38 protein-coding genes (1 of these 38 running past the window's edge) are annotated in these 57,671 nt (G+C 65.1%); 19 read left to right on the top strand and 19 right to left on the bottom strand.

The genetic code is table 11. The features are described 5' to 3' along the window. The first annotated feature begins 45 nt into the window (after positions 1-45). The 4 genes from BSF38_RS30450 to BSF38_RS31495 all read left to right on the top strand — a co-directional run bounded on the left by BSF38_RS30450 (position 46) and on the right by BSF38_RS31495 (position 2,866). Positions 46-1,476 (top strand): hypothetical protein, encoded by a 1,431-nt coding sequence (locus BSF38_RS30450; RefSeq protein WP_099092024.1) that lies wholly within the window; start codon positions 46-48, stop codon positions 1,474-1,476. Between the two features lie 62 nt (positions 1,477-1,538). Beyond that, positions 1,539-1,997, top strand: a complete 459-nt coding sequence (locus tag BSF38_RS23820; protein WP_076349596.1) for a hypothetical protein — start codon at positions 1,539-1,541, stop codon at positions 1,995-1,997. A gap of 67 nt (positions 1,998-2,064) precedes the next feature. Next, a complete protein-coding gene (locus BSF38_RS23815) occupies positions 2,065-2,628 on the top strand; it encodes a hypothetical protein (protein WP_076349595.1) in 564 nt (187 codons plus the stop codon). A 64-nt stretch (positions 2,629-2,692) separates the two neighbouring features. Further along, entirely contained in the window at positions 2,693-2,866 is a 174-nt protein-coding gene (locus tag BSF38_RS31495) for a hypothetical protein (RefSeq protein ID WP_168189443.1), read from the top strand. Between the two features lie 411 nt (positions 2,867-3,277). Here the strand turns inward: BSF38_RS31495 and BSF38_RS31790 are convergent, their stop codons facing one another. The 8 genes from BSF38_RS31790 to BSF38_RS23780 all read right to left on the bottom strand — a co-directional run bounded on the left by BSF38_RS31790 (position 3,278) and on the right by BSF38_RS23780 (position 16,284). Then, on the bottom strand, positions 3,278-5,431 hold the full coding sequence (locus tag BSF38_RS31790) for a helicase-related protein (RefSeq protein ID WP_237170941.1): 2,154 nt from the start codon (positions 5,429-5,431) through the stop codon (positions 3,278-3,280). An 800-nt stretch (positions 5,432-6,231) separates the two neighbouring features. Then, the gene (locus BSF38_RS32235; protein ID WP_076349593.1) at positions 6,232-8,532 is read right to left on the bottom strand and encodes a DEAD/DEAH box helicase; all 2,301 of its coding nucleotides are present in this window, start codon (positions 8,530-8,532) and stop codon (positions 6,232-6,234) included. Further along, complete coding sequence (locus BSF38_RS23800; RefSeq protein ID WP_076349592.1) at positions 8,529-9,020, bottom strand: hypothetical protein; 492 nt, start codon at positions 9,018-9,020, stop codon at positions 8,529-8,531. The genes BSF38_RS32235 and BSF38_RS23800 overlap by 4 nt, the downstream gene beginning before the upstream one ends. Before the next feature lie 437 nt (positions 9,021-9,457). Then, positions 9,458-11,611: a flotillin family protein gene (locus BSF38_RS23795; RefSeq protein WP_168189442.1), complete on the bottom strand. Its 2,154-nt coding sequence runs from the start codon at positions 11,609-11,611 to the stop codon at positions 9,458-9,460. A gap of 1,986 nt (positions 11,612-13,597) precedes the next feature. Next, the gene (locus BSF38_RS30905) at positions 13,598-13,792 is read right to left on the bottom strand and encodes a hypothetical protein (RefSeq protein WP_145952294.1); all 195 of its coding nucleotides are present in this window, start codon (positions 13,790-13,792) and stop codon (positions 13,598-13,600) included. 655 nt (positions 13,793-14,447) lie between these two features. Further along, positions 14,448-15,071, bottom strand: coding sequence for an IS630 family transposase (locus tag BSF38_RS30155; protein ID WP_083713355.1), 624 nt, complete (start codon positions 15,069-15,071; stop codon positions 14,448-14,450). Next, positions 15,023-15,433 (bottom strand): helix-turn-helix domain-containing protein, encoded by a 411-nt coding sequence (locus BSF38_RS30150; protein WP_257787856.1) that lies wholly within the window; start codon positions 15,431-15,433, stop codon positions 15,023-15,025. Before BSF38_RS30150 ends, BSF38_RS30155 begins: the two co-directional genes overlap by 49 nt. 11 nt (positions 15,434-15,444) lie before the next feature. Then, positions 15,445-16,284, bottom strand: coding sequence for a PEP-CTERM sorting domain-containing protein (locus BSF38_RS23780; protein WP_076349589.1), 840 nt, complete (start codon positions 16,282-16,284; stop codon positions 15,445-15,447). A gap of 794 nt (positions 16,285-17,078) precedes the next feature. Here BSF38_RS23780 and BSF38_RS23775 point away from each other — a divergent pair. From BSF38_RS23775 to BSF38_RS23755, 6 genes are all read left to right on the top strand, one after another. After that, positions 17,079-23,081, top strand: a complete 6,003-nt coding sequence (locus tag BSF38_RS23775; protein WP_145952293.1) for a hypothetical protein — start codon at positions 17,079-17,081, stop codon at positions 23,079-23,081. A 156-nt stretch (positions 23,082-23,237) separates the two neighbouring features. Further along, positions 23,238-24,602, top strand: a complete 1,365-nt coding sequence (locus tag BSF38_RS23770; protein WP_076349587.1) for an IS4 family transposase — start codon at positions 23,238-23,240, stop codon at positions 24,600-24,602. Between the two features lie 491 nt (positions 24,603-25,093). Next, positions 25,094-25,405, top strand: coding sequence for a hypothetical protein (locus BSF38_RS23765; RefSeq protein WP_076349586.1), 312 nt, complete (start codon positions 25,094-25,096; stop codon positions 25,403-25,405). A gap of 54 nt (positions 25,406-25,459) precedes the next feature. Continuing rightward, positions 25,460-26,527 (top strand): ISAs1 family transposase, encoded by a 1,068-nt coding sequence (locus BSF38_RS23760; protein WP_076349585.1) that lies wholly within the window; start codon positions 25,460-25,462, stop codon positions 26,525-26,527. Positions 26,528-26,709: 182 nt separating this feature from the next. Further along, positions 26,710-26,862 carry a hypothetical protein gene (locus BSF38_RS31490; RefSeq protein WP_168189440.1) on the top strand — a complete coding sequence of 51 codons (153 nt, stop codon included), beginning with the start codon at positions 26,710-26,712 and terminating at the stop codon, positions 26,860-26,862. 32 nt (positions 26,863-26,894) lie between these two features. Beyond that, positions 26,895-27,773 (top strand): transposase, encoded by an 879-nt coding sequence (locus BSF38_RS23755; RefSeq protein ID WP_145952292.1) that lies wholly within the window; start codon positions 26,895-26,897, stop codon positions 27,771-27,773. Between the two features lie 27 nt (positions 27,774-27,800). Here BSF38_RS23755 and BSF38_RS23750 read toward each other — a convergent pair whose 3' ends face one another. Together BSF38_RS23750 and BSF38_RS23730 are read right to left on the bottom strand one after the other, a co-directional pair. After that, positions 27,801-28,214, bottom strand: coding sequence for a hypothetical protein (locus BSF38_RS23750; protein ID WP_076349583.1), 414 nt, complete (start codon positions 28,212-28,214; stop codon positions 27,801-27,803). Between the two features lie 3,863 nt (positions 28,215-32,077). Next, positions 32,078-32,488, bottom strand: coding sequence for a hypothetical protein (locus BSF38_RS23730; protein WP_076349579.1), 411 nt, complete (start codon positions 32,486-32,488; stop codon positions 32,078-32,080). A 446-nt stretch (positions 32,489-32,934) separates the two neighbouring features. Here BSF38_RS23730 and BSF38_RS23725 point away from each other — a divergent pair, with 446 nt between their 5' ends. Further along, a complete protein-coding gene (locus tag BSF38_RS23725; protein WP_145952291.1) occupies positions 32,935-34,734 on the top strand; it encodes a hypothetical protein in 1,800 nt (599 codons plus the stop codon). A gap of 12 nt (positions 34,735-34,746) precedes the next feature. Here BSF38_RS23725 and purD read toward each other — a convergent pair whose 3' ends face one another. Next, positions 34,747-36,267: a phosphoribosylamine--glycine ligase gene (gene purD / locus BSF38_RS23720; protein ID WP_076349577.1), complete on the bottom strand. Its 1,521-nt coding sequence runs from the start codon at positions 36,265-36,267 to the stop codon at positions 34,747-34,749. 364 nt (positions 36,268-36,631) lie between these two features. Between purD and BSF38_RS23715 the strand changes: the two genes are divergently transcribed. The 3 genes from BSF38_RS23715 (at position 36,632) to BSF38_RS23705 (ending at position 39,829) form a co-directional block, all read left to right on the top strand. Next, positions 36,632-37,648 (top strand): aspartate-semialdehyde dehydrogenase, encoded by a 1,017-nt coding sequence (locus BSF38_RS23715; RefSeq protein ID WP_076351376.1) that lies wholly within the window; start codon positions 36,632-36,634, stop codon positions 37,646-37,648. A 250-nt stretch (positions 37,649-37,898) separates the two neighbouring features. After that, positions 37,899-38,663, top strand: a complete 765-nt coding sequence (gene truA / locus BSF38_RS23710) for a tRNA pseudouridine(38-40) synthase TruA (protein ID WP_237170584.1) — start codon at positions 37,899-37,901, stop codon at positions 38,661-38,663. Continuing rightward, the gene (locus BSF38_RS23705; protein WP_076349576.1) at positions 38,660-39,829 is read left to right on the top strand and encodes a glycosyltransferase family 4 protein; all 1,170 of its coding nucleotides are present in this window, start codon (positions 38,660-38,662) and stop codon (positions 39,827-39,829) included. The genes truA and BSF38_RS23705 overlap by 4 nt, the downstream gene beginning before the upstream one ends. On the opposite strand, the gene BSF38_RS23700 is transcribed toward BSF38_RS23705, so the two are convergent. Further along, a complete protein-coding gene (locus BSF38_RS23700) occupies positions 39,785-41,521 on the bottom strand; it encodes an ArnT family glycosyltransferase (protein WP_076349575.1) in 1,737 nt (578 codons plus the stop codon). The two genes, BSF38_RS23705 and BSF38_RS23700, sit on opposite strands and share 45 nt — an antisense overlap. A 223-nt stretch (positions 41,522-41,744) precedes the next feature. On the opposite strand from BSF38_RS23700, the gene BSF38_RS23695 reads away from it, so the two are divergent. Then, the gene (locus tag BSF38_RS23695; RefSeq protein ID WP_076349574.1) at positions 41,745-43,073 is read left to right on the top strand and encodes a radical SAM protein; all 1,329 of its coding nucleotides are present in this window, start codon (positions 41,745-41,747) and stop codon (positions 43,071-43,073) included. Positions 43,074-43,091: 18 nt separating this feature from the next. Here the strand turns inward: BSF38_RS23695 and BSF38_RS23690 are convergent, their stop codons facing one another. Beyond that, positions 43,092-44,234 (bottom strand): VWA domain-containing protein, encoded by a 1,143-nt coding sequence (locus BSF38_RS23690; RefSeq protein ID WP_076349573.1) that lies wholly within the window; start codon positions 44,232-44,234, stop codon positions 43,092-43,094. Positions 44,235-44,477: 243 nt separating this feature from the next. Then, complete coding sequence (locus BSF38_RS23685; RefSeq protein ID WP_076349572.1) at positions 44,478-45,914, bottom strand: sigma 54-interacting transcriptional regulator; 1,437 nt, start codon at positions 45,912-45,914, stop codon at positions 44,478-44,480. Positions 45,915-46,116: 202 nt separating this feature from the next. Between BSF38_RS23685 and epsC the strand changes: the two genes are divergently transcribed. Continuing rightward, on the top strand, positions 46,117-47,082 hold the full coding sequence (epsC, locus tag BSF38_RS23680) for a serine O-acetyltransferase EpsC (RefSeq protein ID WP_076349571.1): 966 nt from the start codon (positions 46,117-46,119) through the stop codon (positions 47,080-47,082). A gap of 156 nt (positions 47,083-47,238) precedes the next feature. Here epsC and BSF38_RS23675 read toward each other — a convergent pair whose 3' ends face one another. The 3 genes from BSF38_RS23675 to BSF38_RS23665 all read right to left on the bottom strand — a co-directional run bounded on the left by BSF38_RS23675 (position 47,239) and on the right by BSF38_RS23665 (position 51,914). Then, on the bottom strand, positions 47,239-48,039 hold the full coding sequence (locus tag BSF38_RS23675) for a class I SAM-dependent methyltransferase (RefSeq protein WP_076349570.1): 801 nt from the start codon (positions 48,037-48,039) through the stop codon (positions 47,239-47,241). A gap of 10 nt (positions 48,040-48,049) precedes the next feature. Beyond that, positions 48,050-49,513: a glycoside hydrolase family 13 protein gene (locus tag BSF38_RS23670; RefSeq protein ID WP_420819243.1), complete on the bottom strand. Its 1,464-nt coding sequence runs from the start codon at positions 49,511-49,513 to the stop codon at positions 48,050-48,052. 73 nt (positions 49,514-49,586) lie between these two features. Next, on the bottom strand, positions 49,587-51,914 hold the full coding sequence (locus BSF38_RS23665) for an alpha/beta hydrolase family protein (protein ID WP_076349568.1): 2,328 nt from the start codon (positions 51,912-51,914) through the stop codon (positions 49,587-49,589). A 346-nt stretch (positions 51,915-52,260) separates the two neighbouring features. On the opposite strand from BSF38_RS23665, the gene BSF38_RS23660 reads away from it, so the two are divergent. After that, a complete protein-coding gene (locus BSF38_RS23660; protein WP_076349567.1) occupies positions 52,261-52,740 on the top strand; it encodes a hypothetical protein in 480 nt (159 codons plus the stop codon). Positions 52,741-53,594: 854 nt separating this feature from the next. Here the strand turns inward: BSF38_RS23660 and BSF38_RS23655 are convergent. Continuing rightward, entirely contained in the window at positions 53,595-54,440 is an 846-nt protein-coding gene (locus BSF38_RS23655) for an IS5 family transposase (RefSeq protein ID WP_076342952.1), read from the bottom strand. A gap of 472 nt (positions 54,441-54,912) precedes the next feature. On the opposite strand from BSF38_RS23655, the gene ilvD reads away from it, so the two are divergent. Continuing rightward, positions 54,913-56,841, top strand: coding sequence for a dihydroxy-acid dehydratase (ilvD, locus tag BSF38_RS23650; protein ID WP_076349566.1), 1,929 nt, complete (start codon positions 54,913-54,915; stop codon positions 56,839-56,841). Between the two features lie 74 nt (positions 56,842-56,915). Beyond that, positions 56,916-57,212 carry an AbrB/MazE/SpoVT family DNA-binding domain-containing protein gene (locus tag BSF38_RS23645; RefSeq protein WP_076349565.1) on the top strand — a complete coding sequence of 99 codons (297 nt, stop codon included), beginning with the start codon at positions 56,916-56,918 and terminating at the stop codon, positions 57,210-57,212. 179 nt (positions 57,213-57,391) lie between these two features. Here BSF38_RS23645 and dinB read toward each other — a convergent pair whose 3' ends face one another. After that, positions 57,392-57,671: the end of a DNA polymerase IV gene (dinB, locus tag BSF38_RS23640; RefSeq protein WP_076351372.1), read on the bottom strand. Its footprint extends 806 nt past the window's final position; the window shows 280 of its 1,086 coding nt (coding positions 807-1,086); the start codon falls outside the window, past its right edge; its stop codon occupies positions 57,392-57,394.

Here is a 57,671-nt window from a genome sequence, read left to right as displayed (position 1 = left end):
CCGGCCGTCCCAGGCTCATTCCTCAACCTTCAGGAGTCGACGCGCATGATCACGATCACCCGCCGCCAGGCCCGGCGGCTCCGCGGCGTCCTGCGCCGCCATACCCTGGGAATCCCCCACCGAGGCCCCGTCTCGCCCTTCGTGCTCCACGCCCGGGGGGCGGAGCTGCGGGCGTTTCATCGTTGCGGCGCCGTCGCGATCGAATTCGTCGACTCCATCGCTCCTGGCTCGCACGAGTCGATCGCCCTGCCGCTCGACGCCCTGGCCGAGTTCGAGGGCCGCGACGACTCGCCCGTGACGCTGGAGACGCTCGCCCCCGACCGGACGTGCGTCCGGTGGACCGATCGCGGCGTCCCCCAGTCGCGCGCATACGCCGTCCAGTCGCTCGACGCGATCGAGCCGTCGCCCGAGCCGCCCACGAGCTGGGCGACGATCCCGGCCGAGATCCTGAAGACCCTGGCGGAGGCGTCCGAGACGGCGTCGGAGGATTCCGCCCGCTACGCGTTGGGCTGCATCCGGCTCGGCGGCGAAACGGGCGCGGTCGCCGCCACCGACGGCCGCCAGCTCCTGATCCACGGCGGCTTCCGGTTCCCCTGGACCGACGAGGTCCTGATCCGTCGCTCGCCCCTCTTCGCCTGCCCGGGTCTGCCCCGCGACCAGCCGTTGGAGATCGGCCGGACCAGCTCCCACGTCGTGCTCAGGGTCGGCCCCTGGACCCTCTTCCTGGAGATCCTGACCGAGGGGCGGTATCCGGACCTCGGCCGCGTCGTCCCCGACCCCGCGGCCGCCGCCACGCGGCTGACGCTCGACCCCGAGGACGCCCGCTTCCTGGAAGCGGCGCTCGACCGGCTGCCCGGCGCCGCCGAGCCGCATGCGCCCGTCGCGCTGGAGCTGAACGGCAAGGCGGCGGTCCGGGCCCGGGGGGCGGATCAGGCCCAGGCGACCGAGCTGGTCCTGGCTCGCTCCGCCTACAGCGGCGCCCCGGTCCGGCTCAATACGAATCGGAAATTCCTGTCGCGGGCGCTGCGGCTCGGTTTCTCGGAGATCGAGATCGTCGACGCCGAGTCTCCGGTCGTCTGCCGCGGCCGGGACCTCGTCTTCTGCTGGCAACCCCTCTCGAAGGACGAGGCGCCGACGCCTGGCGACGACGCTCATGTCGAATCCATCCCCTCCATCACCTCGACGTCCGTCGAAGCGGACGTCGCAACCACCATGAGGACCACCGTGAGCGAACAATCAGAATCCACGGATCGTCACGAGTCGATCCGCGTCGCCGCCGCATCGGAGGCCCAAGAACCCGCCGGGCTCGCGGCCTTGATCCGGGAGGCCGAATCGCTGCACCAGGCGTTGACCGAAACCCGGGCGCGGGCCGCCCGGCTGGCCGCGGCGCTGCGTCGTCACCGCCGCCGCGAACGGCTCGTGGACGCGACCCTGGCGTCGCTGCGGGCGCTGAAGCTCCAGGACGTCGTCGGCTAGGCCGCGACCCGATTCCACGACGTTTCACCCATCCCCATTCAACTTCACGAGGAGGCGACATCGTGCCCCTGAAACTCAACGTCGGCGTCAGCCGCAAGCTGGGCCTTCCCGAATTCTCCAGCGTCGGCGCCAGCTGCAACGTGGAGGTCGAACTCGATTCGAGCCTGCTCCAGTCGGACCTGGACGGCTTCCACGCTCAGGTCCGCGGCGCGTTCACGGCGGCTTGTCAGGCGGTCGACGACGAGCTGGTCCGACTCCAGGCGCGGCCGGCCCCGCCGGTCGCGTCCCACGGCGGCGAGGCGCGCCGCAACGGGACCGCCGGATCGAACCGCCTCGCGAGCCGCCCCTCCAAGCCGGCCTCGGCCAACCAGGTGCGCGCGATCGTCACGATGGCCCGATGGCGCGACGCCGACCTGGCGGGCCTGCTGCGCGACGAGTTCGGCGTCGACCGCCCCGAAGACCTGTCCCTGGCCGACGCCAGCCGGTTCATCGACCGGCTCAAAGCCGTCGGCGAGACCTGAACCCGCGTCCGCCGTCCCGCCCGTCACGATTCAAGGAACCCGTCCGCCGACCACGAAAGGGTCCGCCATGCCCGGATTGACGATGACCGAGAAGGAGTTCTGGAAGACCCGCATCGCCGTGCGCATCGGCAAGCGGATCGAAGCGATCCACGCCCGCCATCCGGCGCTGTTCGACCGATTGAAACGCGAGGCGCGCGCCCGGGCGCTGGAGTCGCTCGGCCTCGCCGAAGCGTACGCCGAACAGGAGGCGATCCAGGCCGAGGAGGAATCGCTCGACCGCCGCAGGAAGTCGGCGAAACGGGCGATGCTCGCGACCTTGCGGGGCGTCCCGATCGAGGACGTCGCCGACGGCGTGCACCTCGGCTACGGCGGCGAACCGCCCCACGAAGCGGCCGAGGCGGTCAGGAAGCGCCAGGCCCTCCACGAGGCGGAAGCGCTGGCCGCCGACCCGATCGGCCGCGAGGTCGCCCGCTGGGAGGTCGAGCGCGAGAACCTCCTCGACACGGTCTGGCTGGCGACCTCGCCGATCCAGATCAAGCAGCTGTGGACGAAGGTCGGCTCGCTGCTGGGCGACGAACCGACCGGCCTCGAGCGCGAGGCCCTGGCGATCGAGCCGACCGACGACCGCTGACGTTCGACCTTCGATCGACCTGCGTCCCACGTCCGATCCCCATCCTCGACCCCCGGAGAACGCCATGGGAAACGCCCGGACGAAGTTGAACGTCGCCTATTTCAACGGCTGCCTCGTCGTCGCGGCCGTGATCGGCCTCGGCGCCCGGAGCTGGGCCGTGTTCCTCGCGGCCCTGGCCGTCGCGGTCGCCTACGGCGTCCACGCCGGCGACATCCGCCCCAAGCCCGTCCGCCGCTGACCGCCGCCCGCCCGCGCCTCGCGCCCTCCCGGGCCGCGGCGCGGGCGGGACGACGCCCCAGGCCCCCGACGGGTCGGCTCCGCGAGCCCTTTTTCTTAGCCGTCGGCCGGCGGGGCGTTCAAGAGGCTCTGCGAGACGCCGCGGGAGCAGCAGGAATACGCCGAATCCGACGGAGGACGGCGAGGCCGTTTAACGTTAATCGCGGGCGCGCCGTCGTTCCGGCTGAATCCCCGCCGAACGCGCCCGCCGCGGGTTGTGAGTACGAGCTCCTCCTGGTGCACGTTCAAGACCCGAACTCGAACGAGACGCGCCGCCTTCAGGGCTTGGCCAAGGTCGGATAGCATCGAAAGGCCCGTGGCGGGCCGTCGAACAGAATCGTCTGTAAGGTTCGGCCCGTTGGCCACGCTGGAGTCAGTGATTTCCTGAGCGCCGCATGGCCACGAGCCCGGGACGTCGTACCGCGTCGAAAACATTGCAGGCGTCAGACCCCGGTTCGGTTCCGCCTCGGAGTGGGTGTATCAGCCGGAATGTTCGACCCGGGGCGACTTCGCTAAGGGTCTCCACGGCTCGACGGACGAGGGTGGCCCAGCGAGGGTTGTCGACCGAGAGGTCGGCGTCGACGTCCCTCGCTAGCTCCAAGAGATCCAACGCGAGCCGCCAGTCGAGCACGGCGTGGAGATCGGCATTGGAGTAGTCGCGAAGGCAATCGTAGCAGGAGCCGTCGCAATGAGCAGCGTGCTCGTCTCCAGCGATCTTCGCCGCCCAGCCCCGGTCAAGGTCGGTCACCGACGCGAGGAGCGCCCGGAGTGTCTCAGGTTCGGAAAGGTGACGGCAATAGCCCGAGCCGTTCTCCAGGGTATCCATCAAGACGACTTCGTAGGACGGCTCGCCCCTCAGCGATCGTACCGGCCTGACGGCTACGTCCAACTCCCGCGACTCGACATCCAGGAGATCGCAAGCCGCAAGCCGAAGGAGGTGGCCCCAGGAGTAGAAGGCAGCCCGCGCGTATAAGGACGATTCAGCGGGCCAGGGGCTCATGGCGAGAGGTGGGCTGAGCCGCAGTCCGGCAGGTATTACCGCTGGACGGAGTCGGAGGATGTCGGTCTGCTTGCGCGACGCCAGGGCGACCTCGACCGTCTTAGCGTCAGCCGCCTTGGACCTCCAGACGCCCCTCAACTCGTCCTCGACGACCCAGCGCATGCCGGGTCCCTGGCGGAAGGCGAATAGCCTCTCGCTATTGTCGTTGACGCGGAGCACCTGCCTCTCGTCCAGTGCATAGGCCACGTTCGTTCCCGCGAGGACGGAGACTGGCACTCCGTCGGAGTCGAGCCGGGGGTGGCCGGCGCGGGGCGACCAGTCGAAGCGGCCGTGGAAGTCCCTCGAAGCCTCCGGCTCGGTGGTGTAACCCAGGGGTTCCCAAGTCGCGATCCGGCGGTACAATTCGGGCTCGGCCATGCCGCAGACCGGACAGGCGGACTTGCCTAACTCGTCGGTCGACAACGCACCGCACGCCGAGCATGACCCGATCTCGGCGATCCGCCCACGTCCATCACGCTCCTCGATCTTTCCCGCCTTCCCGATGCCATAAAGGACGACCCCCACCGCGCGATGGACGAGCTTGTCCTTCACGGTCTCACTGCCCGGGGCGAACTGGCCGATGGCGACGCCGTCGTCGCGATCGACGACTTGCTTGGGGGGAAACTCCGTGGGAGGAGAGTGATGGAGATAACGGACTCGTGTCGGGAACCCGAACATCGGCAGGAGACCGTCGTTGGCCAGTCGCTCGCTCAGGGCGTCTTGCGAGTACTCGCGAGAGTCGGCGATCTCGGCGATCCGTGAGGGGAGAGTCGCGGGGTAGGCGATCAATCCTTCACGGTGATGCTTTAGACCGGTCCCCACGAGGAGCAAGTCGACGACACTTGCGATGACCGCGTCATTCTTGCCGACCCACTCACGGAACTGGTCGGCGCGGCCGGACCACTCGTCGGCGCGGCCGAATTCCCCGTGAACGCTGTCGGGGGCGACCGGGCCGTCGTCTTCCTCGGTGGCGAGAGCGAGGCGGAGGACCTCCTTGGCGAGCATCCTCTTGAGGATCTCGGGGCGTCGCATGTCGACGTAAGGCGGCGGCGGGGGATTGGACGTGATCCTCCCGGGGTCGCCGAAGTGGAAGTTGTCGTGACTCCGGCCCCGAGCCACCGTGAGTGCCACCGAAAGACCGGCGCCTCGACGGCCAGCGCGGCCGACCCGCTGTTGGTAATTGAACCGACGCGGCGGAACGTTGCCCATCATCACGGCTAAAAGATCGCCGATGTCGACGCCCGCCTCCATCGTGGTGGTCACGCTCAACACGTCGATCTCGGAAACGAGCCGGACCTCGTCGGGCAGGCAGATCCCGCGGAACAGCCGCTGGCGATCCTGGGCGTCGTCCTTGTCCGTCTGTCCGGTCAGCTCCTCGCAACGCAGGCGAAACGCCGAGGCGCCGTCGGAAGCGAGGTGGGAGTAATAATCGTCGTCGCGAGGACCGGCCGCGTCGGCCGCCTCGGGCAAGGGGTCGTGGCAGTTCATGCACCGGCCGAGGGCGCGATGGAGGTGGACTGCCCTGCAACGCGTGCAGGTCCAGGATTCGGCCCCGGTCGCGGCCGGTCGAAACCAGAGCGACGACGGGTCGAGCAAGAGCCCGTCGTTCGTGATCTTCTTGGTGATCAGGAAGTCCTCGACGGCGGATACCCACGCTTTGGGGTCGTCGAGGCGTGCCGCCTTGAGGTAGTCGCCGAAGACCTTGGGGAGTTTCTTCGCCGTGTAGGCGTAGTCCGACCCCCGAAACCGTCGCCGTTCACCAAGCTGTCGCATGGCGACCTCGACGGCTCGGCGGAATCGCTCGGGGTCGAAACCGCTCGGCGGGGCAAGCTTCGGGTCGAATGTGACCCACCCGAGCCGGAGCGCCTCCACGGATTTCCGCGCGTGGGCGAAGAGGGTGAAGACACACTCATTGAGGCACTGGGCGTCGAGGACCTTGGCGAATTGCTTCGCCCCATCGAGCAGTTTGGAGGCGTCCTTGACCCTGGCCGGGCCCGCTCCCCATTCGTAGAGGTCGGACCAGTGGTCGACCTTCAATTCGGCGCTGCTGGCGTGGCTCGGCCGGGGGCCGGCGGGGTTGCAGCCGAGGCGTAGCAGGTCGCCGATCAAAGCCGAGTGGATTTGCGAGAGCCGATACGGGCCGTCGACGCCGGCGCGAACTTCAGCGTCGATCCGGACGATATCGAGCGAGTCGTCCCCCTCCTTCAAGTCTTGCATGGCGCGGGCCGCAGCGGTATTGGCGTCGATGAAGCGAGTGCGGGCTTCTTTCTCCTCCAGGGTAAGAGCTCTCATCTTCCGCGGGTCGTCGACCGACTTGAGGAACGCCCGTACCTCGCCCCCGAGCCGCGAGAAGCCCCGAACCATCGACTGCCGGACGAGGTCGCGGTAGTGGTCGAGTTCGATCCCGGCGGAGAGCTTCGCGGCGTCCTGGCGGCTGTCGGTGAAGACCACGAGCTTGCGGGTTTTCGGGTCGGGCATCTGTCGTAGCAGCCCGTCGGCCAAGACCTGATTGACCTTCTGAAACCCGGTCCGGTGGGGGGAAAGCGGCGATCGGCCCGGGTCGTCTCCGACATCGTCCTGGCCGCTCCGACCCCAATCTGCTTCGCAGCGCGCGCACGTGGTGGGAAAGGCCGAGAATTTCGAGCCGGCGGGAGTCTTTGGGATTTGGTAGAGATAACCCCGTCGGGCCCGGTGGTCGTCCCGAAGTTCCATGACCTCGCCGAGGACGAGATCCATCCACCCCTCGTCCCATCGACGATCGACCTGATTGTGCTTCCACGTCGAAGGCGTCGGCCGGTCCTCGTCACGCTCGACCGGCCAGAACACGGCGTAATCGTCGTAGCTTTTGTTGAACGGAGCCGGGTTCGGGATGCGTTCCAGGTCGGGCTGATCATGCACAATTCGGAAGGAGGAGCTGCTATGGTCGTCGCGAGCGCGGTACCCCCCAGGTAAACCTCTCCGCACGCCTGGCAGACGATCACGTCGAGCACCGTCGAGCCGCAGTCGCATCGGAGTTTGGGATGGGAGTAGAGCTTGCCTACCGGCCGAGGCGTGTGGCTCGGGACGCTCGGCACCTCGCTGCAAGCCGGGTCGGCGCAGGCCCAGAGCCCCGTCAGATTGCGGAAGAACAGATGCGCCCGAAGTGGAAGGGGTGCCGGGTCTAAATCCGACCCGCCGGTCCGGGCCGAAGCCAGGGCGCGCATCAGGCCGGCGGCGGCCTCCCTGCCGGTGCCGCCGGAGAGCCCGAAGACTTGGGTACCCCACTCAGTCGGAGTCATCGGTCGGGATACCATCGATCGGACTGCATCGACGCCCTTCACCGCCTCGATGAGCCCCGATAGGGCGACGGTTGGAGGAGCCTCGGGGAGGGCCACGCCCAGGCCCGCGGCCAGCGCCGCGACTCCCTCGTCCGTCGCCCCGGAAAACGCCGCGAACGCCGAGGCGTGCCGGGCCAGAGGGGCCACGGGCGCGTCCCGGTCGACCTCCTTAAAATCGGAAAGGACGGCGAACTTCGCCGCAGCCAATCCGAAGAAGCCCTCAAGATAACGGGCACCCTTCTCTCCCGAATCCAGCGAGGCGCTGGAGGCGAGGAATCGAACCTGCGGCGAGTCGGGGCTCAAGCCCAGTCGGCCGAGGAGCAAGCGAACAAGGTACGCGACCTCGCTGCCGGGCGTCCCGCGGTAAGTGTGCAGCTCGTCCACGACCAGGTGGAACACGCGGCCTCGATCGGACTCCAGCCATACGCGGGTGGCCACGAAGATGTTGGCTTCGATCGCCCGCATGAGCATGATGTTGAGCATCGAGTAGTTCGTCACGAGCACGTCGGGCGGATTGTCCTGAATCGTCCAACGATCCCATCGCTCTCCCGAGTCGGGGTCTACGCTCGGAAACTGCTGTCGGACTTCGTCGCCCAGGCCGGAAAGCGACCGGGCCCGCCTCTGCAGCTTCCGAAGCTCGTCTTGCCACTTTGCCTTCTTCTGCGGAGTCCGGCCCCCGGAGATGGGCGTCCGGCCGTTGTAGCGGCCGAACGTGAACCGATCACGGCGGTTCGCCGCCACCCACTCGCGAGCCTCGGGGCCGTCGAGCGAGCGGCGGAGTCGGCTCATCTGGTCTTCCACCAGCGCGTTGAGCGGGTAGAGGATCAGGGCGCGGACCGCCTTAGGTCGATCGAGTCCCAGCCAGCCGCCGGATTCACGGACAAGCGACTCGATAACAGGCAGGAGGAAGCACTCGGTCTTGCCCGAGCCGGTGCCAGTGGTCACCACCATCGACCGTCCCCGGACGCAGACTTCCTTCAGCGCCTCCCACTGGTGGGAGTAGAGCTTGCGGCCCGGCGAGAACGCGCCCCGAGACGAGAAGTCGGCGAACTCGGGTGAGAGCCCCAGGTCGCGGCAGGCCTCCGACAACGTCCCGACCTCCTCATATCGGGGCACGGGCTCGATCAAAGGGTCCCGGTGCAGGGTCCCCTCGCAACCGAGCAGATCGGCTCGCTCGCGCATGAGTCCTTCGTGGCGGAGCGGTTGGGCGCTATCCAAGTACTTGCCGTAGAGCGATCGCAGCTCACTCGCCACTCCGACCGGGTCGTTCACGATGCGTCCTCCAACGAAAGCCCCAGGATTCTCGCGACCTCGCCGGCCCGGCCGGGGTCGATAGCCTCGTAGCTATGCCTCTTGGTCGAATCGCACGACGGCGGCGATCCCGAGGCCCAGAAAAGGGGCCTCTCGACCATCAGGGGAGGTGGCAATCTGCTCGCGGGCAGCAAGAGACGGTCGGCCTTGCGATCCAGGCCGAGGTTGGGCTGTACTGTCCGCGCCAGCTCGGCCCACCACGCTACGGCCCGCTTCTCGGGCGAATCGAGGAATCTGCCGACTCCGTCCCTCACAATCCTCCAGATACGACGCCCTTTCCCGGACGGCCGGATCAGGCCGTTTTCAACTCCCATGCCGTCGGTCGGGGACCACCGCCCGCGACCATGCACCTCAGCGACCTCCCATTGAGTGAGGCCTGAGATCCGGCCGGCGTCGGTCCACGTGGCGATGGCGTCCTCCAAAGTGGGGAGCGACGCGAGCAGCTTCATCCCTGGCTCGTGGACTACGGCGACCCCGAGTCCTTCGATCGACGCCTCAACCGTCTCGGATCGACCGTGCCCTCTCCAGGTTGCGGGCCAGGGATGGTCGGAGACGGAAGCGACGAAAGCTGGCCCGAGACGGCGGCTCAATTCGGCTAGTAAGACTCCGTCACGGCCACCGAGGAACACGCCCCGCTCGGCTCGACATGACCAACAGAAGGTGGTCGGCACGACGGCGAACCCTCCGCGAACCGCTTCGACGTGTCCGAGTCGCCTCAAAGGATTGAGATACCGATGGGTCGGAGAGCGGTCGCTCCCGAGGTTTAAGTCGAAGCGATCGGCGATCGCCAGACAGGCGCGATCAGCCGTTGGGGCCGAGACCCGGCCCCGCGCTGAGAGCCAGGCGAGCAATCGGTCCGAGGACCGAGGATCGATTCCCGAAGCCGTCATGCCCGCGCCCCCCTTGCAAAGATCATCCGGGCATTGACCTCGCGGATCTCCCGCGCGATTTGCTTGGCTTGTTCTGGGTCGTCGTCGGGTTCGAGTCGACGAAACGTTTCGGTTAAGGCCGAGCGATCCAACGCGGCGGATCGTGCGGCTACGCCGAGTCCGGGCGAGAGGCGCGAGGAGCCCCTCTGGGCCATTCCCCATCGTGACCAGACTGCGAAGGGGACGTGCCCGGGAGTGATCGCCTCGTCCGGGCGAGTCCCCTGTGCGGCCCTGACGCCGGCCCAGTGTGCAACGACCCAATCGGGCACGGGGAGGGCGGCCTCATCGGCCGACGGGCAGGCAATGAGTCGGAGGTTCTCCGGCCATGCCAGTCCCGAAGGCAGCGTGCTCCGGAGGCCGGAGACGATATCGAGCAGGGGCCGCGCCCAGCATTGCACGAGGGCACGGTCGGCATCAGCGAAAATCAGCAGGTGCAGTTCGTCGTGCCGCTCGACCGCCTCACGCCAGAAGTCCTCCACTTCGCCACCCCAGGCGTCGGAGAAGGACAGCCAGGTGGGCTCGGCGGCTACGATCCGATGCCGGGCGCATGCCCCGATCGCCTCGGCGTAGGCCACGCCCCACGACGGGCAAGGAGTGGCGACCCATCGACATGACACCAGGGCTGCGTGCAACCTTTTGACTTGCAGCCGGGTAGCTTCGGCCCCCCACCACCCCATCGTCGGCCCAAGCCTGTCAGCGAGGAAGACGTTCGGATCATCAATCGCCGGGCCTTCGGGTACAACCGTTGGTCGGGTCGACGAGGGTACGTTGAGAGTTTTCGCGACGAGCGGACGAGCGGACGAGCCACCGCCGCTCGTCCACATACTCTCGATCAACCCGTGGAACGCGGAGAAGTCTCGGATGATCCGCTCTCGCGCCTCGACCAGATGGTTGGCCGCGGCGCGAATCGATGATTCGTCCCGTTGGGCCTCCGCCTGGGCGTTATCTCGCAGACGTTCGGCGTCGGCAACCGCAGCGCGGATCTTATCCAGTTCGCGAAGGATGGCCTGCTTCTCCCGCTCGGCCTGCGCAACCGCCAGCTCACGCTCCTGACCCAGTCGACCAAGCGCGTCGCAGGCCTGCTCTTGGGCCGCGGCTTCGATCTGCCCCCTCTCGGATGCGATCTTTCGGTTGATCGCGGCGTCAAGGATCTCCTTGAATCGAGGCATCTCGACCAGGTCGTCGGATCGTGACTCGTCGACGGCCAGCGCCTTCAGAGCCGAATCGAGGCGTGCGAACCGTTGCTCGTTCAACTTCCGCAGAACGGGGTCGGTCGCGGTCTCGAGGAGTTCGCCGATACGGCCCCTCCAACCCGGTGAGGCGCGGTCGAGACTGGTCAGGAAGGGCTTGTCGCGTTTGAACACTCGGATCAGCCAATCGGCCAGGCCCGATTCGGTCAGGTGGTCAATCACCCGGCCATCCGTTTTCGCGGGCTCGGTCAGGAGGACGGCCTGATTCACGCCGTATTCGTCGTCCCAGACATGGTACGTTTCCTGGTTGAGCCGGCCTAGCGTGTACTCCACGACGTGATCGTCCTCTCTCGGCTGGAGGCAGAGACGGGCCGGGTCGCTGATATCGACAACTCGCCAAGGCCCGTCGATCAAGGTACCATTCATCTTTCGCCGATAGACAGTCGACTGAGATCGCAGTCCGGACCTCGGGTCCACGGCGCGTTCGGAGTCGATGATGGAGTTTTCAGGAAGGATGGTAAGGCCGAGTGGCGAAACAACCCGACGCATGCTTCCGTTCCACCGCTCCTCGGCCACGACGAACTCGTCACGCTCGCGCTCAGGATCGCGGGGCTTCTCGTTGGGCTCGACCTTAAACCGAACGTATCGGTGGACCAAATGGGCTTGTTCGCGGGGAATCACCGGCCAGAAGACCAGGCGCGTGGCTCCAAATTCTCCAGGCTCGCAGGAGCGGTCGACCTTCCATTCGCCGTCGGCGGCTCGCTTTTTGACCATCACCAACGGGCGGATACGGCCCCAGAGAGCCGCCTCATGGATAAAATCGACGTACCCGAGTACGTATCCAATGTGGCAATTGCTCATAATTTTAAGTCTTATCAGTTCCGACCAAGAAGCCGGGGCAGTTCGCGTGGAGCATCCCAAGCAGAAGGGGATTCGCTCTTAGATCCGCCGCGGTCACCATGACCGAGGCATTTCGTGGGAGGGAACGGCCAACTCGCTTACTCGTGCGAAGTCGTACGGCCAGCAACATGGCCGCCAGCTCCTCTGAGATCATCTCACGCGGGATCTGTGGTGCGGGAGCGGCCGTCTCGGGCTCGAGCTCGCGTTGTGGAGGCCAATCTCCGACGAGCCGCGCCCCATGTAAAGTCTCCGTCCCCGGGACTACCTCGATCTGGCGGCGCTCGGAGTCCGACGCCGGCCATCCACACTCGACCCGATGCCAGCCCGCCGACTCGCCAGGCGCGGTGCGTCGAGGCTCGTGGATCTGAATCCTCAACACCGTCGATTCCGGACCCGGCAAGCGAATTCGGTATTCGCCCACGCCGAGGTCAGGAGTCGCACATCGAGCGGCGTCGAGCGGTCGTGGCTCGCCATTGACGAGGATGTGATCGTAACTCCCGGGGCCGACTACTTGAACTGTCGGACCCGCGCCGAGCATCCACACCCCGCGTCGGAGAATCAATCCACCTGAGGCTCGGAGGCCCGTTGCGCGGCGGTCCACTACCCCGACCCACTTGCCTTCCAAAGTCGCTTCCGTCAGGTCTTCGTGGGTCTTGAATCTCAGAGCGAGCCAACCCAAAGGGAGGCCATCCAAGGGAACCCACCCGATCCGATTGGCCCGGAGCGATGGCTGGTATCGCCGCGGGGCTTCGGCGAACAGGCGAGGGTCAGCGTCATCGAGCCAAGCATTCCCGAATAGTTCCGGGACCAGCAGGAGTACCTCGTCCCCGGCTCGACACCCGTCCCTCTCGGTGAACGGGCCGGACTCGTCGCCTCGGACTGCCAGGAGGTGCTTGTCGTGAGGGGGCTTATGCGGTGGACTTGAACCCTCGCGGCCGGCCCGCAGGTAGCATCGACGCAGGACTTCGCCGAGGTCAGCGACCAGAGGAGTGCGCCGACCGTCCGCCAGGCCATACAGCCCGCCGCTCAAACCCCTCCTGTTAAGCTGTAGGAGTACGGCAGTACCGGAACGGCACCGTCGTCCCCCGGCGGCCCGAGAGTCCAACCTGGCTGCGGCTTCGGGGCATGGCTCTGTGAGGAATCGCTTAAACTCGGCCTCGATTTGCTCCCAAGCCTCTTTATTCCGACGCGGGTCGTCCAGGATCCGCTCGCTGTGCTTGGTGAAGTATCGCCCGGAAGGTAACCGTCGTGCCTCGTCCACCAGGTTCCTGAGCCTATCCCCGAGGAAGGGTTCGCGGTCCGGCCGCCCGCGTTCTGCGAACAGTTGCCGGAATTTTTCCAGGTCAGCCCTACGCAGCAGGCATTGGCTGAGAGGCTCGGCGACGAGATGATGCCCTCTGACCTGTTCTACGAGGCGCACGCGTCCTAGACGTTCGCCATTTACCTCGTTAGCCCACTGCCTGAGGCCTTTCCAAAGGGCTGTATGCCGCCAGCCGACGAGCCCTTCGGGCATCTTGTCTTCGGATGTTTGGCCGAGGAACTCTCGGAGTCTCCGCCAATACGCCTTGGCACCCGCCAACTCATCGTCGTGCATCTGAAAGGCGGAGACGACCTGAGCCGCCAGGACCGTGAGGTAACGCGGGAATTGCCCCTGTCTCAAGCGCAGCGAGGGATCGGGCCAGCCGTATTGGACCTCGCTGATCACCGCGGCCCGGAAGGATTCATAGGAAGCTTCGGGCTCGAGATCGAACTCCCTGCCGATCCTGCCGATCGCCTCTTTGTCGATTGCGAGGTAAACGACCCGATGGGCGTGTAAGTCCGAGAAGGTCGCCCGCCCGATCGCGTCAGCCCAATGTCGGCATGACAGATTCATCGTTATGCTTCGCCCTTCACATCATCGTCAAGCACAAGCACTAACGGCATCATCCGCGAACAGTGACAACCAAACAAGGGGTGAACGCAAGCGATCCTACGCAGAACTCCAGGGCGGGTAATCCTACTTCGAGTTTAGCCCGCGGTAAGGATTTGGAGCATGAGCTGATCGGTCCAACCGGCGGTGCGGCTCTTGATCTCGAAGCGGGCAGTTTTGGAGGCTTCCTTGCGGATCAGGTTCATAGCTCGGCGGCAGGCTCGGCACAGGTTTTCGTGTATCACGAAGTCGAGGCTCCAGTGCTGGCTGTTGTCCAACGTGCTATGTCTCATGAGGTGCTGCTCGCTGTAGGGGTGATCCCCACAGCGTCAAAAGAGGTGCTGCTCGCTGTAGGGGCGATCCCCACAGCGTCAAAATGCGTTGCGAACAGGGATCGTAGGGCATGGAGGTCGAAGTTCGGACCACTCGCCTCACAATAGACTAATCCCTGCGTGTTCCACGACGACGTGGATCATGGTTGCGCCGCGGTCGACGGCTAGAAAGAAGACGGGCGTGGCAGAGGCTGCGCTCCCCACGTCGAGATGCGGGTCGGCTACGAGTTCGTCAGCGAGAGACAAGGTCGCCTTGTCACCTTATGCTTCGCAAATCGCCTTGTCGCTGTATTCCGTGTAATATGACGCGGCGGTTATGGTGGACGGATCAGTCAATTCATACCGCACGCTTCGTGTCCGATGCTTCGAGGTTCGCTGCACCCCAACTCTGTTAGTATTCGGCCAAGCGCGAGCGACGCATAGCGGGCATAGGGCGCATGTAACGCATCGGACACGTAGGGCGCAGCTCCCCGCCGGGTCGCCCTGGTAGCGCCTATCGAGAGCGGATGCGAAGGGCCGCGCCCTGTGAGGCGGACTACTGCTTGCATTCGCGGGCGATCGCCAGCATGCCGGAGCGGATCGCGGCGGGCAGGCGGGGCCATGCACCCACTATACTTTACGCGGCCATAAGCGAGACATCTTCAAATTGCTGGAAGTTGAGCGTCATTAGGGTCTTCAGTGGCTCGGCGTGGGTGGTCGGAAGGCCGTCGAGGGTCTCCCGGATGGCGGCTTGAAAATCGGCGAACGTCGGATGGTAGCGGCCGTAGAGCGCACGGCGTTTGATGAACTTCCACAGACGCTCGATGAGATTCAGGTTCGGCGAATACGACGGCAGGAACAGGAGCGTGATCTCCAACTCCTCCGCCAACGCCTGCACGGCGGCGTTGCGCTGATAGCGGGCGTTGTCGAGCACCAGCGTGATTGGTCCGGCCAGTCCCAACGCGGTGATCTTTCGCACCAGTTCGCACATCGTCTCGGTGTTGACGACCGTGGTGTTGGTCACGGCGATCAACTCGCGCGTCGTTGCGTTCCACGCCCCCAGCACGTTGAATCGCTGACGACCCGAAGCCGCGCGGACGAAGATCCGCGTGAACGACCACAGGCAGCACAAGAACGTGCCGAACACGAAATGGGCCGCGTCGACGAAGAACACATGACCCCGCCCCGCCCCGGCGGCGTTCAGGCGGGGCTTCAAGTCGGCTTCGAGAAACTCGGCCTGGATCGCGACGTGCTCGGCCAAGTTTTTTTGGGCGGAACCGGGATCATGCGGACCCGCTGGAACTTCAGGCCCAGATCCTTGAGGAACTTCCGCACCTGGCTGGGACCGCGTCGCAGCCCGGTCAGTTGAAAGATCCGGTCGCACGCCTCGGCCACGGTGCGGACGGGTTGGTTCTCGAGGGACTCGTGGATCAACTCGCGATAGCCGGCCATCTCGCTCTCGGGGCGATTGGGGTCCCATCGTCGCAGGCCGTCCAACCCCCCGTCGCGGTACGCGGCCACATAACGCTGGACGGTGGCCCGACCCACCCCGACGATTTCGGCCGCCCTTCGTCGGGTGTCTCCGTTGTGCAGCAGCCAAAGCGCGAGCATCCGTTCACGAATCCTCTCGTTAGCTAGGCGAGCCTTCGACGGCGGGCGGTGCGGACGACCAGCGCGCCGGCTGCGGCGAAGATCAGCAGCGTCGACGGCTCCGGCACCGGGGGCGGGTCCAGGCCCGGCGGCGTCAGCATGAAAGCTTCCGACCCGGTATATTGGTTGTCGGCATAAATAACGATGTCTCCCCGGTCGTCAATGCCCTGGACGAAAGGAATTCCCGGATAGTTCTGGAGGAGCTGTTGTGGAATCAATTGATCGATCGAAGTCGATCTGCCGGTGTTCAGGTCCACAAGACGGGTCGCTGTTGGGTCGGTGATGAGGATCTGATTCGCTTGGCTCAGGTAGTAGTGGGCGGACGCGGAAGCGGGGTAGGCGGACAGCGTCACGAACGGCGAATAGGTGCCGTCAGGCGACCTCACGGTATACCCGACATCGCTGTTAACTGGGTTGCCGAAGCGATCGACTACCTTATCGAGGGTGCCGATGACCGTCCCCGAGTCGTTTATCCTCCACGCGTTCATCGTGACGATTTTTGTACTTGGGGAGTTATCCCAATTGGGAGGGGGAGGCTGTCTCATGGTCGCCGAGTATGTCGGCAGATTCGCCATCTCCGCGTCGGTCAAGTTCCTCAACGTGTTGGGGAAGGCGTAGGAGACGCCTGTCTTCGTGTTGTCGAAGCTCTGCCCATTCTGCTGCATATCGGAAACGCGGCCGAGATCCGTGACGATGTAAGGCGACGCCCCCGCCCGCCCCGCGGCCACGACGCAAACCCCAATGGCCAATGCCTGCCTCGCGACTAAAAGGATGGTCCGACCGAGACTGATTCCGGGAGTTTTCCGCATCGATCGCGTGAGCATGATGGTCCCTTCCCTGTGCTTCTGTCGTCTCAGGCCTCGGCGTCCAAACCGAGGTCGGCCCGTGCGAGCTTTGAAAATTAAGCGAAGTTCAGACGGGTGTCAATACGATCCAAGCATGTTTCGGTGGGAGCGAGAGCCTCGTGAATCGCCGTCGTAACAACCCCTCTTCCAGAGTGGTTGCGCCGACGATCGCCCCGGGGCGAGGCTTAGCGCTTTTTCAGGTGCCCCTTGCATCCGACGGGCGTGACTCGTTAGCCTTGCTCGACCGGCTCAATTGAGACACGCATCGAAGACTACACACGCTTGGGCATCACGCCACGCTCCCTGATGGACGAAGGGGACGAACTGCTGAGCGAGGATCGCTCGGACACCAGGACTCCACATAGATGAGCGCATCCAGGAATCGGCGACGGGGATCTCATAGACGACGACTTCGAATGCAGGTCCCGTCCCTATGTCAACTGGAAGCGCGTCGGCTCCTGGCGCTGAGCGTCCAGTGGATGGGGCAAGGGACCAGCCTCGTGGACCTCGTCGGTCCGAACTCGTCCGTCGGCCCCGACGGGGTCGCGGACGTCCGCTTGCATCTCAGCGGCTTGCTGACGGCGTCGGGTGCAGACATCATCCAGTCGATCGTAGTCACGGGACCTCCTGGCAGCCAGGGGCAGACGATCTTCAAGTGGGAGTACAACAACGCGGTGTCCAATGGATGGGACGACGCGATGAATCAACAAACCGGATGGTCGCACGCCGAATTCTTCTTCACCCAGCCCGATCGGGGTCAGGGCGACCTCTACTTGAACCCCGTCGTCGCCAGCGCGTCGAGCGGCGGCGGATCCCCGCAAAGCCTGGGCGCGTCCACCGGAGCGTTGACGACCTTTCAACCCACGCTCACCGATCAGCTCTCGGTGACGGTCACTTATTTTTACAAGGCCGGCTCATCTGGTGCCCATTACGACCCCTACACGGCTTCTACTGCAAGCGGACCCCTGTCCCTCGCCAATCCTCCCCTCTCCTACACCACGGCGGCGACTCCACTTACAGTTGTGGACAACGCGTTCCAGGTCTCCTGGTCGCAGTTCGCACGCAGCGGCCAGGATAACAGTAACTCCGGCTTGCTTGGGTGGGTTCATCTAAGGGTCACCGGACTAAGCAAGAAGATCGACACGATAACGATCAGCAATCAAGCCGGCAATTTCTGGCTAAAAGAAGATCCTGCGGTTGCAGATGCGAATCATCCTGTCGCGTTCTTGCAATCCGTAGACAACACAACTGCGGACGTTTACTTTCCTCCCGTGCGGGATGAGACGAAGTGCGCGCCGGGCGTCGACGTGGCCACCGACATGGCAATGACCTTGACTTTCACCGGTGACACGAAAAAGTACGTCACAAGGTTTGCAGGCGGGCCGTGGGACCACAGCCTACTGGCAGCGAAACTCGACTACAGCTTCTTCAACAACGAGGCCAGCCCCTGGGACGTAACAACTGCGAGTGATCTCTCCGCAGCTCTGAACTGGCAGTCGGGAGCCACACCCCACGACACGATCAGATTGCCCCCCAACGCGACCATCATCCTGACGCAACCGCTCAAGATCAACCACCCCGTACACATCATCGGAAGGAACGCCACGCTGAAGTTTCAGGCGTCATGGACCAACACGCGTGGGGCGATCGTCATAAACTCCGACCCCTCCAATCTGCATCCCATGGTCTGGAACCAGGACCTGGCCGTCGACTTCGACGATCTCAACATCACATTCGACACCGCTTCAAGCACCGCTTGGACCGGTGCTGAAGCCGTCATTGATCTGACGACCGGTCCGGGGAAAAACGGGAACCCGGTTTTCCTGAATCTGTCGCGCGTTAACATCGCCGGCCCGCCGGCCGTTTCGCCAGGCTCCTCGCTCCAATCGGCCGTCAGTCTGTTGCGTGTCGCGAATTATGCGGGTTACGAGCAATCGAGCGGGTCGATCATGAACTGCACTTTCAGGGGCGGACCTATAGAGCTCCAAGGCGGCCCGTGGGAGATCAGGGACAATAAGAGCGACGGCGCCCAACCGCATACGTTGAGCCAAGGATTCGTCGGTGTGCAAAAGCCGCACGACGTCAATTTCGTGGGCAATATTGTGTCGCAGGTGGTGACGGATCCGGCGCACCCGGAATCGAATGGCCTGATACATCGATTAGTCAATTTCGGCCTCAACGGCGTCGGCGATGTCGCGTATCACAACGTCGTGAGCGGCAATCAGTTCACGGGGGGCGAAACCGTCGTCAATGGGCAGGCCGACGGAGGCAACTCGCAAGAGGTCGTCCTGACCGAAGGCTACCAAGTCGCCTATGAGGGACCGATCGGCAGCGTTCTGGACAACGGCTGGGTGATCACGCTTCCCACGCCGTCGTCGACGGTCCCTTACAGAGGGCAGACACCGGGCAAGCCCGGTATGGTCGTCTCGATCGTGGACGCAGCGAATCCGAACGCCGGCCGCTGGTTCGTGATCGCCCAGAAACTCGCCGACTCGCCCCCGACGTTCCTCATGACGTCGCCGGTTCCCGCCGGATCGTATGCGATCAACATCGCGAACGCCTTCATCGACGATCAATACCTCAACAACAAGCTCCATCTCGAGGGCACGATCTCCTACGGTTTCATCCTCACCGGAGCCCAGTTCGGCACGCTCGTAGCGGGCAACGAAGTCTACGGAGGCGGCGTTTGGGGGAGATGGACGGGGACCGGGATCGCAATCGGTGCGGCCCCTGGACCATCGGAACTCGACTCTGGTAACTTTCCCCTGCCCAAGTACTGGAGCTTGGACCCGTGCTTCGACGTGATCGTCGATTCGAACACGATCCAAAACTTCCCGAACCCGATCCTGGTCACCGGGGGTATTACCCAGGGCGAAGGCCCGACGGGGCGGGTCTACGTCAAGGCGACCGTTAAGAACAATACGATCCAATGGACGTCGCAGTGGCTGACCGACTGGAGCACTAAGCCAACGACGGACACGACGAAATTCTACGGCATTCCGACCGGGAGCGGCGGCACGAACTATGCGAACTGGTCCGGTGACGATCCCACTCCGCCGTCGATTACCGTCGGGAACGCCTTCAGCGCGGGAGACTTCCGAGTCCCCTTGACGTACGACAGCACCAACGGTTATCTCAACGGTTACATAGACCCACGTCAAATCAATTTGACGATCGACCGCAACGTTGCGAAGACCATCTCGCCCAGCGGAACTCAGGTGCTGACGGGCAATACCGGCCAGGTTTACTCCGGAGTCATCAACGGCAACATCGCTCCTTCCACCGCTTACCCGTACATCAACTGGACTGATCCTATCCTTGGTAATTGGCATCCGCCGGGCAATGACCTGCGTTTGAAGTACGCGCCTTTCAACGCGCACAACCTCAACGTCAACCAGTCCGGCTCGACGTCCTCCACCAACCAGGTCGACCTGAGTTCCGCCTTCAACCAGTGGGGCGTCGTTGGGATCACGTCGCCGGGATCGAGCGTTCAAGGGAACGCCGACCAGTACGCGAACAGCCTCTCCTCCACGACTCTGGTCGGGAACACCATCTCTTGGGCCGGGCAGACCTTCCAGCTCGGCCCAGTCAATGCGAAGAACATGCTCCCGGCGGGCGGCCAGGTCTTGAACCTTCCGCAGGCGAGCTACTCGGCGCTCTACCTCCTGGCGATGGCGACGGGCTTCAACCAGGCTATGGGGCAGGTGTTCCAAGTCAATTACACGGACAACACCCACGACACGTACACCTTGGGTGTCAGCGACTGGGGGAACGGCTACCTCGGCGGCGGCACCGTCGGGACGACAGCCCCCGGGGAGGCGATAGCCGCCACCCTAAATGGATACAACAACTTCAACTCCACCAGCCACTTGGAGGTCGCCCAGGCCGGCGTACGCTACGTCTACGGCTACATGATCCCCGTCGATCCGAGTCGAACGGTCGCGAGCCTCTCGCTCCCCAGCGAAACGAAGATTAAGATCCTCGCCCTCAACGTCGTCAAGCAAGGACCGCAAGTAGATCTGAGCGCCGACTATAATTTGGTCGGCATCACGCAGCCGACGACGAGCGTCCAGGGCAACATCGATCAGTACGCCAACAGCCTTTCCTCCACGGCTCTGGCGACCGCCGCCAATTGGACTTCGGGGAAGGCCTACGTCTGGAACGGTCAGACCTTCAACCTCGGGCCGATCGGCGCGAACGATGCGATCTATGCAAGAGGGCAATCCCTTTACGTCCCGCAAGGGAGCTACTCGGCGCTCTACCTCTTGGGGATGTCGACCGGCTTCGATCGGGCCTACGGCGGACCGTTTCGCGTCGAGTACACGGACGGTTCCGCCGACCAGTTCATCCTCGGCGTGAGCGACTGGCGCACCGGCTACAACGGCACCGCCGGGTCGACGGCGCCCGGGGAGGGGATAGCCGCCACCCTGCCGTCTTACAACAACTTCAGCGGCGGGGTCGAGGTCGCCCAGACGGGAGCGTCCGCCACCCGCTACGTCTACGGCTACGTGATCCCCGTCGACCCGAAGCGCATCATGCGGGATCTCGTTCTTCCCAACGAGAATAAGGTCAAGATCCTCGCCCTCAACGCCGTCTCGGCGCCCCCTCAGGTGAATCTGGGGGCGACGCTCAATCAACCCGCCAGCGGGGGCAAGCCGGTGCCTTTCAATATGGTGGGGATCACAGAGGACAACAACGTCGACGTAGGGAGCCTCAACGCGACGCAGGATTCGTTCTCCGCCACTGCCCTGGCGAATGCCGCCAATTGGACCTCAGGCAAGGTTGGCGTCTGGAACAACCAGACCTTCAACCTCGGACCGGCGGGCTACAAGGACGTTACCTATTTCGGCGGCCAGAACTTCGATTTGCCCAAGGGGAATTACACCCATCTCATGATGCTGGCCACGGCCATGCCGCAGCCCCAGGCGGCGGCGATCACGGTCTATTACGTCGGCGGCTCCAGCGTCACGTTCTACCAGACCATCAGCGACCACCTCACCGGCTATACCGGCGCCAACACGGTCGCACCAGGCGAGTCGATCGCCGTTCAGACGAACTACTACAACCACATCGGCACGGGGCAGGTCAACAACACCAAGGCTTTCATTTACGGCTACAGCTTCCCGCTCGACGCGAGCAAGACCGTGCAGTACTTGTCGCTGAACAACAACCAGAACATGGTGATCTTCGCGCTCGACCTCGTCAACTCTCCCCCACAGATCAACCTCGGGTCGTTGCTCAACCAGACGAGCGGCGATAATCGTTCAATCCCGTTCAGCGTGGTGGGGATCACCGCCGACAACAACGTCGACCTTGGACGCCTCAACACGACGCAGGACTCCTTCTCGGCCAATGCTCTGGCGACCGCCGCCAATTGGACTTCGGGGAAGGCGTACGTCTGGAAAGGCCAGACCTTCAACCTCGGACCGGCGGGGCAGCCCAACGTCAGCCCTTTCCGCGGCCAGTTCATCGACTTGCCGCGGAGCAAGTACACGAGCCTCATGATGCTGGCCACGGCCATGCAGCAGCCCCAGGCGGCCATCATCACCGTCATCTACGACGACGGCACCAGCGTCACCTTCAACCAGACCATCAGTGACCGTCTCTCAGGTTACAACGGCACGCCGGGGTCGACGGCTCCTGGCGAGTCGATCGCCGCCAAGCCAACCAGATACAACCGTGCCGGCACGGGGCAGGTTTTCGACAACTCTTATATCTACGGCTACACCTTCACGCTCGACCCGACCAAGACGGTGAAATCCCTGTCGCTGAACAACAACGACAACATGATGATCTTCGCGCTCGACCTCGTCTCGGCCCCCTCACAGGTGAACCTGGGCGTGGCCACCGACACTACCAGCGCCGGGTTCAACCAGGTAGGCATCTCACTCGACGGCGGCGCCCAGTATGCCGATCTCGACGGCGGAGGGCACAGCTATTCGGCTGTGATGCTGGGCAACACCATCGCGTGGAACGGTCAGGTTTTCAATGTCGGCGGGGTGTTGAACAACAACGTGATCAAGGCCACGGGCCAGACGGTCGCCTTGCCTCACGGCTACATGAACAAGTTGATGATCCTGGGGGCGGCGACCAACGGGACCCAGCTGAACCAGACGTTCACCGTCAACTACGAAGGCGGCACCTCCGACACCTTCACGCAGAGCATCAGCGACTGGGTCTCGGGCTACAACGGCGCGTACACGGGCGCGACTGCGCCGGGCGAGTCGATCGCCAAATCGCTCGGCCACTACAATTACTATAACGGGACCACAAGCTCTCAGATTGGCGTGACGAGCTACGTGTATGGATACAGCTTCACGGTCAATTCGGCCAAAGTGGTCGTTTCGATAACGCTCCCCAGTAACTCGAATGTCAAGATCCTGGCCATCAACGAGGCGAGCACCGTCGGGACGTATACGCCGGCGTCCTCCATGGTCTTTCTCGACGCATCGAGCGTCGAGGGAGTGGCCGCCGAGCCGACGTCGGAAGGCGGAGGGGACACTGCGGCTGCTTCCGCTCTTTCGACGAACGACGCGTTCGCCCAGATTGCGGCCGTCGACGCGACGTCCACCGGCGGGACGTCCGCTCCGACTTCTTCCATCGTCCGATCGATGAGTGGGTCGAGAAGACCGGCTTGGTGGTCGGCGACGCCGCAAACCAACTTGATGGTGCAGCGAAGGCTTCCAGCAGGATGGACTCGTTCCGGCCGAAGGCTCGCGGGGGCGTGGCAAGGCTTGGGCGTGGTTCGCGACGTCGCCTCGGAAACGACGAACTGACGCGATCCAGCCAACTTGGCCTGGGACGGACGTCTGTGGTTCGCCGCCCACTTGGAATGGCGTCTAGGTCCAATACCGTTCAACGGGCGTTGCTAAACTGAAAGCCTCTGACCAGCATGGGTTTGCCACAACTCCATGACTGGTCAGGAGGCTACGGTGATCGACATCCGCAAGGAGGCCGACGCTCTCGCGTCGTGGCCCACTCACGACCGACTCCGCGCCTTGAAACGTATCCTGCCCCGCGCCCGCGTGGAAGACATCCTCGCTCGGACGGGCCAAGATCGCTCCCCCTGCTCGCGGCTTCCGGGGTGGTTCATGGTCTGGTTCGTCGTCGCTCTGGGGCTGTTCTCCCGCGATTGCTATCGCCAGGTGTTCCGCTGGCTCCAACCCTATCGGCCGGGGGGCGTCCCGCCGCGATCGACCTTCTGCGAGGCCCGCCGCCGTCTGGGGCTCGCTCCGTTGCGGTTGCTGGCCCGCGAGGTCGTCCGCCTCTTGGGACGACCCCTGACCCCGGGGGCGTTCTATCGCGACATGCGGTTGATGGCGTTGGACGGCTTCACCGTCGACCTTTCCGACACGCCCAAGAATGATCATGCCTTCGGACGTCCTGGCGGTCGTCGCGCCCCGGGAGCCTTCCCCCAGGCCCGCGTCCTGGCCCTCTGCGAGATCGGCAGCCACGTGCTCTGGCGGTGGCGGATCAGGCCCTGCCACGTCGGCGAAGTCACGATGGCGCACAGGCTTTTGGGATACCTCCAGCCCGATATGCTTCTGCTCTGGGACCGCAATTTCCTCAGCTACAAGACGCTCACGGAGGTCCAAGCGACCAAGGCCCACCTCCTGGCCCGGGTCAAGTCGAACTGGATCTTCGAGCCGATCCGCGTCCTGCCCGACGGTTCGTTCCTGGCCCGGTTCTACGCCTCGGCCAAGGACCGTCGCGAGGATCGGGGCGGGATCGCGGTTCGGATCATCGAATACACGCTCGGCGATCCGAACCGCGCCGGCTCGGGGGAGGTCCACCGCCTGCTGACGACGCTCCTGGACCCGGAGCCGGACCCGGCGGAGACGCTGATCGTCCTCTACCACGAACGCTGGGAACAAGAGCTGGCGATCGACGAGTTGAAGACCCACCAACGCGAACGCCCGGTCTTGAGGAGCCAGACGCCCCGAGGGGTGGTTCAGGAGTTGTACGGCCTGCTCCTTGGTCATTACGTGGACCGCGTACTGATGCAGGAGACGGCGAAACGCCAGCAGGTCGACCCCCGACGGCTGTCGTTCACGGCGACGCTGAAGATCCTCCGCTGCCGCCTCCCCGAATGCCCGCGATCACGCGAGGGCCGAAGTCGATGGTATCAGGCGGTGCTCGCTGAAATCGGCGAGGAAGTCCTGCCCGAACGCCGCAATCGCATCAACCCCCGGGTCATCAAACGGAAGATGAGCAACTGGAAGAAGAAACGCCCCGAACATCGCCACCACCCTCAGCCAACCAAGGAGTTCCGAGAGGCGATCGTCATCCGCTGTTGAACGGTATTGCGTCTAGGTCCCAGGCCACGCGACTCGAAAGGAGGACTTCCGCCACGCCAACGATGCGGGCCAGTATCTGGGGGCGCTGGTCTTCTACGAGTCGCTCTACGGGAAGACGGCGGTCGGGTGCGCGTTCCGCCCCGAGGGGATGTCGGCCGAGTACGCGGTCTATCTCCAGCAGGCGGCGCACAGGGCGGTGATTGAACTCAGGGGGACCGAGTTCTCGATCCCCAAGTTCCAGCGCAGATGACGAACGCTGATCTACGGCGAATACAAAGACCCGCGAGTCCAGCAGCGCCCGCGGGTCTTTCTCTTTTGCATAGGTCCGTCTGGCCGAGTGATTAACGTTAATCGACGGATACCGCACCGGTCAGGGTTGATCGACGCAACTTGACTCCTGGAAGTGAATAACAGAGAATCTACCGCCCTGGCAAGGCGGATATGCCAGAGCGCCGGGGCCGCGCAGCCGATCGTCGATTTCGGGTCAGCTTATGCAGACATCGTCCTCCAATAGCTCGTATCTCTACGTAGACGGCGAGTCGCACTTCATCCGATCCCAGGAGGCGTGGAAGCAGATCCATGGCGATCAAGCCCTCCTCGAGCAGCTGCGATACAAAGGCGAGAGCGACTCGAGGCTGATTCTCGTCCAGCCGCGCGCGAAGGTCTTCTGGACGCGCAAAATGAATCCGAGCGTCAAACGCGCCGTATACGTCACGGCGATGTCAGGGGATCCGAGCGCCAGGGCCAGCGCGCACTTTCATGACGATCCGGCGGAGTTTGCGGCGTTTCGCCTGACGGGTTGAGCTGGTATACCGTCCACTGTGTCGTGAACGAGACCCGGTGGGCGGAGTGAGGCGATGTCGAGCACGCGCAGCAAGCTGGACGAGATTGTGGAATCCTTCTCCACGCTGGAGGATCCCCGTTCGGAGATCAACCGGCGGCATCCGTTGCCGAGCATCCTGGTGATCGCCGTTCTGGCGGTGCTCGCCGGGGCCGCCGGGCCGACGGCGATCGCCCGCTGGGCGAAGTACAAGGAGGACCTCCTCACGGGGATACTCGACCTGCCGCGCGGCGTCCCCGACAAGGACGTGTTCCGCCGCGTCCTCATGCTGCTGAAGCCCGACGCCTTCGAGGCCGCCTTCAACGCCTGGATCGCGCGGCTCCGCGACGAGGCCGTCGCCTCCACGGGCATCGACCGGCCGATCGTCGCGATCGACGGCAAGACGGCCCGCCGCAGCCATGACGCCAAGAACAACCTCGGCGCGTTGCACGTCGTCACCGCCTGGGCCGGCGAGTACGGCTTGGCCCTGGGCCAGGAGGCCTGCGCCGCGAAATCCAACGAAATCACGGCGATCCCCGAACTCCTCAAGAAGATCGACGTCCGCTGCGGGATCGTCACGATCGACGCGATGGGCGCTCAGAAGACGATCGCCGAGGAGGTGGTCCGCGGCAAGGCCGACTACGTGTTGGCCCTGAAGAGGAACCACGAATCGCTGCACCACGACGTCGTCGCGCACATCGACGAGCGACTCGAACGGGACCTCGCCGGCGCCCAGGAACTGACGATGCGCGAGCGCGGGCACGGCCGCCAGGACGAACGGACGTATCTTCAACTCCCGGTCCCCAAGACGCTGCCCGGCCGAGCGGCGTGGAAGGGGCTGAAGTCGATCGGCGTGGTCACGTCGCGACGGGTGAAGAATGGCGAGGAGTCGATCGAGATCCGCTACTACCTCAGCAGCCTGGCGGTCGACGTCGACCTGTTCGCCCGCGCCGTGCGAGGCTACTGGTCGGTGGAGATCCCCCAGCCAGAAGGCCCACGACGCAACAACTTGTGCGCCGTCAGAAGGGCCGATTACCATCGCCGTAGACGCTCTGTTAGCGTTGGCCGCGTGGAGCGACAGAAGCACTCAGGACCACGGAGGTGACTCATGCTCAATAGTGAATCCATCTGCGTCCCCCCCCCCGCCCGCGGTTTCTCCGCCGAACCCACTGACCGCGATCTGGGCTCAACTCCCGCCGGATCGTCGGCGGAGGCTCCAACGCCTCCTCGCCGAACTCCTCGCACGCCCCTTGGACACCGACGCGGCTGCGCCAGGGGAGGCAAGTCATGACCACCCTTTCGCGTGACGCACCATCGTCCTCCAAGCTCAAGTCCTGGCACCTCGACCGATCTGCCGTCGTCTACATCCGGCAGTCGACGCCGCAGCAGGTCCTCGAACATCAGGAATCCACGGCCCGCTGCTCTGCAGAAAACCCGTGAACCGTCGTCCAGTCGCGGTCGTAGAATGACATGTGACTACGAGCAAATCACCGCTGCGTGTGTTCCAGGTCGCCTACGAGGCGGCTAGCCGCGCCCTCCCGGCGCACCGCCACCCGTTCAGCCCCAAGAAGTTCACCCAGCCTCAGCTCGTGGCGTGCTTGGTGCTCAAGGAGTTCCTCCGCCTCGACTATCGGGGGCTGGCGGCGCATCTGGCCGACCACGTCGACCTCCGCGACCGGATCGGGCTCAAGACCGTCCCCCACTTCACCACGTTCCAGAAGGCCGCGCAAAGCCTGCTGGCCTCGGCCCCCGGCCGCCGGACGTTCGACGCCGTGCTCGATCGGGCGCGGCGGGACGGGACGCTGAAACGCCGCGTCCCGTTGGCGGCCGTCGACGGCACGGGGATGGAGTCGCGGCACGTCAGCCGCTACTACGCCAAGCGACGCTACGCCGGAGACTCCGACCCCGCCAGGACTTACGCGCACTATCCGAAGGTCGTCTTCGTGGTCGACTGCAAGAGCCATATGATCCTCTCGGCGGTCCCGGGGCGCGGCCCGGCGTCGGACCTGGTGCAGTTCGGCCGGGCCTGGACCCAGGCCGTGCGCCGCGCCCGCATCGACACGCTGCTGGCCGACGCCGACTTCGACGCCGAGCGGATCCACCGGGCCGTGCGATCCCACGGCGTGCGGACGATCATCCCGCCGAAGCGGGGCCGGCCGACCGACAAGCCCCCGTCGGGCCGCTGGCGACGGGTCATGAAACAGCGGTTCGCCCGGCTCAAGCGTAAGTACGGCCAACGATGGCAGGTGGAGACGGTGAACGCGATGCTCAAGCGGCGTCTGGGCTCGGCCCTTCGCGCGGAAGCATCCGACCCAGTGCCGCGAGATCGTCCTCCGGGCCATTACCCATAACGTTATGATTGTGCGACTGCGGGTTTTCTACAGAGCAGGGCCGGCCCCATCCTCGGCCGCGTCGCCGTCCAGCGCCCGGAGCGTGAGCCAGTCGCCGGTCTTGGCGGCCCGCGAATCGAGCGGCCGTGCGAGCCCCTCGCTCGATCGGCCCCCCTCGGCCTTCGCGACGGGGAGGACGGCGTTCGGGCCTTCCCCGGACGCAGGCCGGGCGACGGACCTCGACCTCGCGGCCGTCCCCTTGGCGACGGCCGCATGACGCGCCGGAGCGAGCCCTCCGGTTTGCGCCGAAACGACTCCTCGCAGGGCGAGCGGCAGTCCCAAGGCCATGGCGGTCAGGTTGAGCGGATCGGTGATCAGGCTCCGAGGCTCCAACGCCTCGACCGCGACCGGCCGGAGCGCCAACTGGAAGCGACGACGCTGCGAGAAGCTCTCTCGGCGCATGGTGCCACCTTGCTGTAACGATCAGCGATGCGGAGTTCGAGACGGTGGGGGAGCACGACCCGAAACAGGCGTCGTCGAGAACGAGTGCACGACGGATGACGCGAACGGCGTCTTGGGGAGCCGCAGACGGCGTCATCGCCTCTCAACGACGTAGTACTGACGTACTAAATATCAACATATACTTAAACCTAGTCAATTAAAAAAATCACGCCAGCTATAAAATGAATGACTTTTAACCTTCGCCACAGGACTCACTAGGACAATTCCCATGTTTCATTTGACTACATCTATTAAGCTTCACGAATTTGATTACTTCAAACTACATCCAACGCGTTCCGCCCCCGACGCCGCCTAGACCCAACGCCCTTAAGACAACCAGAACTAACGCCTACCGAAAGGGTTACGTCAGAATAACTGGGTCGGCCGTCGTAGTTGCACTCGATGCCACGGAGCAACAACCCGTTGCAGTCTCGCGACCGGCCTTCCGCTCTCGGATGGATCTTTGGAGAGAAACGCCCCCTCCGTCAGGCTGCGGATCGGCTTCTGGACGGAGTTGCACTTGGCCCTCGCCAGGAAGTGGGCGCCGCGGCGGAGGACCTCCGCGATCAGGGCGTCTCCGAACAATCCGCGGTCCCGGATCAGCAGGTCCCCGGTCCGAACTGGTCCAGCAACGTGCCGACCACCGAAGTCGCGCCGCGACGAAACAGCTTGACCGCCGGCCCTCATACGGCGTGCATACCCAGCTCGCAGAGCGCCGGGAGCCGGATTTGCGGGAACTCCCCTTCGGCGCATCGAGTCGAGGGCCGTTAGACAGACCGGGCGTTCGCAGGCGAGTGAGTCGGGCAGCTCGAGTAAGATCCAGTCGACCCCCATCAACCGCCGGCCGCGGCCGAAGGGCGCCGGCTTCTTGATAAGTCTCCATCGGCCGCGCCGTCTCAAAGACCAGGCGACGCAGCCGCGCGACGCCGAGTCGGCGCCGAGCCTGACGGAAGGCCCAATGGGCCGGCGGTCGCCGCCGACGTTCCGAGGCCCACCTCGTCCGAGATGGGACGGCGAAGAGTCGTTCCTCGGGGATCGAACGATGCAGCCCATGAAGGTCGGAGAGATCGGCCTTTGAATCGTCGCCGGCCGTCATCCATAGCGCTGCGCCCGCTCGCGGATCCAGATCCACCCGGCATGCGGCCGCAAGGAGCCGTGATCGACTGCGGCCCGAGCGCCGCCGTCGAAGATGTGATCGCCGTCCGAGTTCGGAGGTCCTGTCGTCGCGCGCCGCGGAGGAAGTTGGAGTTCTCAGCCTACTCGGCGTCTGCCGGCGGTTTGCTCGGGCCATTAACGTTAATCAGGGCGGCCCGGACCGCTCCGGGTCGTTCTCGCATCGCCCGCGGATCACCTCGGGAGAACGCAGCGATACATCGGCCTCGGCTCGACCGGAGTCGGCCTGACGAGAGTCGGCGGCCTCGGGTCAAGTCGTACTCCAGACCGATCACCTGGCGGTAGAGAACGCCGCGCGTTCCAGCTCGGCGCGGAGCATGGCCAAGCCTCGGTCGCCGGTTGGTTAGGAGGACGAGAGCGGCAGAGGCTGTATTCTCCACATCGAGACGCAGGTCGGCGGCGAGTTCGTCAGTGAGACGCAAGGCCGCCATTTCGCCTTGTGCCTTGCAGATCGCCTTATCGCCGCATTCTGTGTAATATGGCGCGGCGGTTGTGGTAGACGGATCGGCTGATTCGTGCCGCGCGCTTCGCGTCCAATGCTCGATGCTCGCCGCCCCCCCCCAATTCGGTGTCTAAGCGGCGGGCAACGAGCGACGCATAGTGTGCACGGGGCGGATAGAACGCATCGGATGCGGCTCCCCGCCGGGCCTCCCCCGGTAGTACATCTTGAGGACGGATGCGAAGGCCCCGCCCTGTGAGTCGAATTACTGCTTGCACGCGCGGACCATCGCCAGGATGCCGGAGCGGATCGCGTCGGGCAGGCGGGTCCATGCATCCACTAATTCGGTGAGATCGGCGTCGGTTTCACTCCGACGAGTGTCGGTGGGCAAATGGTGGGCAACAGACTCGGGCGAAAGCCGCAACCCCTTGGCTGGCTTCGCCTTACTAGGGCCGTTCGGAGGAATGTTAATCCGTTGGTCGTGGGTTCGAGCCCCACCCCGGTCACTTAAGTAAACGCTCTAGCTACAAAAGTTTACGACGAAGATACGTGTTGGCCTTGGTTGTTTTGATGTCGGCTCGAAACGCTGGTCCGACGGCTCCAATCCGACGCGGGACGCGCCTGGGCGAAGCACGACTTCAGGTGCTTGATCCTCGCTTTGAACGTCTCCTCGAAAGTCCAGCGTTGTGCGAATGCCAGGGCTTGACGCGAGGCGTCGACCATGGCCCAACGATTCATGCCAAGTTCCGCGATCTTCGCCGCCACCTGGATTGGCCGATCCATCGGCGTCACCAAACCTGCGCCGGACTCTTGAGAGAGCCCCTTGAACGCCTCGTTCTCGTAGCCGACGATCGGCACCCCGCATGACATCGTCCCCAGATAGGTGCAGGAAGGGTCTCCCGAGCGGTGGCAACACACGAATAGGTGGGCCCAGCGCTTCGTGAAAGGCGTCGGTTCCGTCTTGAAATCGAGCACTCCAGCGAATCGGACGCCGTCGCCGAGCCTCAATCGCTCGACGTCGGCCTTCATCGAACTCCCGTCGCCTGACGGATCGCCGCGCGATGCCGCCTCTCCTGACCAAGCTCCCACCAATGACGGCGGAGGGCGACGACGAAATTCTTCGAGGTCGACCGCGCCATCTGAATTCGCGACTTCACGGCGTTTTCGGCGATATACGATATAAACGAAAGGGCACCGGGCGTTCCGCTGAGTCGCGCGAGGTGGTTCTGTCGGTGGGAGTGACAGCCCAGGACGAGTCGACGATTGGCCAGATGCCGCCCGACGTAGGAGTCGATCAACGAACCCACCGTGAGTTGGAACGGCAAGCTCGCCGGATCAATCTCCTCCTCGTCGAGATTCGCCCCCGAATGATCCGTTGGCTCCATGAACGCAGTAACCGGTTCGTCCCACTGCTCGACGTACCTCGACATCTCGTCGATGAACTTCCTGGAGGATCACGGTCCCGCGAGACGAACGTCCAACATTCAATGCGAGAAGAACGGCGAGGCTTTGTCGACGATCCATGATGGTTCCAGTTTTTGAGAACAGCCCGCCGCCGCCGGTGACGAAGCCCGGTGCCCCCCGATTCGAGCCCCGCACGATGCCTTGATGGATGAATTGCGACTGTTTTCTTTCTAGATTTAAGATGAGTGGGATCCACTCGAAGCTGGGTCGGACCAGATAGCCCCATCCTGGATCGAGTGGCGAATCACGAACGGAAGCCTTCGGCTTGCAGACCGTCGCGGCGCATGAGGGAGAGCGAGCGACGATGCGTCCAACCGAGAGCGTTGGCCTTGTTCTGGCGAGACGCCCCCGTGGTTCCTCCGCGCGAGCGGAACGCTCGACGGATACCCTCAGGCACCTGGACGGCACCCTCAACGCGTGACGAGTCGAGGGCGTCGCCGACTGGAATCAGGACTTCTCAAACTGATGGATCCGGCTCTGACGTCTCGATCCCCGCGATCAACCATCCGATTAGACCGCTGAAAGGGCCTTTCGACCTGGAGCAGCCGTCGTGCGTCGCCTTCCCCTTCAATGTGGGCTTTTGCGACCTTCCGTCGCATCGCCCCGACGCGGACGGCATCGTCCTAAACGGCCCGGTGGGGACTTGACACTTTATACGGCCAAGCGCCATGCCCAGAACTGAGCAAAAAGGCTGCGGCGAGCGCGATGAAGGCGTTCGAGTTGGGCGAAGCGAGACGCGTCGTCGCGATCACTTGGGCTTCTTGGCCCGGGGGGTCTTCTTGGGGGTTGGTCCGGGGTGACTGGTCACGGAGGTGAGAAGGCGGGACAGCCGTCGGGCGGATTCGCAATCGCAGCGCGCCAGCTCGGCCATCTCGGAGAAGCTGAGCTGAGGATCGGGGAACGGCAGCCGCCCCTCGGCCTGTTCGACCGTCGCCATCAGCGTGTACTGCTTGCCCTTGTGATGGACTTTCACGCCGCATCGAGCGAGCAGTTCGAGTTCGCGATAGAAGGTCCGCAGGCCGATGCCGAGTTGCGAGAGCACCACGTCGCGCGTGCGTGGGGACTCGCCCAGAAACAAGATCAGCCGATGAAGTCGGGAAGCCCTCGCTAGCGTGATATGGATCGAGGGACGTCGCCGGCCGCTAGGAGAGTCGGTCATGTCAGACAGTCCTTCCAAACCGATGCGGGCTCTTCCTTGAGGTCCTGAGACTTGGTCCGGCCATCCCGGCGCGGACGTTCGAACTGCGGTCGAAAGGCGTCCCGACTCCGCGACATGCCGAGAAATCCCTCTCCGCGAGTCACGGAACCCGAGACGATGGTCGATAGAAAGGACAGCCCTGTTCGGCTTGTGAGGAATATGTCGATTTTGACGAATTTCTCAAGGACGCCGGCTGGTGAACCGATTATCGAACAAGGTGTGCCAAATCTCCAGGGTCATCTCCCCCGGGCAAGACGACCGCATACACGCAAGACTGCTTGCGGCATATCGCCTCTGATTTCGGATATCAAGCTGGAGATTGGGTTGAGCTGACGCCTTGGTTGGATTTCGGGGGTCGCTCACGGATGACCACCGAGGCGCGCCTCCTGATATAGGGGTTCTGATCCATGTCTACGCGAAAGCGAACGCCTTCGAGACGCTTCCTTCGGCCCCAGGCCGAGGGTCTGGAAACCCGACAGTTGCTTTCCGCGTACTCGACGATTCCGACGGCCTCCGTCTCGGGAACCGACGCGGACGGAGACAAGTGGACGCTCACGCTCTACGGTCCCGGCACGTTGAACGTCGTGGACAAGACGGGGGCCGCCTTCACCAAGGCGACGGCCAACACGCCCGACCTGATCAACACGATCACGGTCGCGGGGACGGTCACGTCGCGCAGCCGGCTGGTGGGCAGTGTGACTCCGGCGGCGGGTTCGGACGGCCGCGTCTACTTTCAGAACCTGAATGTTCAGGCCAACGGCACGTACGGTGAGATCGACCCCTCCCACGTCGACCGGCTCGGCAAGATCTCCCAGAACGGCATCGGTCTGGTCGACATGCCTGGCTTCTGGCTGGGCAACACCAGCGGCGTCAAGCCGACGGTGAGTTCGCAGGTCCATCCCGGCTCGTTCCTCGCGGGCGGAATCACCGCGCCGGAGGGGATCAACGTGTTGCGGTTCGGCGGTGTGAACGTCGATTACACGCCTGCTGGGGGCACCCCCCTGACGTCCACCGCCCAGAAGAACGAGTTCGTCGTGTTTCTGGGCTTGCCGATCACCACCGGCACGTCCATCACGGTGGACAGCGTCACCACCGACGCCAGTTCGGATGTGACGTCGGGCTCGACGACCCCCACCATCAACCAGCAGAGCGTCACGTTCCTGGTGACGGGCCGGATCAACCTGTTCCAGGCGAACGCCATCTACGGCAACACCACCTCCGGCCTCGCGCCGTCGCAGTTCAACTCGTCTTCGACGGCTACGAGCCCCGGCGGCACGTACGTGGTCTCGCAAGGGGGCGCGGTGACGGGCCAGATCGGCTACGTTCGCGTGGGTGGAGACGCGACCAACTTCACGGTCCTGGCGCTGCCGGTGGACGTCTTCACGGCGTCCGGAGACTCGCTCGACCCCAAGATCACCAACTTCATGATCGGCGGGGAGACGAACAACGTCATGATGGTCGCGCCGGGGGGCTCGCGCGACGTGTCGTTCGGCCAGGGCATGGACAATGTCGTCATCAACACGCAGTTCATCTCGCACCTGCACGCCAATCGGGGCGCGGTCAACTCGTCGGTGACGGCCTCGCGGACGATCGACAGCGTGGTTCTGGGCGGCGACCTCGTCAACTCGCTGATCCAGTCGGGCTACACGCAGACCCTGGTCTCCGACGCCAATTCGCCGGGCTCGACGTTCTCGGCGGGCGGAGGCGCGTTCAACGGCGTCGCTCCGCCCAACATCCGCGACCGCGTTCAGAACACGTTCGCCGGCGGCTCGCTGCCGACGGCCCACGGCGGCGGCGGGATCAACGCCCGGATCGCCGGCAGCGTCGTCAACTCGGTCGTCTCGGTCTCGGTCGACCCCGACCCGTCGGGGATCAACGAGCCCGGCCAGTTCCAAGGGATCTCGAACAAGCGGTTCCCGTTCGGAGCGCCCGAGAACATCGTCCTGCCTCGCGGCTACATCAACGCCAAGGTCGAGGGCGAGATCGACAACTCCGGCATCCAGTCGGGCTCGAACCAACTGGTGTCCGCCGACGTGCCATCGAACTCGGCCTTCTTCGCGAAGAGCGTCAGCGTCGTCAAGGGCGCGGTGTTCCCGCCGGCCGTCAACCAGCCGCCGTACAACCCCACGCCGCAAACGCCGCCCAAGTGGCAGGGCGCGCTCAAGGGAGCGTTCCGCCGCGACGGCACGTTCCGCCGCTCCAAATGATCGCCGGCCGCGTCACGAGCCGCCGCCCTCGCCCTCGCGGGCGGCCTGCTCGGCGATGTCGCGACGGTAGAAGCCGCCGGGGAAGCGGATGGTTCGGACCGCCTCGTAGACCCGCTCGCGAGCCTGGTTCAGGTCAGAGCCCAGGGCGGTGACGTTGAGGACCCGGCCGCCGTCGCTGACGATCCGCGGCGCGAGTCCCGACCCCTGCTCGCTCCGGAGCTTCGTCCCGGCGTGGAAGACCTTGACGTCCGGAAGCCGGTCGGCCGCCGCCGTATTCTCGATCAGCCGGTCCCGCTCGTAGTGCCCCGGATAGCCCTCGGCCGCCATGACCACGGTGACCGACGGCCGCGGATCCCACTCCAGGTTGATCGTGTCGAGCCGCTCGTCGACGACGGCCTCGAGCGCGTCGAGGAGGTCGGACTTCAGCCGCATCAGGATCACCTGGGTCTCGGGATCGCCGAAGCGAACGTTGAACTCCAGCACCTTCGGCCCCTGATTGGTCAACATCAGGCCCGCGTAGAGCACTCCGCGGAACGGCCGGCGCGCCCGCTTGAGCGCGTGGACGATCGGCACGAGGATCTCCCGCTCGACCTCCTCCATGAGCTGCGGGGTGACCAGCGAGGTCGGCGAGAACGCCCCCATGCCGCCGGTGTTCGGGCCTTCGTCGTTGTCGAAAGCCCGCTTGAAATCCTGGCTGGAGACGAGCGGCACGATGGTCCGACCGTCGGTCAAGGCGAGGATGCTGGTCTCGTGGCCGTCGAGCCGTTCCTCGATGATGATCCGGTCGCCGGCCTGGCCGAAGATCCGCCGGACCATGATCTGGTCGATCGCCTCGATCGCCTGACGGAGGTTGCTGCAAACGTACACGCCCTTGCCTGCGGCCAGCCCGTCGGCCTTGACCACGACGCCGAGCGGACGCCCAAGCACGAAGTCGCGGGCCTCGGCGAGGCTGCTGTACACGCGTTTCTCGCCGCGATCCTCGATCTCGACCTGAACCCCCGGGGCGAGCATCTCGCGCGGGTCGAGGATGTGCTCGACCGCTTCGAGGGTCTCGGCGGCGGTCCGGCAGTGGATCGTGTTGCGGACTGTCGAACGGCCGCGCGACCGGACGATCAGGGCGACCTCGCGCGAGAGGATGTAATGCTCGGCGTCGGGCGCTCCTCGGAAGATCCGGTAATCGGCCGTCGGGATGCCCGCCTGCCGCATCAGCTCCTTGGCGAAGACCTTGCTGCCTTCGAGCTCGGCGGCGTCCTTGCGGGGACCGAAGACGCGGAGGCCCTCACGCTGGAAGAAGTCAACCAGGCCCTTGACCAGCGGCTCCTCGGGGCCGACGATCGTCAGCCCGATCCCCTCGCGCTTGACGAACTGGGCGAGGCCGCGATGGTCCCCCGGCTCGATGGCGACGTTCTGAACGTCGAGCGCCGTGCCCGCGTTGCCGGGCGCGCAGAAGACCGCCTTCACACGCCGCGATTGAAGGAGCTTCCAGCATAACGCGTGCTCGCGTCCTCCCTTGCCGATGACCAGAACTTTCAAGAGACGACTCCCGGGGAAAACACGAACCTCACAGGCATCGAGCGCGTCGAACCAACCGAAGGTCGTCGCACGCCTCGGGAAAGGCCGCCGCGAGGGCGGCCGGTCCTCGGCACGGCCGAAGGCACGGGGACTTCAAACCTTTATTCTAAGAACGTCGCGCGGCGGCGAACAGCACAGACTTTTCGAGACGGGCGTCCGACGCCTTACCGTGGCGGCGCAGGCCGCGAAATCGTAAGATGACATGGTTGATTCCGCGGGCCGACGTCGGCCCGACCGCCGCCAGGTCGTGCATCTTGGCCTCCGCTTGATCCCCCCCGCTTTCGAGGGCCTTCCGCCTTCTCATCATCGTTCGGAGATCGTGATCGTGAAAAACGTTGCCGTGGTCGGCGCCAGTGGGGCCGTGGGCGAGAGAATGGTCCGGCTGCTCGAGGAACGGAACTTCCCCGTCGCCTCGATCAAATTCCTGGCGTCGGAGCGCAGCGCGGGCAAATCGGTGACGTTCCGCGGCGAGAAATTCGTGATCCAACCGATCACGAGGCAAGCCCTTGAGGGGGTCGACATCGTCCTGTCGAGCACGCCGGCGAGCGTGTCGCGCGAATGGAGCCCGATCGCGGCCGCGGTCGGCGCGGTCGTGATCGACAATTCGAGCGCCTTCCGCATGGACCCCGACGTCCCGCTCGTCGTCCCCGAGGTCAACCCTCAGGACGTCTTGTGGAACAAGGGGATCATCGCCAACCCCAACTGCTCGACGATCCAGATGGTCGTCGCCCTCAAGCCGCTGCACGACGTCGCGCGGATTCGGCGCGTGGTGGTCAGCACCTACCAGTCGGTCTCCGGCGCGGGGATGACGGGCATCGTCGAGCTTGAGGCCCAGACTGGCGCCGGCGTCCGCAACGAGCCGATTCCGGCGCCCTCCAAGTTCGCTCACGCGATCCTCGGCAACTGCCTCCCGCAGATCGACGACTTTCTTCCCAACGGCTACACCAAGGAAGAAATGAAGATGGTCAACGAGACGCGGAAGATCCTCGGCGACGCGTCGATCGACGTCTGTCCGACGTGCGTCCGCGTTCCAGTGGCCTACTCGCACAGCGAATCGATCGTGGTCGAGACCGAGCGGCCGATCACCGCCGAGGAGGCCGTCGCCCTCTGGATGAAGGCCCCGGGGGTCACTGTGGTCGACGACCCGGCGAACAAGCGATACCCCCTGGCGTCCGACGCCGTGGGACGCGACGACGTCTTCGTGGGCCGGATTCGGAGCGATCTGAGCAACCCGAACGCCCTGGTGTTCTGGTGCGTCAGCGACAACCTCCGCAAGGGGGCCGCGACCAACGCCGTGCAGATCGCCGAAGAGCTGCTGAAGCTCGAACCGGCCCGCGCGTGATCGAGCGCGGTTTGCATTTAGGTTGCACGCAGGCGGGGCCGTATTCCCTTCTCCCCTTGCGGGAGAAGGTGCCCCGCAGGGGCGGATGAGGGGTTCTTCGGTCGCCGAGGCGTCCGACGAATCCCTATGATGATGAAACCCCTCATCCGGCCGTTCCGGCCACCTTCTCCCGCAAGGGGAGAAGGCATGCTCGCGGCAGCCTGTTTTGATCACTCTCCGCAATCCGAAAGAAAACCGCACCTGACGCCGCATGATGCGCAACATCAAGCTCACGATCGCCTACGACGGCACCGACTTCCACGGCTGGCAGCGTCAGCCTGACCTCCGCACGGTTCAGCAGGTGCTCAACGAGGCGATCGAGCAGCTTACGGGCTCAAGGCCGCGAACCACCGCCAGCAGCCGGACCGACGCGGGGGTTCACGCGATGGGCCAGGTCGTCCAGTTCCTGACGGCCTCGCGGCACGGCCCCGAGGTGTTCGTCAAGGCGCTCAACGCCATCCTCCCGCACGACGTCCGCGTGCTCGAAGCCTGCGAGAAGCCCCAGGTCTTCCACGCGACGCTCGACGTCCGTTCCAAACGCTATCGCTATCGGATCGACAACGCCTGGATCGCGAATCCGTTCGAGCTTCGATACGCCTGGCACGTCTTCCACCGTCTCGACGTCGACGCCATGAACCGCGCGTCGGAAGCCCTGCTCGGCTGCCACGACTTCCGCAGCTTCGAGACCGACTGGCCCAACCGCATGAGTTCCGTCCGGACGATCTTCGACGTCGTCACGATCCGCGAGGGCGACCTCGTGTTCGTCGAGGTCGAGGCCGACGGCTTCCTGTACAACATGGTGCGGACGATCGCCGGAACCTTGTCGTTCGTGGGAAGCGGCAAGCGCCCCGAGGGCTGGGTCGGCGACGTCCTCCGCGCCGAGAACCGGATCGAGGCGGGCCCCACGGCGCCTCCGCACGGACTTTTCCTCCTCCGCGTCGACTACGGCGACGCCCGGAAGGCCGGCTCGGAATGAAGATCGTCCACGTCATCACCCGGCTGATCGTCGGCGGCGCCCAGGAAAATACGCTGCTGACCGTCGAGGGTCTGCACCATCACCATCGAGACGACGTCACCCTCATCACCGGACCCGCCGAAGGGCCCGAAGGCGACCTGTTCCGCAGGGCCGAGGAACTCGGGCTGAAGGTCGAGGTCATGCCCGAGCTGGTCCGCGCGGTCCGGCCCGCGACCGACTGGAAAGCCTACCGGAAGCTGCGCGCCGCGTTTCGACGGCTCAAGCCCGACGTCGTCCACACGCATAGCTCGAAGGCCGGAATCGTGGGCCGCGCGGCGGCCTGGCATGAGAACGTGCCGGCCGTCGTCCACACGATCCACGGCCTGCCGTTCGGGCCGTTCGAGTCCTCGGCGCGTAACCGCCTCTACATCGCCCTGGAACGCTGGGCGGCCCGCCGCTGCCACGCGATCGTCAGCGTGTGCGACGCCATGACCCGGCAGGCGCTCGACGCCGGAGTCGGTCGGCCGGAGCAGTATTCCACCGTCTACAGCGGCATGGACACGGAAGCCTTCCTTCATCCGAGACGCCCGCGCGACGAGGTCCGGCGCGAGCTTGGGCTCGCCGCCGACGACGTGGCGTTCGCGACCGTCGCGCGACTCTTCCAGCTGAAGGGGCACGACGACGTCGTGGCGGTCGCCCCGGAGATCCTGAAGGCCGATCCGCGCGTCCGGTTCGTCTGGATCGGCGACGGTATCCTCCGCGACAAGCTGATCGCCGACCTCGAAACCCGGGGCGTCCGCGACGCCTTCATCCTGACCGGGCTCGTCGCCCCGGATCGCATTCCCGAGCTGCTGTCGGCGGTCGACGGCGTGATTCACCCCAGCCTCCGCGAGGGGCTGGCCCGGGTCTTGCCGCAGTCGCTCCTCGTCGGCCGTCCCGTGATCAGCTACGACGTCGACGGCGCGCGCGAGGTCGTTCTGCCCGAGACGGGGATCTTGCTCGCGCCTCGCGACCTTCCCGGCTTGACCGCCGCCGTGCTCCGGCTCGCGGCCGACCCGAGTCTCCGCGACGCGATGGGTTGCGAAGGCCGACGCCGGTTCGCCGACCAGTTTCGCCATGAGACGATGACCAGCCAGCTTCGATCACTTTACGAGCGTCTGCTCGTCGCCGCCGGCGCGGGCCGTTGACTCGTCCGGCCGAGGCGCGTCCACCGCGCGGCGAACGACCGCCAGCAGCAGCTTGTATCTCGTGCCTCTGGCCGGGTTGAACCCCTTCACCTCTTCGAGCGGCGTGAGCGCGACGCCGAAATTCGTCGACAAGAGTTCGAGTTCCTCGGGCGTGACGGCCGTGATCATGGCCTTTTTCTCGTCGAGCCAGGTGAGCAAGGCCTGGGGGTCGCGCACGGCGGCCACGGGCTTGCCGATCGCGTAGATCACGCCGGGCTCCTGGTAGTTCATCAGCAGCGGCTCGAAGCCCGTCTCCGCCTCAAGGGCCGCCAGCCGCTCGCCGACGATTCGCGACACGCGCAGCGACTCGGCCGAGGGGATCAGCCAGCCGGCGAGGATGAGCATCATCCCGCCCGTCGTGGCGATCAGGCCGAACGTCCCGCGCTGGGTCGCGCCGCGTTGCAACTGCAAGAGGCTGGCGAGCGTGCCCAGCGAGACGACGGCGCCGCAGGTGATCAGCGGCAGCCGAAGCCGGGCCGACACGACGATCGCCGCCGCCGTCATCCCGACCCCCACGGTCAGGCCGATCCCGGCGATCAGGCCCTGCCCCAGCCGTCCCAGCGTCCATCGCCGCAGCGTGACTTCCTCACGGCTCGCCGCGACCACCACCCAGGCGGCCAGCAGCGCGCAGGCCGGATAGGCGGGGAGATAGTAATGGATCAGCTTCGTCTGAACGCATTCGAGCAAGATCATCGGACCGACCACCCAGGCGAGCAGGAACCCAAGGTTCCTGTCGACCTTGCGCCTTCGCCAGGCGCCGAGGACCGCCATCGGGACGAGGCACGACCAGGGGAAGAAGACGAGCAGGGAGAGCGCCGCGTAGTATCCAGGAAACGCCCCGTGCTGTTCCATCCCCGTGGCGACCCGCTGGACGAGCTGCTGGTTGACCGCCACCTGGAAGAAGCGTCCGTTCGAGCCCAGCAACGCCACGAGATACCAGGGCGCGGTGAGCAGGGCGAAGCCGATCAGGCCCCGGCGCGGATGCAGCCGTCGCCAGACGGCGGCGGCGGGGCATCCCCACCACCACGCGAACAGGCCGGTCATCGCCAGCAAGGCCGGCCCGACGGGGCCCTTGGTCAGCGTCGCCAGGCTGAGCAGCACCCAGAACGTCGCGGCGAGTCGTGGCGCGTCGCGCCGGCTTAGCTCCCAGAGGCAGAGTTGGCAGCCTGTCAGCCAGAGCGTGAGCGTCGCGTCGGTCGTCGCCAGCTTCGATTCGGCGACCATGATCGGCGCGACGGCCAGCATCAAGGCCGAGAAAAATCCGACCCGGGGCCCGAACATCCGCCGGCCGAGCAGCCAGGTCAGCAGGCAGACACCCGTCCCCGCCAGAGCCGAGGGCAACCGGGCGGCGGCCGGGTTCTCACCGAACACCGCCGTCGAGACGCCCATCAGCCAGTAGATGAGGATCGGCTTATGATAGCGCGGCTCGCCGTTGAAGCTGGGGAACAGCCAGTCGCCCCGGGCGCGCATCTCATGAACCGCGACGGCGTTGCGGGGCTCGTCGCGATCCCACAAGCCCGTCCGCGCGTTGCCGGCCAGGAAGAGGATCAGGCAGACGATCACGATCAGCGCGGGCTCGCGCCAGGAGATCCGCATCGCCCGCGCATCGTCCAGGGTCGTCGGGTCGATCGGATCGAGGCCGTCCTGGCCCATGTGCAAGTCCTCCGCGCATACCGACAACGGGCCGTCCGGCGCGGCCGTTGTTTTTTTCGAGACCGATCAAGTCGGCCGCACCGCAGCCGTCGCGTAGTATAATCGGACCTGGAATTCCGGCGAGAGTGATTCCTTGAGCCGCCGCCCGGCTCGATTGGCGACCCCTTCATGGATGGAGGCGAACGCCAGGCCGGACCCTCGTAACGCAATCGACGGAGCAGAGATGTCGCAACACCACCAGACCGAGGCCGCATGCCTCCTCCAGTCCGGCGCGATCTATCACCATCGGATCGGCCTCCAGCCGGGTGACGGCGAGGGCGATTTCGTTTTCGCCGGCTTCAAGCAGGGCGCGTTCTCGCTCTATTTCGGCGACGCCCCGATCTTCCACTTCGACCTCGAAGGCCGCTGGCAGCGCGCCTACGTCCGTGACCGCCACTACCTGAAGCGGCTGGACGCCTCCATCCACGAGATCAATCGCGTTCGCGAGGGGGCGAACCTCGTCCTCAAGCGCCGGGTGCTCGACGACGCCGAGGCCCAAGGGCTCGATTCCGAGATCCGCGAGGTGGCCGAGATCCTGCGAGCCGGGCTCGACGCACAGGCGTTCCGGGTCGAGAACCCGCCGGGCGAAAAAGCCAAGGTGATCGACGACGCCGCGCTGCGCGAGTTCCTGGACCGGATCGCCGCCTGGGACGCCTCCGCCTGGAGCGCGCATCGGAAGCTCTACCACGACTCGTACGGACCGCTGCCGTTCACCCCCCCGGACTGCCAGAACGCCGTGATCCTCCAGGCGACCCGGGGAGACGCGGGGGGGCGGAGTTTCGGTGGTGGGCCGATTCACGACCACGGCGTCCGGACGCCCGAGGAGTTCGAGCGGCACGTTCGCGACGTCGCCTCCCTGCTCGGCCGCCGGTTGCTCCAGACCCGGGCCGTCTTCCTCGCCGGTGCCGACGTCCTCCGCCGGCCGGCCGACGACGTCCTCGGCTACCTCGACGCCATCGGCCGTGTGCTCCCTCTGAGCGCCAACGCGCGGACGACCCGGTCGGATGATCCGGAATCGAGCCCGATGATCGACGACGTCCACGTCTTCCTCGACGACTTCTCCCGGCCGATCGCCGGAGTCGACTTGCTCGCGGGCGCCCATAAACGCCGGCTGTCGCACATCGCGCTCGGGGTCGAGTCGGGCGATCCGGACGTCAGGCGGCTGTACGGCAAGGACTGGCTGGACGAAGACCTTCAGAACTTCGTCTCCCGCGCCAAGGAGTCGGACGTCGAACTGAGCGTGCTCACGCTCGTCGGCGGGGGCGGAAACGAACGGGCCGCGGATCACATCGCCAGGACGGCCCGCCTCATCAAGTCGTTGGCCCTCACGCGCGGCGACCTCGTCTTCCTGCTCGACGAGCGGGAGATCGCCGATTCGTCGAATCCCGGCCTCACCCCGCTCGACCAATCCGCCTGGGCCGAGCAGCTCGACCTGCTTCGCCAGAGCCTGTCGTCGCTCCGCGAGCGCGGCGTCAAGGTGCTCCCTTACAGCATGGCCAAGCAGTGGGCGTGAGCGCGTGAGCGACGCGGTTTACTCCCGATACCTTCGCGTGTGGCGTCCGCCGATGAAGCTCTCGAAGACGAACTTGCCGAGGTCGTCGACCGAGCAATACGCGGCGACGCCATTGGAGACGCGGGCCATCTCCTGGACGAAGTTGACCAGACCGATGTAGAAGTAATCCTCGATCAAGGCGTAGCTCGACACGCGAATCCCCGCCCCGGCGCAGCGGCGGACTTCGTTCAAGGTGTGGGCGGCGGTCTTCTCGGCGGGGGGGTAGATCAGGACGACCTCGCGGCCTTCGAGGTGGGCGGTGGGCTCGCCGTCGGTGATGACGATGATCTGCTTGTTCGCCGCCGACTGCCGCAGCAGGTGGCTGCGCGCCAGGCGAAGGCCGGCCTGGATGTTCGTGAAGTGCTGCGGCACGCGGCCCTGCGGCTTGTCGAGGTCGAACCGCAAGTGCACCCGGCTGTCGTACATGCTCACCGGCTTGGGCGCCGAGTTCAAAAGCTGGCGCTCGGTCATCGGGCTGGCGAACGTGTAGAAGCCGATCATCTGGATCGAGTCTTGCGGGTACTGGGCCCGGACCATCGCCTGGAGCGCGATCGCGACCTTCTTGGTCGTGTAGTATTTCCCGTACCGGCCCATCGAGCCGCTCATGTCGATCAGAACGACGGTCGCGCACCGGGTCTGGTACTCGGTCTCGTGGACGATGTAGTCCTCGTGGCTGAGCCGGATCGGCACGCCGCCCCCCTGGCGGATGTAGGCGTTCTTGAGCGTCTCGTGCATGTCGATGTTGGCCAGCGAATCGCCGTAGACGTACGGGCGGGTGTCTTCGAGCGAGACGGTCCCCTCCCCTTTTTGCTGGGTCTCGTGCCGGCCGATGCCGTCGCGGTTGAACGTCTGGAAGAGTTCGTGGAGCGACTTGTCCTGGATGCGCCGGATTCCCTTGGGTGTGACCCGCCACTTGCCCTCGTCGTCACGCTCGATCAGACCGTCCTTCTGGATCAGCTCGATCACCTCGGGGAGATCGTCGTCGTCGACGTCTTCGAGGTTCCTCAGGACGTCGTCGCCGTACTGGAGGATGTACTCGGAGAGCTGGTCGAACAGCTTGTCGGCCGACTGCGGTAGGAACTCTTGCGAGCCGTCCCACTTGGAGTATTCATATTCCGACATGATCGAGTGATCCTCCCTGGGCGACGACGGTGGAGTTGAGCAAGCATGGGCGGACGCAGTTCCGAATACAAGCCCGAAGCGCCAGCGAGTGCATTCCCAGAAAGCGTGCTGAATAAGCAAACGCAAAACCATGCACTCGCTTGCGCTTCGGGCTTGTATTTCGCCGGGTGCCGGGTGCCACGGGTCGTACTCCCCCCGTGCCCCAAGAGCCTCGGCCGTTCCGCACGGGGTCGGAGCGACTCCTCAGCGCCTGTACGCCGTCGCGCCCCCCTTGGCCGACTTGTTGAGCTTGTTGTGGACGTGCAGCCCTTCGAGGATGAATTCGGCCGCGCTGGCGGCGGCGGCCGTGCGACCGTCGGCGTCGGTCAGATCGGGAGAGAATTTGGCGGCGATCTCCTCGGCCCGTTTGCGAAGCCCCGGCACCTTGCCGGCTCGCTCCAGAAGCGTCTTCGACGGCAGCATGTCGGTGGTCTCGATCGTCTGACCGGCTTCGAAGAAGTCGACGATCGGACGGAACTCGCGGACGTCGAAATGGAGGCCGAAGATGTTCTTCACCGCCTCGTCGATGATCCGCTGGATCACCTTGTCTTCGTGCCCTTCCTCCTCGGTCATCGTCAGTTCGAGCTTGCCCCGCGAACTCGCCACGGCGTAGGCCAGGTCGGCCACGCGAGGCACGATGGACGTCTCTTTGTTGCAGAGCGCCCGCCGCTCGGCGTTCGACACCACGTTTTCGAGGTTCGCGATCGACATCCGGACCGAGACGCCCGACTGCTGGTTGACGTGCGGCGAGCTGCGAGCCAGCCGCGCGACCTCCTCGACCACTTCCTTGACGTAGAGCGGGATCGACGGTTTCGAGGCGTCGCCGCTGGCGCGGTCGAGCCAGGCGTTCTGGTCGCTGATGGCGATGCCGATCTCGCGGGTGGTCGGGTAGTGCGTCCGCACCACCGAGCCGATCCGGTCCTTCAGCGGCGTGACGATCCGGCCGCGATTGGTGTAGTCCTCGGGGTTGGCCGAGAAGACCAGGCAGAGGTCGAGTTCCAGCCGCACCGGGTAGCCGCGAATCTGGATGTCGCGTTCTTCGAGCACGTTGAACAGGCCGACCTGGATCTTGGGCGCGAGGTCGGGAAGCTCGTTGATGCAGAAGATCCCGCGATTGGTGCGCGGGATCAGCCCGTAATGCATCGTCGTCTCGCTCGACAGGTAGCGGCCCTCGGCGTGCTTGATCATGTCGATCTCGCCGATCAGGTCGGCGATGGTCACGTCGGGGGTCGCCAGCTTCTCGTGATACCGCTGATCGCGGCCGACCCAGGCGATCGGCGCGGAGTCGCCCTGTGCGGCGACCAGCTCGCGCGCGAAGCTGGAAACGGGATGATAAGGATGGTCGTTGATCTCGGAGCCGGCGATGATCGGCATGGCGTCGTCCAGCAGGTGGACGAGCTGACGGAGCATCCGCGTCTTGGCTTGACCGCGCAATCCGAGAAAAAGCATGTCGTGGCGCGAGAGGATCGCGTTCTGGATTTGCGGGACGACGGTCTCTTCGTATCCCAGGATGTCGGGGAACAAAGACTCGCCGGACTGAAGCTTGCGGACGAGGTTGCGCCTCATCTCGTCCTTGACCGATTCCACGCGATAGCCGCTCTGCCGCAGCTCGCCCACGGTCCGGGGCCGATCCGTCGCCATCAATCGCCTGCCTCTCGAAGGAATTCGGATCTCGTGATTCCAGGGGTTCTCAAAGTTATGCTAGGCAGGCTCCCAGGCGAAGTCAACGCAACGCGAGCCCCCGCGCGAGCCGCGCGGACGTCGTCCACGTTGATTCGCCCGGCGGCCTTCCCGTAAGATGTCGATAGGAATTCGAGACTACGGCGAGCGCGAAAGGCGGCACATGGCGACGGAACCAACGATACGGGAAGTGCTCCCCGGACTGACCGGGCGGATCGTCGCGACCTACGAGGAATGCGGCTCGATCAACCACCTGGGCCATTCCCCGCTGCCGAGCTACCGCGAAGTCGTCGAGATCCTCGGCGACCTCCGCGAGATCCTCTATCCCGGCTACGGCCGGCGGCAGAACCTCCATATGGGGAACGTCGCGTACCACGTCGGCGACCTCGTCGACAGCTTGTACGACCGGCTCCGCCAGCAGATCGCCCGCGCCCTTCAGCACGACTGTCGTTCGCGCGAGCCAGAAGACCAGATTGAAGAGCGGGCTCAGCACCTCACTGTCGGGTTCCTGGAGAAGATCCCCGAACTCCGCGGAATCCTGGCCCAGGACGTCGAAGCCGCCTTCGAGGGGGACCCGGCGGCCCGCAGCCTCGACGAGATCGTCTTCTGCTACCCCGGCGTGTCGGCCGTGACCGTCTATCGGCTCGCCCACTTGCTCTACAACCTCGGCGTCCCGCTGATCCCGCGGATGATGTCGGAGTACGCCCACGGCAAGACGGGAATCGACATCCATCCCGGCGCCCGGATCGGCAGCCACTTCTTCATCGACCACGGAACCGGCGTCGTGATCGGCCAGACGACCGAGATCGGCGAACGCGTGAAGGTCTACCAGGGCGTGACCCTGGGCGCGATCAGCTTCCCGCGCGACGAGTCCACAGGCGAAGTCGTCCGCGGCACCAAGCGGCACCCGACCATCGAGGACGACGTCGTCATCTACGCCAACGCCACGATCCTCGGCGGCGCCACCACCATCGGCCACCACGCCGTGATCGGCTCGTCGGCCTGGCTCACGCGAAGCGTCGCCCCGTACACGACCGTGACCATCGAGAACCCCAAGCTCCGCTACCGCGAGAGCCCCGACGTCCGCATGGACGACGCCTATTTCCAGCGGCTGGACTATCAGATCTAGCGGGACACCCGACCTCATGAAAATGGGGCACCGAGGAGTCACGTCGGCGGCCTCCGAATACAAGCCCGAAGCGCCAGCGAGTGCATTGTTTTGCGTTTGCTTATTCAGCACGCTGGCTCGGAATGCACTCGCTGGCGCTTCGGGCTTGTAGCGGGACTACGCCCCCTCGCCCGGCCGATGCGCGAACACGAACCATCCCCCCGCGCGGAGGCCCGGCAGCAGGCGCGGGCGGGCGATCGGCTGGGCGGTCACCTCGTCGAGCGGGACGGCCTCGTCGATGACGAAGCCGGCGGCGCGGAGGTCGCTCGTCAGCTCGCGCCAGCGGTAGAGGTGGACTTCCATGCCGGGGATGCCGCGGTACGTCATTCGGCGGTCGCCCAGCTCGCCCCCGCTGGCGATCCATCGCCGGGCCTGGCCGAACAGCCATTTTCGACCCTGGGGATCGCGGAGGTTGAGCCAGAGGTTGTGGGCGTGGAGCGCGATCCGGCCCCCGGGCCTGAGAATCCGGAACGCTTCCCGGAGCGCCCGCCGCCGGGCGTCTCGGCCACGGATCATCCCCAGCGTGCTGAACATCGAAAGCGCATAGTCGAAACCGGCGTCCGGAAAGCAGCCGAGATCGCAGAGGTTGGCCTGCACCGCGAGCAGGCGGTCGCCGGCCTGCTCGGCCTTCCGCCGGGCGATGTCGAGCATCGTCTGCGAGAGGTCGACGGCGACGACGTCGAACCCGCGCGACGCGAACCGGACCGCGTGTCGCCCCGCGCCGCAGCCCAGGTCGATGAGCCGGCCCGGCGTCTGGAACCGCTCGTCGACGGCGCGCGCGTCGGCGTCGAACAGTGGGTGGCCGGCGAAGTAGGCGTCCTCCTCGGCGGCGAGCCTCGGCGTGTTCAGGTATTCCCAGAGGGGTGGGTTGACCCCCTCGGGCAACCGCCAGGAAGGGGGCGGACGGCGTGCGTTCATCGTTGCGTCCTCACGAGTTCAGACGCGTGGCGAGCACCGTCCCCGATCGCGGCGCCAGCTCCAGACCGCGGATCATTCCGGCGTCGATTTGAGCCCCCTGGTGTGACCATGGATCGGTCAGCTCGACCCCGTCGGCCGCCTGATCGTGGACCGGAAGGTCGAGCCGCTGAGTCGACGTTCCCGCGTTGAAGATCACGACGACCACGTCGTCGCCGAGCTTCCGCGCGTGGGCGAAGACGTCGCCAGCCGCGTGCAAGACCCGGAACGAGCCCCGCCGCAGGGCCTTGCGCGACGTCCGCAAGCTCGTCAGCCGCTGGAAGTAGCGCAGCAGGTCGACGTCCCAGGAGTCGGTCTTGTGCCAGGGGAACGCGCCCCGGTTGGCGGGGTCGTGGCCCCCTTGCATGCCGATCTCGTCGCCGTAGTAGATCGAAGGGGCGCCGGGGTAGGTCATCTGAAACAGCGATGCCAGCCGGAGCGCCGAGAAATCGCCCCGGGCGAGTGAGACGAACCGCGCGGTGTCGTGGCTGCCCAGGAGGTTGAGCATCACCGCCGTGACCTCGGGCGCGTACAGGCCGTGCAGCCGCTGGATCGATTTCGCGAACGCCTCGGCCCCCTTCGGGCCGACCGGGTGGAGGCTCGTCCGCTCCAGCTCCGATTTCTCAACGCGGTCGCCGATGAAGTAGGCGACGCAGGCGCGGGTGAACTGGTAGTTCATCACCGCGTCCCACATATCGCCCTGAAGCCAGTGCTCGGAGTCGGTCCAGACTTCGCCCACGATGTAGGCGTCGGGGTTGGCTTGGCGGACGCGCTGGCGGAACGCGCGCCAGAAGCCGTCGTCGTCGATCTCGTTGGCCACGTCGAGCCGCCAGCCGTCGATGCCGAACTCGATCCAGCGGACCGCGACGCTCAGCAGGAACTCGCGCACGGCGTCGCACTTGATGTTGAACTTCGGCAGGGCGGGCAGGTTCCACCACGCCTGGTAATTCGGCGGCTGGTCCGGGTGGTAGGCGTTGAGCGGGAATTGGGAGACATTGAACCAGTCGAGGTAGGCCGAGTCGGAGCCGTTCTCGAGGATGTCGTGGAACTGGAAGAAGCCTCGGCTGGCGTGGTTGAACACGCCGTCGAGGACCACGCGCATCCCTCGGGCGTGGGCGCAGTCGATCAGTCGCCTGAGCGCGGCGTCGCCGCCCAGCATCGGATCGACCTTTTCGTAGTCGTGCGTGTGGTAGCGGTGGTTCGAAGCCGACTGAAAGACCGGCGTGAAGTAGACGGCGTTGACACCCAGATCGCGCAGGTAGTCGAGGCGTTCGGCGACGCCCGCCAGATCGCCTCCCTGGTAGCCGTTGTAGGTCGGCGGCGAGCCCCATTCGTCGAGGTGGTTGGATTTCGGCACGCTCAGACTACGCGCGAATCGATCGGGGAAAATCTGGTAGAAAATTGCGTCCCGCACCCATTGCGGCGTATCCACTTGCACATCTGACACGAATAAACTCCCGAGCGATACGAAGGATTCACGGCGGCCCCGATTTCCTGAGTCGGACGATCGATCAGCCGGCGGCGATCTTGAACCAGTAAATCTGCTGACGGTCGCCGCGCACGCGCAGGTCTTCGAGCATGGGTTTGAGTTCGAGCATCGGCTGTCCCTTGTAGAACGACTTGCGGCCGCGATTGATCCGGATCTCCAGCTTCCGCTTGAAGTCGACGAGCTTCGGGCTCAGCCAGATGTCGACCTGGGTGATTCCGTCGAGCTGAAGATCGACCAGATTGCTGATGCTGCTGGTCTTCATCTTCAACGTGGCCGGTCGAAGGTTCTGGCCGAGCACCTCGGCGGCCTCGGGCGCGGTGGTCCGCCCCTCGGCGAAGCCCCGGATCACCATCCCGTAGCGGCGGTCGTCGCAGGTCCGGGCGGAGACGGCGTCAAAGGCCTTGGGCACCGGGTCGCGGCGGCGGCGGTCCATCCAGTCGAAGAACGTGGGGATTTCCTCCGGGAACTCCTCCAGCCCGCGATGGTGAAACTCCATGTACGTGACGTCCCAGGTTTTGAGAATCATGGGCTTCACGTAGTTGGCGAACACGACCTCGTTGGACGCCGGGGCGAGGTCGCCGAGCACACAGATGAGCGGCAGGCGCTCGTGCTGGCTGAGGTATCGAGGGACGTACTTGGCCGGGAACCCCGAGACGACGACGAGCCCCGCGAACAGGTCGGGGTGCCCCAGGCCGAAGTCCCAGGCCATGTTGCCCCCCTGAAGCTGGCCGGCCAGGAAAATGCGGTCGGAATCGATGGCGTACCGCTTGCGGGCGTCGCGCAAGGCCAGTTCGACGGCCGCGTGCTCGCTGGCGGAATAACGGTACTCGGGAGACTGGCCGGCCACGTTGTATCCCGGCGCGATCAAGATGTAGCCGCGACGCGCCGCCTCAGCCTCCCATTGTTCGAGGGCCGACTGCGGCCCCCTCCCCGAATGCAGCACGACGAGGGCGGGATAAGAACGGAGCGGGTGGTATTCCGGCGGCAGCTTGACGTAGTACTCGGTCGGCTCCGAGTCGGCGGCCTCGACGACGTTGTGGATCCGCCCCTTGTCCCCCTCGGCTTCGCCCTTGGGAAGCGTCGGCGGCAGGAGCGGAACGATCAGGCTGGCGAGTTCGAGCTGGCGATAGCCCGGAACGCCGGTCTCGCCGCCGGGCCAGGCGACGTCGTTCAATTGGGCCAGGATCTCCTCGCGCGACGCGTCCTCGCCGTCGCCGAGGTAGGTCGCGATCAGGTCGCGCGCCTTCCAGAGGGCGTCGGCCGCCTCCAGTTCGGAGACCGCCGCCTCATGACCCACGACGTATCCGGACATCGCCAGCGCGAGCTGAGCGTCGTCGCTGATCGCCGCTCCGCTCCGCGCCTTCCGCCAGGCGGCCAACCGGCCGCGGACCGCGTCGGGAGCCTCGTCGAGCGCCTTGTGGACTTCGGCGATCCGCGCTTTCCATTCGCCGTGGACCTTGGGCGAGAGCTTGAGTTCGAGCTTGCGGAGGTCGTTGTCGACCTCGGCGTCGGCCGCGCGCTGGTCGTCGTCGCGGCGCATCACGTCGCGGACCTCGACCTGGATCTCGGTGCCGATCTCCTTGTCCGTGAACGTCTTCAAGAGGGCTGAAGCGGCCTCGGGCTGCTGCGCTCGGCGGCGGACGTCGACTTCGGCGCGGCGCTGGGTGGCCTCGGCCTGGACGATGAACGTCCGGGCGCTCGCCGCGCGCTCGCTCAGGTCGCTCGCGGGGAACTCCTTGATGAGCCGGTCGAGTTCCTCCCGCGCCTCGGGATACCACCCCGCGCCCATCAGGTAGCGTACGACCCGCTCGCGCTCGTCCTGGTTCTTCTGCTCGACGCGATGCAGCAGGCTCATCATCACAGGTCTCGGCACCTGGCTCACGGCCAACTCGCCGTGCCAGAAGCCGTCGACGCCCCGATACCGGACCAGGTACGGGCCGATCTCGTTGATCGCCTGTTCCATCGCGATCGGCCGGTTCGACTTCGAACCCGCGTAGCGGAATTGGCGGCGGCCCTTCTCGTTCCAGGGCCCGGCCTCCACGCTGATGACTTCCTTGGGCATGATCCCCGCATGCACGATCAAGGGCTGGACGAGCTGGAACTTCTCGCCGGTGCGCAGCGTGTTGTCGGGGACCACGCGCTCGATCTTGGAGTCGCGGATCACCGTCTTTTTGAGGCCGTCCCACAAAAAGACCAGCGTGCCGTCCTTGTCGGGAGGGCCGACCGTGCGGAACGTCATGCCGTTCTTCATGATCACGGAGTCGGCCAGGATGGGCGAGCCGGGCGCCGTCGCCGCCAGGACGAGCGCCGCGAGCCGCAAGACCCATCCACTTCTCGGATCAACATTCATGGGTGATCGCTGCCTCCCTGAACAGACTCCGTCCCGCCGCGACCGGAACGGCGACCCGCTCCACCAACTTTCTATTGTAGCCGAAGAAGCGCGGTCCCGGTCGAGGCGAGACGTATCAAGCTTGCCGATTATTCGATTCGCAAGGCCCCTTCCGGCTCTGCCGTCGCTCCTGGTCGCGCATCGAAGTGTGGCGACAATCGGTGGAACACCGTAGGCTGGATGGACGTCGATCGGTGGGTGGTCGCACGAGGGACGTCTCGTCAGCTCATTTTCATGAGGTCGGGCGTCCCAATGCTGGCGACATGACGATTCGTTGGTTTCAGGCTGGGGCGGAGAGGCGTTCGCAATGTCGGCGATCTCTGAGGAACCTATCAAGTTCCGTTGCTATCAATGCAACAAGCTTCTCGGCGTCCCGGCCCGCAAGGTGGGCTCGATCGTGGCATGCCCGCGCTGCCAGGCCGAGTTGCAGGTGCCGCGCCTCGAAAGCGCGACCGAACCGACGGCCCCGAACGCGAGCCCGGAGGTCGCCGTCGAGCCGGCCTCGGCCTCAGCTTCGGCCGCCGCGAAGCCGGAACCCGACGTCGCGATTCCGGACGTCTTCTCGGTCACCCCCTCGGCGTCGCGGCCGGCCGTCGACGATTCGCTGATCGTCGCCATCCAGGTCGAGCCCCCCTCGATCCGTCGCGACCGCGACGAGTCCGAACGCCCGGCGCACGACGTCATCCTCTCGCCGCTCATCGTCCTGGCCTGGTCGCTGCTGGTCCTGATGGCCGTCCCCCTGGCCTTCCTCGCCGGCCTCCTTACAGGTCATTTCGTCTGGAAATAGCTAGGTGGAGGCGTGATCATGGCGACCTCGAATTCGCGCCCATTTGCAGTCTCTGATGCAATGTTGATTATCGCGATAATCGCCGTTGGGCTGGCGTTGTCGCTTGCGCAATTCGAACTTGAAACCAACAAGACCAGAGCCCTATTTTCGCGAGTTCTCGTCGACACTCCGGTGGGGCAGCCGCCTGTGCCTTGGGCGGATTCAGAAGTACAGGAATCGCCTGACCAATTGGAGGTGCCGCCCCAGGATTCACTTGAGGTGTCCCCCCCGGATTCACTTGAGGTGCCCCCCCTTCCACCGGAGGCGTACAGGTCCCCTTTTACCATGCGGCCTACGAAAGGGCCTACGGTCCTTGCAGTCGAGGTGGCCAAGACTGTTGACGCATTTCGCCACGCCTCTCTGGTAACTTCCGTCGCTAGTTTTCTCACCGTGTTTTCGCTTGCTTTTGCGTTACTGTGTTTACGATCACCTCGGCCTCGCTTTAAACATTTGGTGCTTAGTATCAGATTCATTCCTGTGCTAGCCACTGCCACTCACGCGAGTTCGTCTGCGTTGTCTATTTTGATTTTTATTATGTTGGTGGAGATGCCAGAACCCGAAGGTATGATGCGACTATTTTCAGGAGGGATGACGGGATACGTCGGAGGGAGCATCGCGGTAATTTGGATCGGCCTTGTATTGAGCCGCAGATTTCGAATTCGCGGGTGGCTGGATTGGCTCGGCTTGGCTATCGGAATTGCTTGGATTTCAGCCGGGCTTTTCGGGCGTATGCATTTTTACACTCTCTGAATAACGGTGGGTGGTTTGTGACTGTCCCGATATGAATCAAGTGCGTCGGCGGCCGTTGTGAGAGGCTATCCCGTAATGATGTCCTGGTTTTTATGGTACTTGAACGGGATCGCCGGCCTTGAGCGATCGGGCTTCAAGAACTTGAGCATGCGATGAATAGAGCTGATGCGGATCATCGACTCGCTGCTCTCGGCGTGGTGCTCGTAATTCCGACTGTGTCGCCGATGCCGCCCCAGCCAGGCGAACGTCCGCTCCACCACCCAGCGCCTCGGCAGCTTCACAAACCCTTGGCTTCCCGGCGGCCGCTCCACGACCTCGATCCTGTACCCGGCCGAGGCCTCCGCCAGCCAGCCGTCGAGGTGGTGGTTGCGATACTTGCCGTCGCCCCAGACCAACGCCAACCGGCTTCGATGCTCGGCCGTCAGCCGCCCCAGCACCTGGGGGGCGTGCGTCCCGTCGTCGGCGGACGCCGCCGAGACCGCCACGACCAGCAGCAACCCCAGCGTATCCACGATGATATGTCGTTTCACGCCGGTCAGCTTCTTGCCGCCGTCGTAGCCCCGTTCGCCCCCTGTCTCGGTCCCCTTGACCGTCTGGCTGTCGATGCTCCCGGCGCTTGGGGACGGCTCCCGCCCGGCCGTCGTGCGGACCTGGCGGCGCAGGGCGTCCAGGATGAGTTGCCATGTGCCGTCGTCCCGCCACTGGGCGAAGTGGTTGTAGACGGTGCTCTTGGCCGGCAGGTCGTGCGGCAGCATATCCCACTGGCACCCCGAGCGGTTGAGGTAGAGGATGGCATTGAGCACCTCCCGCATGTCGTTGGTCCGGGGCCGTCCGACCTGGGGAACGGGGATCAAGGGCTCGACGATCGCCCACTGTTCGTCGGTCAGGTCGGACGGGTAGGGCTTACGCATCGAACGGTGCTCCTGCGGCGATGAATCCTGCGAACCTCCTGGGAGGACAAGAGTTTACGATCTTCTAGAATTACGGGATAGCCTCTGAGTCAAGGATCTCTTGCAGGTCGAATTCGAGAGCGACTTTCGACGGCTGATTGCTTCGCACAGCCAGGGCGGGATTCAACGCAGCCGAAGACTCGTCGACGCTCCGGCCTGATTCGCCTTTCACTCCTCGAAATACGGGTTGACGGTCCACCACGCCTCCTGGCAGAGCAGACGTGGAAGCATGCGGCTCCAAAGGCTCCTATCGTCTTGCACTGGAAGTGGACTGTGGGAGTCCTGGCGACGTAGGGCCCTAAATCGACTCGCCCACCTGAGCGATCACCCCGCGGCCCGCTACTCGACTTGGATGTCGGATAGGGCTCTGCTACGATTAATGGTTCAGTAGCGACGCCCCCCCGCCCCCCCCAGCCAGACCGAGGACGAGCCCATGCGTTCCGATGAAATCAAGCAAGGCGATTCCCGCGCGGCCCACCGCAGCTTGTTGCGCGCGACGGGTGTTCGGGAGGACGACTGGGGCAAGCCGTTCATCGCGATCTGCAACAGCCACGTCGACATCATCCCCGGCCACGTCCATCTTCAGGAGGTCGGCAACTACGTCAAGGAATGCGTGCGGGCGGCGGGCGGCGTGCCGTTCCTGTTCAACACGATCGGCGTCGACGACGGCATCGCGATGGGCCACAACGGGATGAAGTACTCGCTGCCGTCGCGCGAGCTGATCGCCGACTGCGTCGAGACGATGATCCAGGCGCACATGTTCGACGGGATGATCTGCATCCCCAACTGCGACAAGATCGTCCCCGGTATGTTCATGGGCGCGATGCGGGTGAACGTGCCGACGGTCTTCGTCTCGGGCGGGCCGATGGAAGCCGGCAAGACCGCCAGCGGCAAGACCGTCGACCTGATCGACGCCTTCGTCGGCGGCGTCCAGAAGGCCCGGGGCGAGATCACGGCCGAAGAGCTGGAGGAGATCGAAAAGATCGCCTGTCCCACCTGCGGCAGTTGTTCGGGCATGTTCACGGCCAACAGCATGAACTGCCTGGCCGAAGCGCTTGGTATGTCGCTGCCCGGCAACGGAACCATCCTGGCGACCTCGGCCGACCGCAAGATCCTGTACGAGAACGCTTCCAAGCGGATCGTCGAGATGGCCCGCGAGTTCGGCCGCGTCGGCGAGGGCCACGGCCTGCTGCCCCGCGAGATCGCCACGGCGACGGCCTTCGACAACGCCATGATCCTCGACATGGCGATGGGGGGCAGCACCAACACCGTGCTCCACATCCTGGCCATCGCCCACGAGGCCGGCGTGCCGTTCACGCTCGACCGGATCGACGAGCTGAGCAAGAAGACGCCCAACATCTGCAAGGTCAGCCCGTCGAGCAGCTACCACATCGAGGACGTCGCGCGGGCCGGCGGCATCCACGCGATCCTCGGCGAGATCGCCCGCGGCAAGCCGGGGCTGCTCGATCTCTCGTGCTCGACCGTGACCGGCAAGACGCTGGGCGAGAATATCGCCGAGTTCGACGTCCGCAGTACGTCCTCGTCCCAGGCGGCCGAGCTTCTCACCCGGGTCCGGGCCGGCGGCGAGCGGACCTCGCAGGCCTGGACCGTCGCAAGCGTCGGCGCGGCCGGGTCACAGTCCGCCGGACTGGCGGTGCTCGAGTCGGAAGGCGAGTCCGAAACGCCCGACGACGGCGGGCCGATCCCGCTCGACAACGGCGACGGCGGTTCCAATGGCTCGGACGGCTTCGATCCGCTCGACGTCATCCGGACCGTCGACAACGCCTACTCCCAGACCGGCGGCCTGACGATGCTCAAGGGCAACCTCGCCCCCAAGGGCGCGGTGGTCAAGACGGCCGGCGTCGATCCCAAGATGCTGGTCCACACCGGCCCGGCCGTGATCTTCGAGAGCGAGATCGACGCCTACAACGGCATCGTCTTCGGCAAGGTCAAGGCCGGCGACGTGATCGTGATCCGCTACGAAGGCCCGCGCGGCGGCCCCGGCATGCAGGAGATGCTCGCCCCCACGACCGCCGTCAAGGGCGTCGGCCTCGGCGACAAGTGCGCGCTCATCACCGACGGCCGGTTCTCCGGCGGCACCGCCGGCGCGTCGATCGGCCACGTCAGCCCCGAAGCCGCCGTCGGCGGCCCGATCGGCCTGATCCAGGACGGCGACGTCGTCGAGATCGACATCCCCAACGGTAAGCTCGCCGTCCGCCTCACCGACGCCGAACTCGCCGCCCGCCGCGAAGCCTGGAAGCCCCGCCCGCCCGTCTTCAAGACCGGCTGGCTCGCCCGCTACCAGGCCATGGCCACCAGCGCCGACACCGGCGCCATTCTGAGCTGGGAACAGCACCACTAACCCGAGCCAGCGGTCTTCGATCGCTCCCCTTGACGTCCCACTGAGGCGCTCGTATTGTTATAACGCCAGTGGGCATGAGAACGGCGAAGTCTCGCAAGGGGGGCGATATCCTTCGGACCATCCGGCCGATCGGCAACAGCCTCGGCATCATTATCGACAAGCCTGTCCTGGACCTGCTCGGGCTGGTGAACGGCTCGACCGTCGACGTGACGCTCGCCCCCGACGGCAAGGGCCTTTTGCTGACGCCGGCGGCGGCCGACGCCGAGCCACGATCCGAGGAGGATCGCGCGGCCCATCGCGCCCGGGTCGAGAAGGCGATCGACCGTGTCATGAAGGTGCACGCCAAGGCCTTCAAAGCGCTCGCCGAATGAGCGAGCCCCTATTCCTCGAGCCCGAGGACGTGCTCTCCATCCACTCGAAGAGTATCGATCGATTCGGCTTTCCGCCCGTCAGGTCTCGACTGGACCGATCTTGGAAGATCAGAAAATCCAATCTGCGCATGGGCTCTCCTTCACGATGGACACTTTGGCGAAGAAGATTCGGCGTCGGTTCAGAACCACAGGCGAAGTTGGCGCTCATTGGCGGCTCCTTCGCCGAGCGACGACAGCGTGACGCCGAGCAGGCGGATGCCCTTGGTTGCTGGAAACAGGGATTCGAGGAGCGATCTGACGATCTCCTCGACCGCCTCTTGGGTCGTGAAGGGGGTCGGGACGGTCCGCCGGCGGGTGACTTGTTCGAAGTCGGCGAACTTGGCCTTGAGGGTCACCGTGCGCCCCCGGATCTTGGAGTCGTCGCAGTACGACCACACCTTCGCGATCAACGGCTCTAGA

Origin of the sequence: Paludisphaera borealis (assembly GCF_001956985.1) — a bacterium.
GTDB classification, from domain to species: domain Bacteria; phylum Planctomycetota; class Planctomycetia; order Isosphaerales; family Isosphaeraceae; genus Paludisphaera; species Paludisphaera borealis.
Note: the sequence above shows the minus strand (reverse complement) of the source record. Positions and strands in the feature narration are given on the sequence as shown.

Bases quoted from the DNA above. Each gene is read 5' to 3' on its own strand.
- BSF38_RS30450 (WP_099092024.1), top strand. From the start codon at position 46: ATGATCACGATCACCCGCCGCCAGGCCCGGCGGCTCCGCGGCGTCCTG.
- BSF38_RS23815 (WP_076349595.1), top strand. From the start codon at position 2,065: ATGCCCGGATTGACGATGACCGAGAAGGAGTTCTGGAAGACCCGCATC.
- BSF38_RS31495 (WP_168189443.1), top strand. From the start codon at position 2,693: ATGGGAAACGCCCGGACGAAGTTGAACGTCGCCTATTTCAACGGCTGC.
- BSF38_RS31790 (WP_237170941.1), bottom strand. From the start codon at position 5,431: ATGAACTGCCACGACCCCTTGCCCGAGGCGGCCGACGCGGCCGGTCCT.
- BSF38_RS23800 (WP_076349592.1), bottom strand. From the start codon at position 9,020: ATGAAGCTGCTCGCGTCGCTCCCCACTTTGGAGGACGCCATCGCCACG.
- BSF38_RS30905 (WP_145952294.1), bottom strand. From the start codon at position 13,792: ATGAGACATAGCACGTTGGACAACAGCCAGCACTGGAGCCTCGACTTC.
- BSF38_RS23780 (WP_076349589.1), bottom strand. From the start codon at position 16,284: ATGCTCACGCGATCGATGCGGAAAACTCCCGGAATCAGTCTCGGTCGG.
- BSF38_RS23765 (WP_076349586.1), top strand. From the start codon at position 25,094: ATGCAGACATCGTCCTCCAATAGCTCGTATCTCTACGTAGACGGCGAG.
- BSF38_RS23760 (WP_076349585.1), top strand. From the start codon at position 25,460: ATGTCGAGCACGCGCAGCAAGCTGGACGAGATTGTGGAATCCTTCTCC.
- BSF38_RS31490 (WP_168189440.1), top strand. From the start codon at position 26,710: ATGACCACCCTTTCGCGTGACGCACCATCGTCCTCCAAGCTCAAGTCC.
- BSF38_RS23750 (WP_076349583.1), bottom strand. From the start codon at position 28,214: ATGCGCCGAGAGAGCTTCTCGCAGCGTCGTCGCTTCCAGTTGGCGCTC.
- BSF38_RS23730 (WP_076349579.1), bottom strand. From the start codon at position 32,488: ATGACCGACTCTCCTAGCGGCCGGCGACGTCCCTCGATCCATATCACG.
- BSF38_RS23725 (WP_145952291.1), top strand. From the start codon at position 32,935: ATGTCTACGCGAAAGCGAACGCCTTCGAGACGCTTCCTTCGGCCCCAG.
- truA (WP_237170584.1), top strand. From the start codon at position 37,899: ATGATGCGCAACATCAAGCTCACGATCGCCTACGACGGCACCGACTTC.
- BSF38_RS23705 (WP_076349576.1), top strand. From the start codon at position 38,660: ATGAAGATCGTCCACGTCATCACCCGGCTGATCGTCGGCGGCGCCCAG.
- BSF38_RS23700 (WP_076349575.1), bottom strand. From the start codon at position 41,521: ATGGGCCAGGACGGCCTCGATCCGATCGACCCGACGACCCTGGACGAT.
- BSF38_RS23695 (WP_076349574.1), top strand. From the start codon at position 41,745: ATGTCGCAACACCACCAGACCGAGGCCGCATGCCTCCTCCAGTCCGGC.
- BSF38_RS23690 (WP_076349573.1), bottom strand. From the start codon at position 44,234: ATGTCGGAATATGAATACTCCAAGTGGGACGGCTCGCAAGAGTTCCTA.
- BSF38_RS23685 (WP_076349572.1), bottom strand. From the start codon at position 45,914: ATGGCGACGGATCGGCCCCGGACCGTGGGCGAGCTGCGGCAGAGCGGC.
- epsC (WP_076349571.1), top strand. From the start codon at position 46,117: ATGGCGACGGAACCAACGATACGGGAAGTGCTCCCCGGACTGACCGGG.
- BSF38_RS23675 (WP_076349570.1), bottom strand. From the start codon at position 48,039: ATGAACGCACGCCGTCCGCCCCCTTCCTGGCGGTTGCCCGAGGGGGTC.
- BSF38_RS23665 (WP_076349568.1), bottom strand. From the start codon at position 51,914: ATGAATGTTGATCCGAGAAGTGGATGGGTCTTGCGGCTCGCGGCGCTC.
- BSF38_RS23660 (WP_076349567.1), top strand. From the start codon at position 52,261: ATGTCGGCGATCTCTGAGGAACCTATCAAGTTCCGTTGCTATCAATGC.
- BSF38_RS23655 (WP_076342952.1), bottom strand. From the start codon at position 54,440: ATGCGTAAGCCCTACCCGTCCGACCTGACCGACGAACAGTGGGCGATC.
- ilvD (WP_076349566.1), top strand. From the start codon at position 54,913: ATGCGTTCCGATGAAATCAAGCAAGGCGATTCCCGCGCGGCCCACCGC.
- BSF38_RS23645 (WP_076349565.1), top strand. From the start codon at position 56,916: ATGAGAACGGCGAAGTCTCGCAAGGGGGGCGATATCCTTCGGACCATC.